A 52,270-nucleotide genomic window follows, 5' to 3' on the forward strand; every position below is an offset into this window, starting at 1 on the left:
GATAGATGTCCATGGTCAGCGCGGCCCGCTGCGCAGGCGCTGCAGCCGGGCATGGCGTTCCCGATCACCCAGGTAACCAGGGACGATGGCCTCGATGGCGGTGGGGCAGCCGCCGCCGCCGCGGCAGACGCTGTCCCGACTCATGGAATGGTAGTTATCCAGGCTGAAGGGCTTGCCGGGGACGTATTCCATGATCCGGGCCTGCCACAGGGACAGACCCTCCGACAGGCCCAGGATCAGGCGGCGGCGGGCCATGACCTGGGCGGTATAGCTCACCAGCTCCTTCAGGGTGTAGACGGAGGGGCCGCACAGCTCGATGCGCTGGCCCCAGGTGCCACGGTCTTCCAGGGCATCGACAAAGTGCTGTGCCACGTCACCCACGTAGACCGGCGCGAAGCGGGCGTCGGGGCAGGCCAGGGGCAGGACGGGACTCAGCCGCAACAGGCCGGCGAAACGGTTGAAGAAGCTGTCCGTGGGGCCGAAGATCACCGAGGGCCGGAAGCTGGTGACCCGCACGTTGCCCGCCATGGTATGGACGATATTTTCCGCTTCGCCCTTGGTGCGCAGATAGTGGCTGGGGCCGCTGGCCGCGTCCGCATTCAGGGCGCTCATGTGCAGCAGGCGCTTCACCCCGGCCTCCCGGGCGCATTCAATCACCTTGCGGGCCAGATCCACATGGGCATGACGGAAGCCGCTGCCGTCCCGTCCCCGTTCGTTCAGGATGCCCACCAGGTTGATGACCCCGTCGCAGTCGCTGAAATGCTGCCGCAGGACCCGCGGGTCGTGGCAGTCCGCCTCCACCAGTCGTACCCCGGGGACCACCAGGAGATGCCGGTGACGGCTGACATGGCGGGTGATGACCTTGACCTGGCGGCCGCCGCCGGCCAGTCGTGCCACGACGTGGGTACCCACGAAGCCGGTGCCCCCCAGGACACATATCGTCCGGATGTTCATTGTTCGAATTGTCCTATATGACGAATGCATGCAAGCGCCGTCGAGTGCTGTGATCTGGATTGTGCCCGTGCCGGACATGGGGTCGACCCGCCGGGGACACTATTCCCCTTGCCGATGTCCAACCCGTGAATGCCCGGAACAGGCCCCGTTGATCCTGCAAACAAGCTCCTGTTCCAGGGCTGAATATACTATTGTATGCGCCCTCTGCATCCAAAGGAGTTCCCCCAGTGCCCCTGAGTTCCGTCAATCCCGCCAACGGTTCCGTGCTGCACGTGTTCGAGACCTGGGACCGGCCGCGCATTGACAAGGCCTTGAGTCAGGCCGCCCGCATCGTCCCCGAGTGGCGCGAGATCCCCCTGGATCAGCGTGCCGGACTGGTGCGTCAGGCCGCCCATGTGCTGCGTCATCGCCGGGATCATTTTGCCGTCATGATGACCCAGGAAATGGGCAAGCTGGTGACCGAGTCCCGGGCCGAGGTCGACCGCTGCGCCCTGGTCTGCGACTACTATGCCGATCATTCCGCCGAATTTCTGGCTGATGAACCCATGGCCGCCGGTGAACTCGACGCCCGGGTGGTATTCCAGCCCCTGGGCACCATTCTGGGCGTGATGCCCTGGAACTTCCCCTTCTGGCAGGTGTTCCGGTTTGCCGCGCCGGCGCTGATGGCGGGCAACACGGTGTTGCTCAAGCATGCCTCCAACGTACCCCGCTGCGCCCTGGCCATTGAAGAGGTCTTTCGCGACGCCGGATTCCCCGCGGGCGCCTTCCAGACCCTGATGATCACCTCGGATGAGGTGGGCCGCGTGATCGAGGACCGTCGCGTCCACGGCGTCACCCTGACCGGCAGCGAGGCCGCCGGGCGGGCCGTGGCCGCCGTCGCCGGCGGCGTGCTCAAGCCCTGTGTCCTGGAACTGGGCGGGTCCGATCCCTTCGTGGTGCTGGAAGACGCCGACCTGGACCGGGCGGTGGAGCAGGCGGTGGTGTCCCGTTATCGCAACGCGGGCCAGAGTTGCATTGCCGCCAAGCGTTTCATCCTGGTGCCTCAGGTGGTGGACGGTTTCCTGTCTCGGCTCAAGGATGCGGTGGCGGCGATTCGTCCGGGAGATCCGATGAAGGAGGACTCCGGCATCGCCCCCATGGCCAGAACGGATCTGCGTGATGAGTTGCACCAGCAGGTGCGGGATTCCATTGCCGAAGGCGCGATCCCCGTCATGGGCTGTGAGCCGCTGCCGGGCAAGGGGGCCTGGTATGCCCCCTCCATCCTGGATCGGGTGGTGCCCGGTACCCGGGCCTATGACGAGGAGATCTTCGGGCCGGTGGCCTGCATCCTGCGGGCGGAGGACGAAGACGACGCCCTGCGTCTGGCCAACGACACCCGTTTCGGTCTGGGGGGCAGCGTATGGACCCGTGACGTTGCCCGGGGGGAGGCGTTTGCCCGTGGCCTGGCCTGCGGCAGTGCCTTCGTCAATGCCATGGTGAAGAGCGATCCGCGCCTGCCTTTCGGCGGCATCAAGGATTCCGGCTTTGGCCGGGAACTGGCCCGTCCCGGCATTCGCACCTTCATGAACGCCAAGACCCTGGTCATTCGCTGATCCGTGTCTGAGCCCGCGCCATGGATGTGACCGATCTGGTGGGTGATGCCATCCAGACCTATGGCTACTGGGCCCTGGGTCTGTTCCTGATTGTGCTGGCCCCGGAAGCCCTCATGCCCTTCGCCGGCTTCCTGGCCCATGAGGGCATGCTGGGACTCTGGTGGGCGGTGCTGGCGGGAAGTCTGGGCGGCACCCTGGGCTCCACGCTGATTTACCTGGTGGCGCGCCGGGTGGGTGAGGCCCGGGTCCGCGTCATGCTGCGGCGTCGCGGCCGCTGGCTGCTGGTGCGGGAGTCGGATCTGGACGGGGTGCTGGCGACCTATGGTCGGCACGGTACCTGGATCGTGGCGGGCGGCCGTCTGATTCCCACCGTGCGCAGCCTGGTGTCCATCCCCGCCGGCCTGCTGCCCATGCCCCTGGCCCGTTTCGTCGGTCTGACCTTCCTGGGCACCTTCGCCTGGAATACGGTACTGGCACTGACCGGCTACGCCCTGGGCGCCAAGTGGAGTCTGCTGGAGCCCTACCTGGGCTTCTATGGCTCCCTGGTCTTCGTGTTAGTGTTGGTGATTGTGGTCATCTTTGTGGCCAGGCGTCTGGGAGAGAGCTGGCGTGACGGTGACGGGTGACCGGTGGGGCGGGAGTGAATGATCAGGACGTGGCGGCGCATGGTGGCCGGGCTTTGTATCCTGCTGGTCGTGTTTTTGGGCGCGGCCGGCGAGGCCGGCGCGGCCGGGTTACCCGATGATGCTTCGGTGCTTTCCGCCGCACATCAGGGGATGGTGATTTCCGACATCCGTTTTGAAGGCCGGCGCATCACAAGGGAGTCCGTACTGCTGCAGGAAATCGTGCTCGGGGCCGGGGATATCCTGGATGTCCGTCAACTGGAGCGTGACCGTCAGGCCATCATGAACCTGGGGCTGTTCAAGTCCGTGACGACCCGGACCGAGGAGGAGGGCGGCGAGGTCCGGGTGACCTATCTGCTGGAGGAAAAGTACTATCTTTTCCCCCTGCCGCGACTGAGTCGGACCTCCGACGGGGACCTGCGTTTTGGGGGCGAACTGCGTTTTGACAACCTGTTGGGACTCAACCAGGAATTGCGCATCCTGGCCGAGTGGGAGGATGCCGGTAATGACACCACCGAAGAGGAGTCCCGCACCCTGAGCGTGGACTACGACATTCCCCGGCTACCCTGGACCGCCTGGGGGCTGGGTATTTCCTTCAAGGACCAGTACACCCTGGAATCCGAGTCCGACGACGGCGAATACGGGGCGCATCGGGAAGATGCCCGCCAAGTGGGGCTCTCCATCAGTCGCTGGCTGGATCGCCGCGGCCCCAGTGCCGGCTGGCGGGCGGGTTTGGGCATTAGCTGGGACAGCCGGCGCTATCGCGCCCGGGAGGAAGGCGTGCCCATCCCCCGGGACGGCGAGGACGTGAGCTGGTCGGGCAGTCTGACCTTTTCCGAGGTCAACGACCTGGGGGTGAGACGGGAGGGGGTCGCCTATGGGGCGCGGTTTTCCTGGGGTAGCGACGTCCTCGGGGCCGGGCGCTCCCATCAGCGTCTGGATCTGTTCTATCGCGCCTATCGCCCCCTGCGTGATGATCCCCTGACCGCCAACTTGAATTATCAGGCCCGTTTCGGCATTGCCAGCGGCACGCCTTTCGGTGACGAGGCCTATGCCCTGGGAGGCGGCGGCAATCTGCGAGGCTATCCCCGGGACTACCGGGAAGGCGACGTATTCATGCTGTTGAACGTGGAGTATCTGCGACCGGTCATGGGCAATACCGCACTGCGCGGCGTGGGCTTCATGGACCTGGGCGGTGTCTGGGCGCGGGACGATATCGATCTCTCGGACATCCATGGCAGTGCGGGCCTTGGCATGCGCGTCAACCTGCGCTGGTTCGTGCGGACCCATCTACGCCTGGATTACGGCTATGCCTTCACCACCGGCGAGACCCGGGTCTATGCCGGTACCAGCCATACCTTCTGAGCGACGGGGTGATTGCCGTGACGGGATTCAAGCGCCCTGAATCGGTGCTGGTGGTGGTCCATGCCCGGGACGGGCAGGTACTCATGCTGCGCCGCCGTCGGCCCGATGACTTCTGGCAGTCCGTCACCGGTAGCCTGGAGTGGGGGGAGACGCCCCTCCAGGCCGCTTGCCGCGAGCTGCAGGAAGAAACCGGTCTGCCCGCGGACGGGCTGAAGGATCACCATCATCAGGTCCGCTTCCCCATCGTCCCTCCCTGGCGGTCGCGCTACGCCCCCGACGCGGAGGACAACCTGGAGCACCGGTTCAGCCTGCCCCTGGCGGCCCCGGTCCCGATCCGCCTGAACCCGACCGAGCATCTGGAATTCTGCTGGTTGCCCCGGGCCGAGGCGGCCCGTCTGGCCACCTCATGGAGCAATGCCCGGGCGATCCTGGAGGTCGTCCCCGCACTGCCCGGCGCGTGAAGGTCCCCGCGGAGACGGCCAAGGCTTTGCGGTGCATCGGTGCCGCTATTCCAGTATCCTTTTCGCCCCGTCTTTTTCGAACGAACCAGACAACGAGACTTCACATGGCCGGACATAGTAAGTGGGCGAATATCCAGCATCGCAAGAATGCCCAGGACGCCAAGCGCGGCAAGCTCTTCACCAAGCTCATCAAGGAGATCACCGTGGCCGCCCGCATGGGCGGGTCCGATCCGGCCACCAACCCCCGGTTGCGCCTGGCGGTGGACAAGGCCCTGGACGCCAACATGACCAAGGACACCATCGAGCGGGCCACCAAGCGGGGTGCCGGTGAGCTGGAGGGCGTCAACTACGAGGAGCTGCGCTACGAGGGCTACGGCCCGGGCGGTGTGGCCATCATGGTGGATTGCATGACCGACAACCGCAATCGCACCGTCTCCGAAGTGCGCCACGCCTTCAGCAAGTGCGGCGGCAACCTGGGTACCGACGGTTCGGTGGCCTACCTGTTCGAGAAGACCGGCATCCTCAGCTATCCCGCCGGCAGCGACGAGGAGCGGGTCATGGAAGCCGCCCTGGAGGCCGGTGCCAATGACGTGCTGGTGAGCGATGACGGTGCCATCGACGTGCTGACCAGCCCCGAGGACTACGACGCCGTGCGCGACGCCATGACCGAAGTCGGCCTCAAGCCCGAGCGCAGCGAAGTCACCATGCGCGCCGCCACCGGCAGCAGCGTGGATGACACGGACACGGCCAAGGCCCTGCTCAAGCTGCTGGACATGCTGGATGATCTGGACGACGTGCAGAACGTCTACACCAACGCCGACTTCCCCGACGAGGTCATGCAGGCCCTGTGACGGCACCTATTCGCATCCTGGGGATCGACCCGGGCTCGGTGGTTACCGGCTACGGCATCGTCGATACCGATGGCCGTCGCAGCACCCACGTGGACAGCGGCTGTATCCGGGTCAGGGGCGAGGATCTGCCCACCCGATTGGGCCATATCCTGACCGCGGTCACCGAACTGGTGGGCCGCCACCAGCCCCAGGTGATGGCCATTGAACAGGTCTTCGTCTCCCGCAACGCCGCCTCCGCCCTCAAGCTGGGGCAGGCACGGGGAGCGGCCATCTGCGCGGCGGTGCAGGGCGGGTTGTCCGTGGCCGAGTATGCCCCCCGCTCCATCAAGCAGGCGGTGGTCGGGACCGGCGCCGCCGACAAGACCCAGATGCAGCACATGGTCACCATGATCCTGGGGCTGGCCGCCAAGCCCGCCGCCGATGCCGCCGATGCCCTGGCGGTGGCCCTGTGCCACGCCCACACCCAGGCCACCCTGTCCCGCTTGCCGGCGGGGTATGTGAGGAGATCCCGATGATCGGACGACTGCGCGGCGTGCTGATCCACAAACAGCCGCCCCATCTGATGCTGGACGTGCAGGGCGTGGGCTACGAGCTGGAGGCCCCCCTGTCCACCTTCTATGACCTGCCGGCGGAAGGGGTCGAGGTGACCTTGCATACCCATCTGCATGTGCGCGAGGATGCCCATGTCCTCTACGGTTTTGCCGGTGCCCAGGAGCGGGCCCTGTTTCGCAGCCTGATCCGGGTCAACGGGGTCGGCGCCAAGATGGCCCTGGCCATCCTCTCGGGCATGACCACCGAGGCCTTCAGCCGCTGCGTGATGGACAATGACATCACCCAGCTCACCCGCCTGCCGGGTATTGGCCGCAAGACGGCGGAACGGCTGGTGATCGAGATGCGTGACCGGGTGGCGGCGCTGGGGGAAGGGGCATTCCTGCCCGGTGTGACCGGCGGCGGCGCGCCGGCGCGTCCGGCGGACCCGGTCTCCGACGCGGTGGCGGCCCTTATCTCCCTGGGCTACAAGCCCCAGGAGGCCAGCCGCCTGGTCAGTCTGGTGGAAGAGGAGGCCCGTACCAGCGAAGAGCTGATCCGGCTGGCCCTCAAGTCCACCCTCAACAAGTAGTGATGTGACATGTCCGAGCGCATCATCAGTGCCGACACCACCCCCGACGATGAAGCCCTGGAACGCTCCATCCGTCCCCAGCGTCTGGCGGACTACGTGGGGCAGCCGGTGGCCCGGGAGCAGATGGAGATCTTCATCTCCGCCGCCCGTGCCCGCGGCGAGGCCCTGGACCATGTGCTGATCTTCGGTCCGCCGGGGCTGGGCAAGACCACGCTGTCCCATATCATCGCCCAGGAACTGGGGGTGAACATGCGCCAGACCTCCGGCCCGGTGCTGGAGCGTCCGGGGGACCTGGCGGCCCTGCTCACCAATCTGGAACCCCATGACGTGCTGTTCGTGGACGAGATCCACCGGCTCTCCCCCGTGGTGGAGGAGGTGCTGTACCCGGCCCTGGAAGATTTCCAGCTGGACATCGTCATCGGTGAAGGCCCGGCGGCGCGCTCCATCAAGCTGGACCTGCCCCCGTTCACCTTGGTGGGCGCCACCACCCGCGCCGGCCTGCTCACTTCGCCCCTGCGGGACCGGTTCGGTATCGTCCAGCGCCTGGAGTTCTATTCCACCGAAGACCTGGCCCACATCGTGCGTCGTTCCGCCCGCATCCTGAGGGCTGAGCTGGATGGAGAGGGGGCCGTGGAGATCGCCCGGCGTGCCCGTGGTACCCCCCGAATTGCCAATCGTCTGCTGCGGCGCGTCAGGGACTATGCGCAGATCAAGGCTAATGGCATTATCAGCGCCCAAGTGGCGGATCGTGCCCTGAACCTGCTGGACGTGGACGCCCATGGCTTTGATGCCCAGGACCGGCGGCTGTTGCTGTCGGTGATCGAGAAATTCGACGGCGGCCCGGTGGGGCTGGACAGCCTGGCGGCAGCCCTGGGAGAGGAGCGGGGGACGATCGAGGACGTGATCGAGCCCTATCTGATCCAGCAGGGCTTCCTCATGCGCACCACCCGCGGCCGCATGGCCACCAGTCACGCCTATCGGCACTTTGGTTTGCGAGTGCCCACGGCCCTGGAGGCCCGGGTCGCCCAGCCGGATCTGTTTGCGCCCGCCTCCACCGGGGCGGACCCAAACCCTGAAACCCCCAAACTGTGACCGATCTCCGTGTCTGACACCACCCCATCCCCCACCATGAGCCCCGTTTTTATCTGGCCCGTCCGTGTCTATTACGAAGACACCGATGCCGGTGGCGTGGTGTTCTATGCCAACTACCTCAAGTACATGGAGCGTGCCCGTACCGAATGGCTGCGTCATCTGGGGATCGGCCAGGAACGGCTGCGCCGGGAGCAGGGGGTGATCTTCGCCGTGCGTGCCGCCTCCCTGGAGTATCTGCGCCCGGCGGTACTCGACGACTTGCTGCATGTCACCGCCCGGGTGACGGATCGGCGTCGGGCCAGCCTGGTAATCGAGCACGAAATCCGGCGCCATGACGGGGCCGGCACACCGGAACTGTTGAACCGCGGCGAGGTCAAGATAGCCTGTCTTGATGCCGGGAAATTTACGCCTCGCCCCATCCCCGCCCTGATCGTGGACGCCATGACCGCCGGAGACTCTGAGCAGTGAGTGTCGACCTTTCCCTGTACCGCCTGATTCTGGACGCCAGCCTCATCGTCCAGTTGGTGATGCTGATCCTGGTGCTGGCCTCGGTGTTCTCGTGGATGATCATCGTCCTCAAGTGGCGGGTGCTGCGGGAGGCCCGCCGGGTGGCGGACGAGTTCGAGGAGCGTTTCTGGTCCGGCGTGGATTTGACCCACCTGTATGACGGCATCCGGCGCAAGACGGAGGTCTCCGGGTTGGAGCACGTGTTTGCCGCCGGATTCAAGGAATTCCTGCGGGGGCGCAAGCAGCTGCGCGATCCCGCCGCCGGCGTGCTGGTGACCGGCGGCACCGAGCGATCCATGCGGGTGGCCATCTCCCGGGAAGGCGATGAGCTGGAGTCCTACCTGAACGCCCTGGCCACGGTGGGTTCCACCAGCCCCTATATCGGCCTGTTCGGCACGGTATGGGGCATCATGCACGCCTTCATGGGGCTTTCCGGTGCCCAGCAGGCAACCCTGGCCATGGTCGCCCCCGGCATTGCCGAGGCCCTGATCGCCACCGCCCTGGGCCTGTTTGCCGCCATCCCGGCGGTGATTGCCTACAACAGTTTCTCCTCGGACATCGATCGTCTGGTGGCCCGTTACGACAACTTCGCCGAGGAATTGGCCACCCTGCTGCAGCGTCAGGTGGGTGGTCGCGACCGGGACGAGGTGGAAGCATGAGCGTGCCATCCCCGAGTTCGGTGTACGTGATCAGCTGGGGGCCGCCATGGCGGTAACTTCCCGTCGCGCGGGACGGCGTCGCTCCATGTCCCAGATCAACGTGGTGCCCTTCATCGACGTGATGTTGGTGCTGCTGATCATCTTCATGGTCACCGCGCCCCTGCTGCAGCAGGGCGTGGAGGTGGACCTGCCGGAGGCTGACGCCCAGCCGCTGCAGGACGAGAAGAGTCAGCGGGAGGCTATCGTGGTCACCGTCACCCGCGACGGACAGCTGAGCCTCAACCAAGGCCCCCAGGTGGGGGTCTCCCTGGACCGGGATGTGTTGCGGGAGATCGTGGCCGATCTGTTGTCCCAGCATCCGGGCACCCAGGTTTATGTGCGGGGAGACCGTTTCGTGGACTACGGCCGGGTGGTGGACGCCATGGTCAGTGTCCAGTCCGCCGGTGCCCAGCGGGTGGGACTGATCACCGATCCGCCCGATCTCTCGGCCAGGGACCGCTGATGTCATGTGGTGGTTGCTGCGCCGTCATTATGGTTTGTTCGGGGGCATCCTCGGCATCCATCTTCTGCTGTTCGTGTTGCTGGGGCTGAACATTCATTTCAAGTCCCGTGACGAGGCCGGGGCCACGCAGGTCCATCCGGAGGCCGTCGTGGAGGTCATCGAGGCCGTGGCGGTGGATGGTCGCACCTTCGACCGCATCGAACAGCGGCAACGGGAAACCGAGCAGCGTGCCCGGGCAGAGGCGGAACGCCAGCGCCAGGAGGCCCTGCGGCGGGAACAGGAAGAACGGCAACGCCAGGCGGAAGCCGAGCGTCGGCGCCAAGAGCAGGCCCGGCAGGCGGAAGAGCAGCGCCGCGCCGAGGAGCAGCGGCGGGCTGAAGAGGCGCGTCGCCAGGAAGAAGCCCGACGGCAGGAAGCGGAACGTCAGCGTCGTGCCGAGGAACAGCGCAAGGCGGAAGAGCAGCGCCGTGCCGAGGAGCAACGCAAGGCGGAAGAACAGCGCCGTGCCGAGGAACAACGCAAGGCGGAAGAGCAGCGCCGTGCCGAGGAACAACGCAAGGCGGAAGAACAGCGTCGCGCCGAGGAACAGCGCAGGGCCGAAGAGGCACGTCAGCAACGGCTGGCGGAAGAGCGCGCCGCCGAGGAGCGTCGTCGTCAGGAGGCCGCGGCCGCCGAACAGCGCCGTCTGCAGGCGGAAGAGACCGCCCGGCGCCAGGCCGCCATCCGGCAGGACCAGCAGAATGCCTATGTGGCCGCCATCCGCAGTGCCGTGGAAAGCCGCTGGCATCGCTCGGCCGGTCATCAGTCCGGTTACCGGGCCGTGGTCTACATTCGCCAGGCGCCGGGTGGGTACCTGCACGAGGTCCGGGTGGAACAATGCACGGGTGACCGGGCCTTCTGCGACTCCGTGGAGCGAGCGGTGCGCCTGGCCGAGCCTCTGCCCAGTCCGCCCAGTCCCGATGTCTTTGCCCGCGAGATCCGATTCACCTTCGAGCCCGCCTGAACGGGGCCATGAGATACCGGTCATGATTCAGATCCGACACGTCATCCTTCTGCTGTTGCTCGGCCTGCCTCTGGTGGGGCAGGCGGCCCTCGAGATCCGCATCACCCAGGGCGTGGAGGGGGCCATGCCCATCGCCGTGGTGCCCTTCGGCTGGCAGGGCGAGGCCCAGGCCCCCGAGGACCTGGCCGCCATCATCGGCGCCAATCTCCACCGTAGCGGCCGCTTTGCCCCGGTGGAGCGGCAGACCATGCCCCAACGGCCCACCCGTGCCGATGAACTGGACTTCCCGGCCTGGCGCGGCCAGGGCAGTAATTACGTGGTCATCGGTCGCCTGCAGCCCACCGGTGCAGACCGTTTTGCCGTTCAGTTCCAGCTCTTCGACGTGGCCGGCGGGCGTCAGCTGACCGGCTACAGCATCCCGGTGGAACGGGCCGACCTGCGTCGGGCCGCCCACATGATCAGCGACATCATCTTCGAGCGCCTGACCGGTGAGCGTGGCGCGTTCGATACCCGGGTGGCCTATGTGAGCGTCACGGGACAGGGCAGTGAGCGTCGCTTTGCCCTCCAGGTGGCCGACGCGGACGGCCATCATCCTCGTACCATCTTCCGGTCCGCCCAGCCCATCCTGTCGCCGGCCTGGTCGCCGGACGGTCGCCGGATTGCCTATGTGTCCTTTGAGAACGGCCGTTCCGAGGTCTTCGTGCAGAACGTGGACGGCGGTGACCGCACCCGCCTGGCCGCCTTCGAGGGCATCAACAGTGCCCCGTCCTGGTCGCCGGACGGCCGACGTCTGGCGCTGACCCTGTCCAGGGACGGAGCGCCGGACGTCTATGTGATGAACCTCGCCGACCGCTCGGTCAGCCGGGTCACCCAGAGTCGATCCATCGACACCGAACCGGCCTGGATGCCCGATGGCCGCTCCCTGGTCTTCACCTCGGACCGGGCCGGCCAGCCCCAGCTCTATGAAGTGCCGGTCACCGGCGGTCAGCCCCGGCGCCTGAGCTTTGAAGGCCGCTACAACGGCGGCGCCAGCATTTCCCCGGACGGACGCCGGGTGGCCATGGTGCATGGCGTCGGTGGCGGTTTTCGCATCGCCATCCTGGACCGCCAGACCCGTCAGTTTCGGGTGCTGACCGATGGCCGTGCCGACGAAGCCCCGAGTTTTGCCCCCAACGGCAGCATGATCATCTACGCCACTTCCGAGCGTGGCCGGGGTGTCCTTGCCGCGGTCAGTGCGGATGGCCGGGTCCATCAGCGCCTGGTGTTGCAGGAAGGTGAGGTGCGTGAACCCGCCTGGTCGCCGTTCCGGGAGTGAGTCGAGTCAGACCTGATGTTGCAGTACTCCTTGATCCCCAGGGATCAAGGCCCATAACCCAAACGATACCCCGAGGATCACCTCAATGCGCAGTTCCCATGTCATTAGCCGTTCCCTGCTGTTCGTCCTGATGGCCATCGTTCTCCTGACCCTGGGCGCCTGTGCCTCGGTGGACAAGACCGCGACCACCGACCCGGTGTTGGTGGGTGACGTTTACGACGATGGTCGCATCCAGGGCGACCGTCACTCGGGGGTCGAAACCAGCCCCCTGGGTCGTGATGGTCGCCTGACGGCCGATGCCCTGTCCGACCCCTCCAGCCCCCTGTCCCAGCGGGTGATCTATTTTGAATTCGACCGTGACGACGTCCGCGCCGATTTTGTGGACGTGGTGGCGGCTCACGGCGCCTACCTGGCCCGTCACCCCCAGGCCCGCATCCGTCTGGAAGGTCATACCGACGAGCGTGGTACCCGTGAATACAACCTGGGTCTGGGTGAGCGTCGCGCCCAGTCCGTGCGCCGCATGATGCTGTTGCAGGGGGCTTCCAGTGACCAGATCCAGGTGATCAGCTATGGTGAAGAGATGCCCGCCGCCATGGGCAGCAACGAACAGGCCTGGCAGCAGAACCGCCGGGTGGAATTGATCTATGAGGGCCACCGTAGATGAAGATAACGATGACCGCTGTTCTGGTCGCAACGGCGCTGCTTGCAGCGCCGTTTTCCTCCGTTCACGCCCAGAGCCGTGCCCAGGCCGCGGCTCTGGAGGAGCGCATGCAGCAGCTTGACGCCCGTCTGGAGCGTCTGGAACGGCTGCTGGAAAGCGAGGCCCTGGTGGAGCTGATGCGCAGGGTGGACGGGATGGACCGAGATGTCAGGGAGCTTCGGGGCGAATCCGAAACCCTGCGTCATGAGTTGGAAGGGCTGCGGACCCGTCAACGGGATCTGTATCTGGACGTGGATGGACGCCTGGAAAACCTGGAGCGGGGTGGGGCTTCCGCACCGACACCCACCTCCGGGGCGACGCCCGCCACATTACCGGATGGGTCTGCCGCTGCCGTGACTCCGGAGGCTGGCGATAGCGCGGCCTTCGGCGAAGTGATCGTCGGCGTCGACAGCGATCCCGCGTCGGAGCAGGCGGTTTATCAAGCCGCCTTCGAACTGCTCAGACAAGGTCGGTATGAGCCGTCGATCACCGCCTTTCGCGGTTTTCTGGAGCGTTTCCCCAATGGCAGCCTGGCATCCAATGCCCAGTACTGGATCGCCGAGGCCTATTATGTGACCCGTGACTTTCCCCGCGCCCTGACGGAGTTCAAACGGGTGAACGAGCGTTATCCGGGCAGCAACAAGCAGGCAGACGCCCTGCTAAAGCAGGGTTTCACCCACTATGAGCTGGAGCAATGGGCTGAGGCCCGGCGGGCACTTACCCAGGTCCGGGATCAGAACCCCAACAGTTCGGTGGCCCGGCTGGCGGAACAGCGGTTGCGGCGCATGAACGAGGAAGGGCGTCCGTGACCGCGTCGGGTCGATTGCGCATCACCGAAATCTTTCTCTCCCTGCAGGGGGAGTCCCGCAGCGTGGGTTGGCCCACGGTCTTCGTGCGCCTGACCGGCTGCCCCCTGCGCTGCGGCTATTGCGATACCGCCTATGCCTTCACCGGCGGCGCCTGGATGACCCTGACGCAGATCCTGGAGCAGGTGGCGGGTTACGGCGTGCGCCATGTCTGCGTGACCGGAGGCGAACCCCTGGCCCAGCCGGACTGCCTGCCCCTGCTCACTGCCCTGTGTGATGCCGGGTACGAGGTCTCCCTGGAGACCAGCGGTGCGCTGGATCTTGCCCTGGTGGACCCCCGGGTCATCAAGGTCATGGACCTCAAGACCCCGGCCTCCGGAGAGTCCGGGCGCAACCGCTGGGAGAATTTGCAGTGCCTTGGCCCGGCGGACCAGGTCAAGTTTGTCCTCTGCGACCGTGCCGACTATGAGTGGGCACGGGACAGTCTCCAGGCCCACGACCTGGCAGCCCGGGCGGAGATCCTGTTCTCCCCCGTCCACGGTCGCCTGTCGCCCCGTGAACTGGCCGAATGGATCCTGGCGGACCGCCTGCCGGTCCGTTTCCAGATCCAGTTCCATAAATGGTTGTGGGATGATGCCAGGGGGCGCTGAAGCTCCCCGGAATCCGACATCCCCGATAATGAACACCGTCATTCCCGGTAAGTCGCTTCGTCATTCCCGATAAGTAGCCTCGTTATTTCCGATAAGTAACTTCGTCATTCCCGCGAAAGCGGGAATCCAGAATTTCGGAGAAAACCACCCATGAAAAACGCAGTCGTCCTGCTCTCCGGCGGCATGGACTCCGCCACCGTCCTGGCCCTGGCCAGGGCCGAGGGCTTTGCCTGCCACTGCCTCAGCTTCCGCTACGGCCAGCGCCACGGCGCCGAACTGGCGGCGGCAGTGGAACTGGCCCACTCCCTGGGCGCAACGGATCACCGGGTGGTGGATCTGAACCTGGGCCTGTTCGGTGGCTCCGCCCTCACGGATGAAACCATCCAGGTCCCGGACCAGCTCTCCGACGGCATCCCCGTCACCTATGTCCCGGCCCGCAACACCGTGTTTCTCGCCGTGGCCCTGGCCTGGGCGGAGGTACTCAAGGCCCGGGATCTGTTCATCGGCGTCAACGCGGTGGATTATTCCGGCTACCCGGACTGTCGCCCCGAGTTCATCCAGGCCTTCGAGACCATGGCCAACCTGGCCACCAAGGCCGGCGTGGAAGGGGATCGCATCCGCATCCGCACGCCTCTCATCGACCTGAGCAAGGCCGAGATCATCCGCCGGGGCGTGGTCGCCGGCGTGGACTTCTCCCGTACGGTTTCCTGCTACAGCGCCGACGCCGAGGGACGCGCCTGCGGCACCTGCGATGCCTGCCGCCTGCGGGCCAAGGGCTTCGCCGACGCCGGCATCCCCGATGTCACCCGCTACCGCGCCTGAAATCCGACGGCCTCCATACCAGGAAAACTGATCCGGACATACAAAACTCTGAATGTCCCGGTCAGCGGCCTGTTGCACAATGACGCCGACATGACCCAAAGAATCAAGTCGGCCGTCCGATTCGGAACAAGACCGACCCGTCGCCAAAGGCAAGCCTGGCCACCGGGCTGACAGCCGGACCGGGGCAGCACACCCGGCCCCAGGAGGAGATCCATGCTGTTCGAGAGCTTTCCCGCCGCCGCCGCCGCCGTACTGGCCTCCATCTTCGTCCTCGCCTTCATCCTCGGCGCGGTGGCCAACAAGACGAATTTCTGCACCATGGGCGCCGTCTCCGACTGGGTGAACATGGGAGACACCGGGCGCATGAAATCCTGGTTTCTGGCCATGACCGTCGCCATGCTGGGGGTCATCCTGTTCGAGGCCTTCGGACTCATCAGCGCGGATGGAGCCTTCCCTCCCTACCGCTCATCCCAGCTGGCCTGGGTGGAGCACCTGCTGGGCGGTCTGATGTTCGGCATCGGCATGACCCTGGCCAGCGGTTGCGGCAACAAGACCTTGGTGCGTATCGGTGGCGGCAACATCAAGTCCATCATGGTGTTGATGATCATCGCCCTGATCGCCTACTTCATGATCAACCCCTTCCCGGGCACCGCCCACACCCTATATTCACTGCTGTTCTATCCCTGGACCAATCCCATGAGCATCGGTCTGTGGTCCCAGCAGGACCTGGGCTCCTTGGTGGCCGGCAATGAGCATGGCGCCGTGGCACGGCTCGTCATCGGGCTGGTGATCGGCGCCGCCGCCCTGTTCCTGATCTTCCGCAAGGCGGATTTCCGGGGCAGTTTCGATCACATCCTGGGCGGTCTCGTGGTGGGCCTGGTGGTGGTGGGGGCCTGGTATGTCACCAGCACGGTCCAGATCGACGACGGCATGGACGGTCGGCACGGTCTCCAGGCCTATGTCCAGGACTGGGACTTCCTGGCCGATGACCCGGACGGCCGTCCCGGCGAGGCGGCCCCCTGGGCCACCCAGTCCTTCACCTTCATCAACCCCATGGGGCAGACCCTGCGCTATGTGGGGAGCGGTTTCGACACCAGTCTTTTATACATCGGTGTCATCGCCCTCGTGGGTGTGATCGTGGGTTCCTTCTTCTGGGCCATGGTCTCCGGCGCCTTCCGGGTGGAATGGTTCGCCTCGGCGAGGGATTTCTTCAACCACCTCATCGGCGCCGTCCTGATGGCCTTTGGCGGCGTCCTGGCCATGGGTTGCACCATCGGTCAGGGTGTCACCGGCATCTCCACCCTGGCCCTGGGTGGTTTTCTCACCTTTGGCGCCATCGTCCTGGGCGCGGCCATGACCATGAAGATCCAGTACTACAAGATGCTCTACGAGGACGAAGCCACCTTCTTCAAGGCTTTCGTCACCGGCCTGGTGGATCTGCGCCTGCTGCCCGCCCGGCTCAGAAAGCTGGAGGCCATGTAGCTGTTGTCCGAATGCACCCTTCTCCCCCGAGGGAGAAGGGCCGGGGATGCGGGGGGCGCTTCACCGTGGAAAAAATACTTGCACTCCCTGAAAAATCCAGTAAGATACCTGCCCTTTCCAGGGGTAACCAACATATCCCCGGATATCGCTTCCCTTTGTGGGTCGTTAGCTCAGCTGGTAGAGCAGTGGACTTTTAATCCATTGGTCGTAGGTTCGAATCCTACACGACCCACCATTCAAATCAGTCGCTTACGCGACTCGCCCGCTCCCGATCATCCCCGCCTCATGGCGCTGGGCTCCCCTGGGGAACCCAAGCGGGACAATCCCGCCAAGTGGAATCTCCGCCTCTGTTTCCAGCCAATCGGGCAAGCGTGGATTGTCCTGCCCCTTTGATTTGTATCTGGCGCGTTATAGTGTAGAAATCGTCCTTGAACCATCCGCTCGAACTGGATGCGCCATAACGGAGGATTTCCATGCTCAAGCCACGTCTGCTTGCCCTGTCCGGCAGTGCCCGCCGGGACTCCCTGAACCGTAAGGTGCTGGCCGTGATGGCGCGCGGCGCCGAGGCGGCGGGGGCCGAGGTCCGGGTGGTGAGTCTGGGCGATTATCCCTTGCCCCTCTATGACGGCGACCTGGAAGACTCCCAAGGGTTGCCCGACAATGCCGCCCGGCTGCAGCAGCTGTTCGCCAGTCATGATGGCCTGCTGTTGGCCTCTCCCGAGTACAACGGCTTCTTCACCCCTCTGCTCAAGAATGCCCTGGACTGGGTGTCCCGCCCCTTGCCGGATGGCTCCGGTCGGCCGGGGACGGTCCATGTGCGGGGTAAGCCCGCCGGCATCACTGCGGCATCTCCGGGCGGTCTGGGTGGTATCCGTTCCCTGCAGCATACCCGTCAGTATCTGGCCAACCTCGGGTTTCTCGTGGTCCCCGAGCAGATGGGGGTGAGTCAGGCGGACAAGGCATTCACCGACGCCGGTGAGCTCGGGGACGAGGGCGTTCGCAAGGCGGTGGAAGGGGTGGGGGCCGCGGTGGCCCGTCTGGCCATGGCCGTCAGGGGGGACTGACCAGGCTCAGCCAGGCTTGCCATTCCCGCATCAGATCGGGGCTTGCCGCGCACACCGCGGAGCGGGGGCGCAGGTCCAATGTGTCGGATGCCGGTCCCGTCAGGGTGGCAAGGCAGCCGCCGGCCTCGCTGAGGATGAGCTGTCCGGCGGCGTAGTCCCACAGGTTCTGTCGGCCGTGGACGTAGACCGCAAAGCGTCCCGCGGCCACCCAGCACCAATCCAGGGCGATGGAGCCGATGGAGCGCTGGGAGGCGTAGGGCGGGGTATTGGCCAGCCGGGTGGCCAGTGCCTTGGGCAGGCGCTTGAAATCCACGCCGGCCAGGGCTTCTCGCAAGGGCGGCGTGTCGTCGGGGGCCAGTTTCAGGGGGGTGCCGTTGAGTTGTGCGCCGGCGCCTCGTTGGGCGGAAAAGGTTTCATTGCGGCAGGGGTCATGGACCACGCCGAAGACCGGTTGGCCGTGCTTCAGCAGGGCCAGGCTGGTGGCATAGGCCGGCAGGCCCATTCTGAAGTTGCTGGTGCCATCCAGCGGATCCAGTACCCAGACCGGGCGATCCTCGGCCAGGGCCGCCTGCTGGTGCTCCGGGGACATCTCCTCCCCCAGGAATCCGGTCTCGGGGTAGTGCCGTTCCAGCCAGGACTGCAGGCCGTGCTGAATGTCCAGGTCCACCTGGGTCACCCAGGAGCCGTCACGCTTGCGGGTGGCGGCGCGGGTTCGTTCCGCCAGGGTCAGGCCGACCTGGTCGCGTACGGCCTGGATGATGGATTCAGGGTCAATGGTCAGTGGCATGTCGGTCGGGTATCTCCCGGAGCGGTCGGCCTGGGCCTGCCGGCTCCCGTGATGAACGCAGGCGTCAGTGTAGCCCAGACAGATGGATGGGCTGTTAAGATAATGCCAGTTCCAATCCCGGGAGTGGGTCCGGATGCCCGCCGCCATCCAGATTGCCGATCTCAGCAAGCGTTTCGGTGCCACCCAGGCCCTGGCCGGTGTGGATCTGTGCGTACCGGAAGGTACGGTCCTCGGGCTGCTTGGTCCCAATGGCGCCGGCAAGACCACCCTGGTGCGCATCCTTGCCACCCTTTTGCAGGCCGATGCCGGCGAAGCCAGGGTAGGGGGCTTTGACGTGCGCACCCAGGCCCATCAGGTTCGGGAACTCATCGGTCTCACCGGGCAGTATGCCTCGGTGGACGAGAAACTCACCGGCCGGGAAAACCTCATCCTTATTGCCCGTCTGCTGGGCTTCTCCCGCGCCGATGCCCGTGACCGCACCCGGAGTCTGCTGGAACAGTTCCATCTGCTGGACGCCGCCCATCGGGCCGCCAAGACCTATTCCGGCGGCATGCGCCGGCGCCTGGACCTGGCTGCCAGTCTGGTGGGACGTCCCCGTATCCTGTTCCTGGACGAGCCCACCACCGGCCTGGACCCCCGTGCCCGTCTGGATCTTTGGCAACTGGTGCGCGGGCTGGTGGGCGAGGGGACCACGGTACTGCTCACCACCCAGTATCTGGATGAAGCGGATGCCCTTGCCAATGAAATCGCCATTATCGATCAGGGCCGGGTGATCGCCTCGGGCACCGCTCAATCCCTCAAGGCCCGGGTGGGGCACAGAAACCTGGAAGTGGTGGTGCGGGAGCGGGACGACATTGCCAGGGTGGCGGCATGGGTGAGCCGGATCACCGGTCGTCCGGCGGATATCAAGGGCCAGCGGGTCAGCGCGCCCGCCGCCGATCCGGAGCACTTGCCCGCCCTGGTGCGTGCCCTGGACGAGGCCGGCGTCCCGGTGGATGAACTGGCCCTGCGGGGTGCCAGCCTGGATGATGTGTTCCTTTCCCTCACCGGTCGTCGTGCCGGACCGGGCCCGGACGACGCAGAGGAGTCCGCCTGATGCGTGCCTTGCAGCAATGTCTGACTCTGGCCTGGCGCAGTCTGGTTCAGGTACGCCACAACCCCTGGGAACTGGGTGACTATTCCATTCAGCCCATCCTGTTCCTGGTGCTGTTCCTGTTCGTGTTCGGCGGCGCGGTGGCTGGTTCCACCGAGGATTACCTGTCCTTCATCCTGCCCGGCGTCATCGTGATGAACCTGGTATTCGTCACCGTCTATGTGGGCCACGGCCTCAATTCCGACCTGACCAAGGGCGTCTTCGATCGTCTGCGGGCCCTGCCCATCCCCCGCTGGGCACCCTTGGCGGGACGCATCCTGGCAGACATGGTCAAGCAGGTGCTGTGCATCCTGCTGCTGCTGGGCGTGGGCTTCCTGCTGGGGTTTCGCATGGAGGCGCCCTGGTGGGGATTGCCGGTGATGATCGTATTGCTGCTGGCCTTCGCCCTGTCCTTTTCCTGGGTGATGGTGTTGGTGGGTGTCATGTCCCGGGATCCGGAACATGTCCAGCTGTTCGGATTCACGGCCTTGTTTCCGGTCACCTTCGTCAGCAACGCCTTCGTGCCCCTTGAGACGCTGCCGTCGTGGTTGCAGACCCTGGTGGCCCTCAACCCGGTGACCATGCTGGTGGACAGTTGCCGGGGCCTGCTCTCCGGCGGCCCGGTACTCGGCCCCGCCCTGGGCGCCCTGGTCTGGGCCGCGATCATTACCGCCATCTTTGCCCCTTTGTCGGTGCGTGCCCTCAACCGGCGTCTGATGGGGCAGGGTGGGGCGGCCTGAGCCCGAGGGGAACGGTCCATGACACCGGGTGTCCAGCAGGTGAAAAAGGCGGGAGTCGTCCATACGGTCCATGCCTATGACCACGATCCGTCCAGCGACGCCTATGGCAAGGAGGCGGCTCAAAAGCTGGGCCTGCCGGAGGATCGGGTCTTCAAGACCCTGGTGGTGAGCCTGGACGGTAACGCACTGGCCGTGGCTGTGGTACCCGTCGCCTCCATGCTCAGCATGAAAGGCATCGCCCGCGCCGCCGGGGCCAGGAAGGCCGCCATGGCGGACAAGACCCTGGTGGAGCGTACCACCGGCTATGTCCTGGGAGGTGTCAGTCCCTTGGGGCAAAGAAAACGCCTGACAACCTATATCGACGACTCGGCCCAGGGCTTTCCCACAATGTTCGTGAGCGCCGGTCGTAGGGGGCTGCAGATCGAGTTGTCTCCCCTGGACCTGGCCCGGCTGACCCAGGCCCGGTTTGTCCCTTTGTGTCAGTAGCTGTTGCCGGTCAGAATCCCGCGGTCCCGGAAAACGAACCCCTGGCCTGTCGAGGTCCCCGCCGTCGCGGAATGGCTGTTCATGCGGTTGCCTTGAGGGTCCGCTGTCTCTTTTCTTGACTTTTGCGCCGGGATTTCTGGGGAATGCCCATCGCCTTGATTCGTGAGGCCAGGGTGGTGGCCGGAATGCCCAGCAGCTGTGCCGCGCCACCTCGGCCAAACACCTTTCCGTGACAGGCCTCCAGGGCCGCGATGATGTTTTGCCGGTCCCGTTCCCGGCGCTCTGCTTCCGTGAGTACGGGATGGGTCTTCTCCGCTTCCCCTGTGGCCCCGATGAGTTTCCCGTCAGATTCGGGCGTTTCACCCAGGGCCACCAGCAGCAGTTTCCGCTTTTGCACCGTCACGGCGCGAATGGAGCAATTCACTTCAAGCAGCACGCCATCGACCCGTCCGATCTCCAATGCTTGCGTCCCTGCCTGGTCTTCAGCCAGGGCTTCCCCCGCCATTCGGTCCAACTGTCCAGACTGGCCGGGGGCCCAGTGTGTCGGCTTCATGCCCACGATGCCCTGAATCGGCCGGCCCAGCAGGGCGCAGGCCCCATGGCTGGCATCCAGCACCCGCATGTCATCGGGTTCCAGCAACAGCATGGCCGCCGGGCTTGCGGTAAACAGCGCACGGTAGGCCGCATCGTCCGGATATCCCTGATCCGCCGGATTTTCCGGATTGGACATGATCATCCCTGGTGCGGCATTGCCAATCGTGTGCGTCAGCCTGTCTTCTGATACGGGTTGTTGCTGGTAAATGCTGCTTTTTGTGTGGTTATTCATTGTGTTACGGACTCATTGTCTGATCGGGTCGCCACGGCTCCGGAGTTCCGAACACGGGAAAAGAGGCCGGAAAAGGCTGGAGCGGCTATCGGGATTGCACTGATTCCGTGCGTATCAAGGGCACTTGGGCCTGCAAATACTGGAGATACGATTCTTTCAGCACGATGTGTGCCAAGGGCGTCATTTGCCGGGGCGGGATGGGCCCAGGCGAAAAAGGGCCTGAATGGGGGGAATGCCGATTTTGCGGCGTGATCAGACGGCCGAGGGAGGCGCCTGAACAGGTCACCCCCGCTTGGGCGGGGGGATGGTAGGGGGAGTGGATCCGGTGCGCGGCAGGCCGTTACTTGAGCTGGCGGTTGATGATGTCGCTGTATTTTCTTTCGATCACGTGGCGCTTTTTCTTGAAGGTGCTGGTGATTTCCTCTCCCGGAGTGAACTCCTTGTCCAGGAAGTAGATGCTGTGCAGCTTCTCGTGGGGCCTGAAGCCCTTGCGGGGGTGGAGCAGCTTGTTCATCTCGCCACGGAGGCGATCCAGCAGATGCTTGTCCTTGAGGGCCTCGTCGGCTTCTCCCACGATCTGGTTGTACTTCTCCTGGACAAACTCTCGCAGCTTCTCCATGTCGGGCACGATGAGGGCGCCCAGCCCCTTCTTGTCCTGTCCCACCAGCACGGCGTCCTTGACGAAGGGGAACATGGACAGGGTGGCCTCGATGTTGGTCGGGTCCACGTTCTCGCCGCTGGCGAGGACGATGATGTCCTTGGCCCGTCCGGTGATGACCAGTTCTCCGGTCAGGGTCATGCGCCCCAGATCACCGGTGCGCAGGAAGCCGTCGGGGGTGAAGGCCTGCGCATTGGCGATGTCGTTGTCGTAATAGCCCTTGAATACCTGGGCGCCCCGCACCTGGATTTCCCCTTCGGTGCCGGGGGGGAGCGGTTGATCGGTGGCGTCCACGATGCGCAGTTCCGTTTCGCCCACGGCCGGACCCAGGGTGCCGAATACATCACATTCCAGGCCGCGACCGGCAATGCCCGGTGAACACTCGGTCATGCCGTAGGCATTGATGATGCGGATGCCGATGGCGTCGATCCATTCGTCCAGATAGGGCGGCAGGCTGCCGCCGCCGCTGATGGCGGCTTTGAGGCGGCCGCCGAACTTCTCCTGGACCAGGCGGAATTTCTTGCGTGCCACAAGGTTGGGCAGGAACAGCAGGGCGTTGGTCAGGGCCGCCCGGCTCTTGTCCCCGGCCTGCCGCAGGACCGGGGGTTTGGTGAACACCGGCAACTGATTGTTCAGAATGCGCTGATTGCGCCGGTAGGTGGCGGAGACCCGGACCAGCAGATTGAAGATCCGGGCCTTTTTCGGGTCCTTTTTCTTCAGTTCGGTGGTGATGCGGGTGTACAGGGCTTCCCACACCCTGGGTACGGTGGCCACCAGGGTGGGCCGGTAGGTCTCCAGGTCCTGGGCAAAGGTCCGGATCGAGGAATAGACCAGGCAACTGCCGCGGGCGATGCCGATGTATTCGGCGGTCCGTTCGAAGATGTGCCAGGAGGGCAGGATCGACACCCAGACATCCGTCTCGTTGAGCGCGATGAGTGGGGGCAGGGTGCGGATGTTGTGCATGATGTTGCTGTGGGTGAGCATGACCCCTTTGGGCGTGCCGGTGGTGCCCGAGGTATAGATGATGGTCAGCAGATCTTCCGGCTGGATGTGCTCCGCCAGTCCCTTGAACCATTCGATCTCCCGGGGCTCAATAGTGCGATTCGCCAGGATCTCGGTATAGGACACCACCTTGTGGAACCAGGTGTTCTTTTCCGCCCCCACCATCACGAACACGCCCCGGGGCTTGAGGCTGTGCAGCAGGTCCTGGTGGGCTTCGTAGACCGCGTCCGTTTCCACGATCACGAATTCGGCGCCGGAGTGGTTGATGATGTACTCGATCTCGCCGGCCGGTGTATCGCAGCCGCGGGGCACGCTCACCGCGCCCAGGGCCTGCAGTGCCATGTCGGTGACGATCCAGGCGTAGCGGTTGTCGGACAGCAGGAAGACCTTGTCGCCCCGGCGGATCTTGCCGGCCTTGAAGGCCCGTGCCAGCAGCAGCACATCCTCGAAGAATTTTTCGTAGGTGACCCGGAATTCTTCCTCGCCCACCCGGTAGATGAAGGCCAGGCGATCGTTGAAGTGTTCACAGCTGTCGAGGAAGGTGTGAAACAGGGTGGGTGCGTGCGGCATGGATGGGTTCACTTTTGGCATGGATTCCCAAGCGGCGCGGACGCGGAGGATGCGGCGTCGCGGCCGGTCGGACACGTTGGGCAAAGGGGCAATCTATGCCACGGACCTCAATAAAAACAATGATGCAGGCCATTCAATGACCGGATACGTCCGTATTCCCTGGGTGCCGGTGGACATGTCGCATCCCCATACCGCCGCGGCCCTTGTCAAGGTATGCTGGGCACTCCGCGGCAGACGCTGATGCGATGCCCGAAACCTGGGCTGCTGACATGTTGCTCAAAGGCTGGGTGGTTCAACCAAGACTCGCACTCATGACGCTGGCCGTTGGTGTCATGCTTTCAGTATTCGCCGCCGATCAGGTACGTCGAGCCACCGAGCGGGATACCATCGCCGCTTTTGCCTTCACCAGTGATCAGCTGACCATCAAGGTTCAGGAGCGCCTCAATGCCTATGCCCTGGTCCTGCGCGGCGGGGCTGGGCTGTTCGAGTCCTCCGAGGAAGTCACCCGCGAGGAGTGGCAGTCCTTCATTCGGAAACTGCATGTATCCGACACCATTTCGGAAGAACAGCATTTCGGGTTTGCGCCCTTGATCCTCCCGGAAGGGCTGGAAGCGCATGAGGCCGAACTGCGGGAAAGATTTCCGAATTACACCGTTCACCCCCGGTGGGCCGGAGAGGCCCATGCCCCCGTGTTGTATCTGGAACCCTTACGTGCCCATGATCTGCGGATCCTTGGCATGGACATGCTGGTGGATCAGGGCATGCGGGACGCCCTGTTGCGGGCTCGTGACAGCGGTCTTTCCACCCTGAGCGGCAAGGTCGGCGCGTTGCGGGAGAACATCGACACCGCCCAGGCAACGATCCTCATGGCGATGCCGGTCTACCTGCAGGGCGTGCCGGTCGACTCGGTGACGCAGCGTCGCGACGCCCTGGTGGGCTGGACGTTCAGTCCATTTCCCATGAATGACTGGATGGGGCGTGTGCTTCAGAACTGGGAGCGGCTTAGCGGACGAAATGTCAGCCTGCGCCTCTATGACGGCCTGGAGCCGGGCTCCCGGGATTTATTGTTCAGCAGTCATGAGCCGGCTGTCGATCCATCGTCCCGGTGGCAACAACGGCGTTCCATCCACTTCAATGACCGTGACTGGCTGCTGATGTTTGATGAGCCTGATCCGGGGGTCGGCCTCTACTACGGGGCCGCGTGGACAACCCTGGCCGGCGGTCTTGGTCTTACCGGCCTGCTGTCGGCGCTGATCCTGTCCATCGCCTCCACCCGCACTCGCGCCATTCGCTTGGCGGCCCGGCTCACCGAGGAGATCAAGGCGAGGGAAGCGCAACTTGAGGAAAGTGAGTTCCGCTGGCGTTTTGCCATCGAAGGTTCCGGGGCCGGGCTGTGGGACTGGACCCTGGATGATGATTCGGTGTTCTACTCGGAGCGCTGGAAGCACATCCTTGATTTCAGCGGGGAAGAGATCGGCACATCCGTGGATGAGTGGCAAAGCCGCCTGCACCCGGATGACAGATCCCGGGTCATGGCGGCCCTGCAAGCTTGCCTGAACGGCGAAACCGGCGTTTACAGTGATGAGCACCGGATGCAGTGCAGGGATGGGGGCTGGAAATGGGTGATGTCGCGAGGCGTCGTGGTCAGCCGTGCCCCGGACGGTCGCCCCTTGCGCATGATCGGAACCAGCACGGACATTTCCCGGCGCAAGGCCCTGGAAGCGGCCCGTGAGACACTGCTGGATCAGTTCCAGACCATCGCCGCCCGTGTTCCTGGCCTGGTGTTCGAATTCAGGCTGTATCCGGATGGGCATGTCTCTTTTCCCTATGTGAGCGAGGGTATTCGCCAGCTATATGGGCTGGCTCCCGAGGTGGTGAGGGAACATGCCGTGTCGGCGCTCAGGGCTGTCCATTCCCAGGACCGCCGGAGGTTCATTGCCTCGATCGTTCGGTCGGCCAGGAACCTGTCTCCCTGGCAGCATGAGTATCGGTCACAGCTCCGGGATGGCTCCATTCGCTGGCTGTTTGGTGATGCGCTTCCCCATCGCGCCGAAGGCGGGGCTGTAACCTGGTATGGCGTCATCACCGATATCACGGAACGCAAGGAGTCCGAACTGGAGCTGCGCCGCGCCTATGCGGAGAATCGTCGTTTCCGCGAGGCCCTGGATCATGTTTCGTCATATATCTACATGAAGGACACGCATTGCCGCTACACCTATGCCAACCGGGCCACCCTGAGACTGTTCAACTGCTCCACCGAGGCACTGACGGGGGCCGAAGACAGTGATTTTCTTCCTCCCGCCTCGGTGCATCGCCTGCGGCAGATCGATCGGCGGGTATTGCGAGGCGAGCAGACCCGCGAGGAAGTGGAGCTGGTGGACAGCCAAGGTCGCAACAGGACTTATCTGGAGATCAAGACTCCGATTCATGATGAAACGGAAGCGAGGGAGATTATCGGTCTGTTGGGCATCTCCACCGACATCACCGCGCTCAAGGAACATGAAATGCAGTTGGAACGCATCGCTCACTATGATGCGTTGACCCATCTGCCCAACCGGGTGCTGCTGGCCGATCGACTGTACCAGGCCATGAGTCAGGCCCAGCGGCGTGGTCTGCACATTGCGGTGGTGTACCTGGACCTGGATGGTTTCAAGGCCATCAATGACCGGTACGGTCATTCGATGGGAGATCGGTTTCTGATGGCGCTGGCCGGTCGCATGAAGGAATCCTTGCGTGACGGCGACACCCTCTCGCGCCTGGGGGGAGACGAGTTCGTGGCGGTGCTGCTCGACCTGCCGGCCCCGGAGGCCGGTACCCCCCTGCTGCTGCGTCTGCTGGATGCCGCGTCCCGCAGCGTCCGCATTGATGGCCATGTGCTTCAGGTGTCGGCCAGCCTGGGCGTGGCCTTCTACCCTCAGGCAGAGCCCATTGAGGCCGATCAGCTGTTGCGTCAGGCGGACCAGGCCATGTACCAGGCCAAACTGGCCGGCAAGAATCGTTTTCACCGGTTTGATGCGGATCTGGATCGTAGCCTGCGTACACGGCACGAAAGCATCGAGCGTATTCGCGCAGCCTTGGAAGCCGAAGAGTTTGTCCTGCACTATCAGCCCAAGGTCAACCTGCGCACCGGTGAGATCATTGGTGCCGAGGCACTGATTCGCTGGCGGCATCCGGAACGGGGCCTGTTGCCTCCCGCCCATTTTCTGCCCGAGATCGAGGATCACTCGCTGGGTATTGCAGTGGGTGAGTGGGTGATCAAAACCGCCCTGGGACAGGCTGCCTTGTGGCGGGCCGAGGGTTTCAGGATACCGGTGAGTGTCAACATCGGTGCCAGGCAGCTGCGTCAGAATGACTTTCCTTCCCGTCTCAAGGGTTTGCTGGCCAGGCAGCCCGAGGTGTCGCCGGATTTTCTGGAGCTGGAGGTGCTGGAAACCAGTGCCCTGGGTGATCTGGTCCAGGTCTCGCGTCTGCTGGAAGAATGTCGGGCCATCGGGGTCAATGTCGCCCTGGATGATTTCGGCACCGGCTACTCGTCGCTGACGTACCTCAAGCGGTTGCCGGCGGGGGTGGTCAAGGTGGACCAGAGCTTTGTGCGGGATATCCTGGAGGACCCGGATGATCTGGCCATCCTGGACGGGGTGCTGGGGTTGGCAAGTGCGTTCGGGCGTCAGGTGATCGCGGAAGGGGTGGAGACCCCCAGCCATGGCGACATGCTGCTGCGGATCGGCTGTGAGCTGGGCCAGGGTTACGGTATTGCCAGGCCGATGCCCGCGGAATCCCTGCGGGACTGGATACGGCACTGGCAGCCCAGCCCCCGCTGGGCGCAACTACGGCGACTGAACCGTGAATATCTGCCGCTGCTGTATACCCAGGTGGAACATCGTGCCTGGATTCAGGAGTTGGCGGACGCCCTCAGGGCGGGTAGTCGTGATCTGCCCAAGCTGATTCATGATCCTGCTGTTTTCAGTCGCTGGATGGATGAGTCCGGCTTTCAGCCATGCCCGGGCTTTGAGACCGTGGACCGCCTGCATCGTCAGGTGCATCAGTCGGCAGGGGTGCTGTATGAATTGCATGCACGGGGAGACATCCAGGCGGCCTGTCATCGCCTGGATGAGCTCATCGAGCTGAGGGATGCCCTGTCCAAGGCCCTGGATGACTATCTGGGTTGAGTCGTTTGCTTTGTTCCGGATGTTTTGGTTTTAACCGGACAGCAGATCCCTGACCACCTGGTACACCGTCATGACGTCTTCCCGGGTGCAGTCGAACTGCCCGACCTGTACCCGGATGACGAAGCGGTCCCGGTGTCGGGTCTGGGTGAGGTAGACTTGGCCATGGTCATTGATGCGGGTGAGCAGGGCCTCGGTGGCGGCGTCACCGTCCTTGAGGGCGAAGCTGAACAGGGACAGGGCCGTAGGGGTGATGATCTCCACGTCCGGCAGCGAGGCCATGGCGGTGGCCAGTGCTTCCGACCAGGCAATGTGGTTGCGGATGCGTCGGCGCAGGCCTTCCAGACCATAGGCGCGCAGGGTGAACCAGATCTTCAGGGCCCGGAAGCGCCGCCCCAGGGGGACCGTCCACTCGTTATAGTTGGTGATCTCCGACTGCCCCAGGGTTTCCAGGTAATCGGGTCGCAGGCCCAGGGTGCGGACCTGGGGGACGGGATCGGCCAGGAACTGGATGGAGCAGTCCATCTGCATGCCGAGCCATTTATGAGGATTGAAGACGATGCTGTCGGCGCCGTCGATGCCTGCCCAGAGGTGACGAAACTCCGGGCAGATCATGGCTGATCCCGCCCAGGCGGCATCCACATGGGTAGTCAGACCGTGGGTCTTGGCCACCGTGATGGCATCCTGTAGCCGGTCGCTGGCACCGATGCCGGTAGCCCCCACGCAGAGGATGACGCCGGCCGGTCGATGGCCGGCGGCCAGATCGGCCCGAATGGCGCTATCCAGGGCCGCGGTGTCCATGGCGTGGTGCGCGTCGGTGGGGATCTTGACCAGATTGTCCTGACCGATGCCGGCGATGCGGACCGCCTTGTCGATGGACGAGTGGACCTGGGTGGAGGCATAGAGGCGCAGGCGGGGCTGCGCCGCGAGTCCCGCCGAGTTGCCCTTCCAGGCCAGGGCCTTTTCCCGCATGGTGAGTATGGCCGAGAGGGTGGCGATGGTGGCGGTATCATGGATGGTGCCGGTGAAGTGAGGGGCCAGCCCCAGGGCATCGCGCAGCCAGCCGATCATCACGGTTTCCATTTCCGTGGCGGCGGGGGAGGTCTGCCAGAGCATGGCCTGGGCGGCCATGCCGTTGGCCAACTGTTCGGCCAGCATGGAGGCCGGCGCGGCGTTGCCGGGGAAGTAGGCGAAGAAGCGGGGATGCTGCCAGTGGGTCATGCCCTCGGGTACGATCCGGGTGAAATCCTCGAAGATCGTCTCCAGGGGGTCGGGCTGTTCCGGCGCGGTCTCGGGCAGACGGGCGGCAATGTCGCCGGGCCGTGTCTGTGCCCGCACCGGTCGGTCGCGCAGGCTGTTATGGTATTCATGGGTCCAGTCGGCGGCGCGCTTGGACCATTGGCGCAGGTCGTCGTGATTCATCGGGGCTCCGGGGCCTTGTGCGGGGGATTCTAACAAGGATATTCCAGAGTAAAGGATATTTATGGCTAAGCATAAAATCCGTGATTTCATCCTGGATCTGGCCCGGGGGTTTTCCGTCGTCGGGCTGCTGGTGGGTACCCTGTTCTTTGCCTTTTCCCTGACCCCCAGTCTGGTGCCCCGACCCTTCGGCATCCAGGGACTGATCTCCGGGCTGTCCTTTACCGCTGGTTATGCCGTGGGCTTCTTCTTTCGCTGGCTGTGGATCTATGTGGAACTGCCGGTACCCCGGCGCCGTAACGAGTTGATCCTGAAGTCACTGGCGGCTTTGGCCTGCGCGGTGGTCGTGGTCACTTTCCTGTGGCAGGCCACCGAGTGGCAGAACACCTTGCGCGGGATCATGGGCATGGAACCCATCGGCGGCATGCCCACCGTGGCCATCGGTCTGATGACCCTGCTGATATTCACCGCGCTGCTGGTGGTGGCGCGCTTGTTCAAGTACACCTTTTTCTTCCTCTCCAGCCGGTTGCAGCGCTTCGTCCCCGCCCATGTCTCCCATGTGGTGGGGGTGCTGGTCGCGGCCATGCTGTTCTGGTCCCTGATCGATGGGGTGATCTTCTCCCTGGCCCTGCGGGCGGCGGACAACTCCTATCAGCAGGTGGATGCCCTGATCCAGGACGATCTGGCCCGTCCCGAGGACCCCCTCAAGACCGGCAGCAGTGCTTCCCTGATCCCCTGGGCGGAACTGGGTCGCCAGGGGCGCAACTTCATCTCCTCGGGGCCTTCCGCCGCCGAGATCGCGGACTTTACCGGTGCCCCGGCCCTGGAGCCGATTCGGGTCTACGTGGGGCTGAATGCGGCGGACACGGCCCATGAGCGGGCCAGGCTGGCCCTGGAGGAGCTCAAGCGGGTGGGCGGGTTTGAGCGTTCCGTCTTGCTGCTGGTAACACCCACGGGTACGGGGTGGGTGGACCCGGCGGCCCAGGATACGGTGGAATATCTGCATCGGGGAGATATCGCCACGGTGACGGCCCAGTATTCCTACCTGCCCAGCGCCCTGTCCCTGATCGTGGAGGGGGAGTACGGGGCCGAGATGGCGCGGGCCCTGTTCGAAAAGGTGTATGGCTACTGGACAGGGTTGCCCCGAGATGCCCGGCCCGCCCTGTATCTCCACGGCCTGAGCCTGGGGGCGCTCAATTCCGACCGCTCCTTCGATGTCTACGACATCATTCAGGACCCCTTCCATGGCGCCCTCTGGAGCGGTCCCCCGTTTCGTAGCGAGACCTGGCGCAAGGCCACTCAGGAGAGGGACCCGGATTCCCCGGCCTGGTTGCCCCGGTTCCGGGATGGCGCGGTGGTGCGTTTCATGAACCAGACCGGGGGACTGAACGACGGGGCGGGTCCCTGGGGAACGTTCCGCATTGCCTATCTCCAGTATGCCAGCGACCCGGTCACCTTCTTCGACACCCATGCCTTCTTCCGGGAACCGGAGTGGATGCTGCCGCCCCGGGGACCGGATGTATCGCCGGATCTGCGCTGGTATCCCATTGTCACCATGCTGCAACTGGCGGCGGACATGGCGGTGGGTTCCACGCCCCCCGGGTACGGCCACACCTTCGCGGCCGAGCACTATATCGATGCCTGGCACGCGCTGACGGAACCCGAGGGCTGGTCGGCCGAGGATCTGGAACGCCTGAAGGCCCTGTTCTCCCGCTGAGGCAGAGGTCTTACCGGCCGTTGAGCCAGCGATCCAGCTGGTTGGCGAAGGCCTGGCGGTCACGCTGATTCAGGGCATCGGGGCCGCCCGTCTCAATGCCGCTGGCCCTCAGGGTCTCCATGAAATCGCGCATCTGCAGGCGTTCCCTGATGCTCTCGGGGGTGTAGCGTTCCCCGCGCGGGTTGAGGACATGGACGCCCTTGTCGATCACCTCCGCCGCCAGGGGGATGTCCGCGGTGACCACCAGATCTCCGGCCCGGGCCTGGCGGACGATTTCCTGGTCCGCCACGTCGTAGCCATGGCCGACCTGGATGGCACGGATGAACGGTGATCGCGGCACCCTGATGTACTGGTTGGCCACCAGGGTGACCGGGATGCGGGTGCGCTGGGCGGCGCGGAACAGGATGTCCTTGATCACGGCGGGACAGGCATCCGCGTCGACCCAGATGCGTTGACTTTGGGGCTGGGGGGTATCGGCAGGCATGCAGAGAGTATACGCCGTCTGGTTCAGGCGTCGTCCTCATCGGACTAGCGGCCAGTGGTTATGCACATTTCGCCGTGGCGCTTATCGATCCGGTGCCTGTTTGTCAAGCGGTAGGGCGTTCCTGGCGGTATTTTTTTAACTCTCTGAAATAAAATGATTTTTTTGGTATGGTCATTTTTTGTTCAAATTGTTCGGGCCTGTGATGGGGCCTGCGACCGGAAGGGTTTCAGACATGCTTTCCACAAAGTTATCCACAGAATCTGTGGATAGGGCGGGATCGGGACGGCTGATGGCCCGCAGGCGCAGTCCCAGCAGCAGGGCGGCGACGGTGAGGCCCATGATGAGCCCGATCCAGTAGCCATGGACACCCAGCGCGGGGATGCCGCCGCCCAGGCCCCGGGTGGCCAGCCAGTGTCCGGCGGCCAGGCCCACGGCCCAGTAGGACAGCAGCGTGATCATCATCAGGACACGGGTGTCCTTGTATCCCCGCAGGGCGCCGGCCATGTTCAGTTGCAGGGCATCGGAGAGCTGGAACAGCACCGCCAGAAAAATCAGTGACAGGGCCAGTGACTGTACCTGGGCATCATGGGTGTACAGGCCGATGACGGCCTCTCCCAGCAGTAGTAGAAAGACACCGTTGATCAGGGCCGTCACCAGGGATACCACCACGCCGTTCCACGCCACGAATCGCGCCTGTCGGGGGCGGCCCGCCCCCAGTGCCCGGCTCACCCGGACGGTCAGGGCCATTCCCAGGGCCAGGGGCAGGACGAAAATGAAGGAGGTGATGTTCAGCGCCACCTGGTGTGCGGCCACGGTGATTTCCCCCAGACTGGCCACCAACAGGGCGATGAGGGTGAACAGGGTGACTTCCACGAAGATGGCGATGCCGATGGGCAGGCCCACGAACAGCAGTTCACCGATCAGGGCCGGGCGCGGCGGTGTCAGTCGTGACCACAGGGCCACCGGCCTGTAGACCGGGCTGCGTCGGGTATGGAGCAGCATCGCCAGTCCCATGGTCCAGAAGGACAGGGCTGTGGCGATGCCGCAGCCCAGGGCGCCCAGGGCGGGCAAGGCTTCCAGGTCCGCGGGCGCCAGGGGGCCGAGCAGCGCCGCCACACCGCCGCCGCCATGGATCAGCAGGAAGTTGGCGGGGATGTTGACCCCCAGGCCGATGAGACCGATCCATAGGGCCGGCCGGGTATGGCTCATGCCGTCGGAAAAGGCCCTCAGGGCCAGGAACAGGGCGATACCCGGCATGCCCAGGGCAACGCCCGCGAGATAATCGCCGGAACGGGCGGCCACTTCCGGCGGCACGTCCATCCACTGGAAGATGATCGGCGCCAGTTGCCGGAGCATCAGGCCCACCAGGATGCCCATGGCCAGGCTCACCCACAGGGCCTGATGGACCCGGGCCCGGATTCGCCGGGGATCGCCCGCCCCCAGGCGTTCGCTGACGATGGGCGTGAGTCCCATCAGGGTACCCAGCATGAACAGCATCATGGGCATCCACAGGCTGGCACCGACGGAGACGGCCGCCAGATCGGTCGCACTCAGGCGACCGGTCATCATGACATCAGCCACCCCCATGCCGGCCTGGGTGAGTTGGGCCCCGCAGATGGGCAGGGCGAGCAGGACCAGCCGACGGGTTTCCCGGCCGCTGTGTCGAAGCCATGGGTGCAACGGAGTCTTTGCCGAACGGATCAGGGACATGTCGCGGGGAAACGGCGCTCGGTCGCGAACGGAGTGCCTTCAAAGGGCATGGCCGGGGCATGGAATGCCGCCCCGGTATCGGGATCAGTCATCCAGGGGAATGACGTGCTCCGCTTGCAGGCGGCGGCCCTGATCCGGCGCATGGCTGAAACGGCCCGTGACCCGGACTGCGCGGCCCAGGTAGGGGGCAATCAGGGCATCGGGCTGGATGGCCACCCGGCGCAGCTGGGCATCCTCGATCCAGTAGTGGAGGGGCTCCTCCACCCGGCGGACGGTGCCCTCGGTGGTGATCAGGCGACCGTCATGGTTGGCCGGCTGATTCACCAGCATCATCAGCGGCACGGTCTGGGGCGGTGTCGGGGCCTCGTTGCAGGCCGACAGCAGCCACAGCAGGGGGAGGACGGTGAGGGCCTTCAGGAGAGGCATGGGCATGGGATCACTTGCGAGAACGGAAAGGGAAAAGCCTGTGGTCCGTACAGGGTACCAAAAACCGGCGCTGACGGCTTTCACCCGGTTGTCGTCCGGGATGCGTTCAGACTGGCGCGATAGCAGCGGATGCCGGTGAACAGGTTCCAGCTCAACAGGCCGTTGGAGGCGGCAAAGAGCAGCATCGCCGGGATCAGCAGGCCAGGCCAGGCCAGGGCCGTCAGGCCGGCGACGAGGGCCGCCAGGTGCAGGCGAAGCTGGAGTCGGGTCAGTCCCAGGGGGATGACCTCGTGCATGTTGGGGACCCGCATCGCGAAGTTGCTCGAGCGCATGCGGGTCTGATTCAGATGCAGCCAGACCAGGAAGGGCACGATCTTGTACAGCATGCCGTTGATCACCGACACGGCAAATCCGGCCACGAACAGCCAGGCCAGCACCAGTGCCCAGATACCCCATAGGCCCCGGCCCGGGAGTAACTGGATCACCACCCAGACCAGTACCGCGGCCAGCAGCGAGACCATGCCGATGTGCCAGAAGCGGACCGTGACATCCGCATTGCGGCGGCGACGCCTGGACTGCAGCCACAGGGTGATGCCGGCAAAACCCGCCATCAGGGCCGCCAGCATGCCACTGCCGGTCATGTTGATGACCTTGGCTGCGGCTGCCGGTACCGGCAGCAGGACCGTCAGGGTCAGCACGGCCAGAATGGCAAATACCAGCGGGGCATGCAGGCGGGCCGGCAGGGCGGGGTATTCCGGCGTCATCTGGAACATGGGCACCACCTGATAGGCGGCGCCGGCCACCAGCAGCGCCACCCATCCCAGCAGGCCCCAGGCCAGGTGCAGGTCGGTCATGTGTCGGGGCAGGGGCCAGCCCAGTCCCAGATGGCCCCCGGCCAGCCACCCGCCCAGGGCCGCCGTGACCAGCAGGGCGATGACCGCCAGGGTCATGGCCTGGGTGGTGGGTCCCCGTGCCTGGCTGCGGGCCAGGGCGATCAGGGCGGTGAGGGTGAACAGCCCCAGACTGCCCAACACCAGAACACCACCGACGGCAATCCAGAAGGGCCGATGCAGGACCAGACCGATACCGAGCAGGGGTGTGCCCAGCGTCAGCAGCATGAAGCTCAAGCGGCTGGTGATGGCGCCGCGGGGGACGGGAGAGCCGGCCACCACCGGCAGCATCTGCTGCATGGCACCGAACATGACTATGGCCACATAGCCCAGGACCAGCAGATGGGCGGCGCCGATCATGCCGGGCATCCAGCGCGATACCAGCACCTGCGGGCCGAGCAGGATCATCACCCCGGCAAACAGGACGCCGAACAGGGGGGCGACCGCCATGAACTGCAGGGGTACCCACAGAGGGGGCGTGCGGTCCAGGGACAGACGGGACAGGTTGATCATGCCGGATCCTCCGGGGCGGGCTCGTCGGCATGCCAGATCAGGATCTCGAAGGGGACATGGGCCGGTGTCCGTACCCGCCACTGGAATCCCATGTCCCGCAGGATGGGATAGAGGGGAAAGGGTTCACGCCGGTGCCGCATGCAGAGAATCTCGCCCGGCGCCAGACCGGGGAGCCGTTCCAGTACCTGCTCCATGGGTTCCGGTGGTGGCAGGTCACGCACATCCAGGACACGGACGGGTCGCGAAGTGTTCACGGCTCCAGGGCCTTCACCCGCGCCATCAGTCCACCGCGCTGGGTCTGCAGGAAACGGTCGGCCATGGGGTAAAGGATCTGCTCTTCCTTGACGTTATGGAGCTGGATCATGGTCATGAGGGTTTCGATGACCCCGAGGGTGGTGTTCTCGTCCCGCTGATCCTTGGCGATGCGGATCTCGTCCATGAGGGCGCGCATCTGATCGTGTTCCCGCCGCATGACCTCGGTGGGACCCATGGCGCTGCCGCTGACGGTCTCGATGGCCGGGAAAAGCAGGGTTTCTTCCCGTTGCAGATGTCGCTCCATGTCGTGATGGAATTCCCGGAAGCCGGTGTCGGCCGCCTCCCAGTCGCCGTCGGCGATGGCGGATTCCAGGTCCGCCAGACGATAGTCGCATTCCCGGTGGTCGGCGGTGAAGAAGTCCTGAATGGTGTCCATGCTGGGGTGCCTTGAAAGTGGAAGGTTGAGTGCAAACTATCAGGCGGGATCGGGGGTTGCACTTGACCATGGTCAAGGCAGGCAACCGCCCGGAAATCCGCTATGATGATCAGCTTGAAATGCGCTGATACGTCGTGTCCCCATACATCCGCTGCACAGGAGTCCATCGTGGCAGAAACCCCCGGCACCGTGGCCCTGGCCTTCACCGGAGCCTCCGGGGCCCAGTACGGCCTGCGTCTGCTTGAATGCCTGATCCGGGCCGGCGTGCGTGTCTATCTCATGGTGTCCCGTCCCGCCCAGGTGGTCATCAGCATGGAAACGGATCTGTCCATGCCCGGTCGATCCCGGGAGATCGAGCAGTTCTTTTCCGAACGGTTCAATGCGGCCCCGGGCCAGTTGCGGGTGTTCGACCGGGAGCAGTGGACCGCGCCGGTGGCCAGCGGCTCTTCCCCGCCCGACGCCATGGTCATCTGCCCCTGCACCACGGCCACCCTGGCCGCCGTCTCCGGCGGTGCCAGCCGTTCCCTGATCGAGCGGGCCGCGGACGTTGCCCTCAAGGAACGTCGTCGTCTGATCCTGGTGGTGCGGGAGACGCCCTTTTCCGAGATCCACCTGGAGCACATGTTGCGTCTGACCCGCATGGGCGCGGTGATCCTGCCGGCCAATCCGGCCTTCTATCATCGGCCGGAAGGGGTGGATCAGCTGGTGGATTTCGTGGTGTCACGGATTCTGGATCATCTGCATGTCCCCAACGATCTGATCCGTCGCTGGGGTGTGGAGCCTGCCGGGGAGGAATGAATGGAACTGCCGCTGTTTCCCCTCAACACCGTATTGTTTCCCGGCGGCGTCCTGCCGCTGCGGATTTTCGAGACCCGTTACATCGACATGGTGCGTCATTGTCTGCGCACCGACGCGCCCTTCGGTGTGATCCTGATCCGTGAGGGTGCCGAGGTGGCCGGGCCGGCCCGAATCCACGCCGTGGGAACCTGGGGACGGATCATCGACTGGGACCAGCGTCCCGACGGCCTGCTGGGGATCACGGTTCAGGGAGAGGTCCGTTTCCGGGTGGAGCGTACCTGGGTGCGCAAGGATGGATTGATGATGGGGGAGGTCGCCGAACTACCCACGTCACCGGACGTGTTGCTGCCCGCCGAATTCCTGTCCCTGTCCGAACTGCTGCAGCGCCTGTTGCAGGAACTGCCGCCGCCCTATCGCGGCATGACGGGTGAGTTCGACCGATGCGGCTGGGTGGGTGCCCGCCTGACGGAACTCATGCCGTTCGATCCGGCCCAAAAACAGGCGTTGCTGGAGATGGATGACCACCTGGCCCGCCTGTTCCACCTGCGTGATGCCCTCGTCGGCCTGCATCCGGGCTGATCCACACACCCTGAAGACCAAAGGAGCGGCCATGGCCGTGATCGAAATCACCCAGGACAACCTGGATGCCGCGATACAGAACAATGACACCCTGATCCTGGATTTCTGGGCCCCCTGGTGTGGTCCCTGCCGGGCCTTTGCCCCCATCTTCGAGGCGGCTTCGGAGCGTCACGACGGGGTGGCGTTCGGCAAGATCAACACCGAGCAGGAGCAGCAGCTGGCGGCCATGTTCCAGATCCGGTCCATCCCGACACTGATGATCTTCCGCGAGCAGATCATCGTGTTTGCCCAGCCGGGCATGCTGACGGCCTCCCAGCTGGATGAGGTGCTGGGCAAGGTGGCGGAGCTGGATATGAATGAGGTCCGCAGCCAGGTGGAAGCCCAGTCCCGTACAGGCAAGGCGTAGTCCTTCCGGCAGATTGTTTTCGCCGGCAGGCCGGTTCAGCCCAGCAGCATGCGCAGACCCAGCAGTATCAGCAGCACCGCAAAGAAACGCCGCACCAGCGTCACCGGCAGACGATGGGTCAGCCATGCCCCCCAGCGGGCGGTGAAATAGCTGGCCAGGGCAATGCCTGCAAAGGCCGGCCAGTACACGTAGCCGCTACTGACATCCGGCAGGGCCGGGTTGCCCCAGCCGTGAATGATGAAACCCGCCGTGCCCGCCAGGGCAATGGGCAGACCCGCCGCCGCCGCCGTGGCAATGGCCTGGCGCAGATGGACGTTGAACCACACCAGGAACGGCACCGTCAGGGTGCCGCCGCCGATGCCCAGCAGGGCCGAAACCCCACCGATCAACCCGCCGCCGGTGCTCAGCACCGCCGTGCCCGGCAAGGGTCGACCCACCTTGGGCGGCAGGTTCAACAACAGATACAGGGCCACCAGGATCTCGAATACGCCGAAGACCCGGCGCAACAGCATCGCGCTCATGAACTCGGCCAGGGTAGCGCCTGCCAGCGCCCCCAGGATGATGCCCGGTATCAGTCGCCTGAGCACGTCCCAGCGCACGGCCCCATGACGGTGATGGGCGCGGGTCGAGGCGATTGCGGTGGGAATGATGGTGGCCAGGGACGTGCCGATGGCCAGGTGGGTGATCACGCCGGGATCCATCTGCTGGCGGGTGAACAGCCAGACCAGGACCGGAACGATGATCAGGCCCCCGCCCACGCCCAGCAGGCCGGCAATGACCCCGGTAAAGGCCCCCAGCGCCAGATAGGTGGCGATCTCTCCCATGGGGCAGGCTCTCCCTTGGTGATGTGGTCAACAAAAAGGGCCGCCCGTTGGGCGGCCCGTTCAGATCCGGTGCCATGGGGACGGCATGGGGCCTTCAAGCCGCTGCCAGTCCGTGTGGGGCCGGGTTTCTTCGGATCAGGCCAGGGCCTTGAAGGCGTCGGCGGCGGCCTTGATGGTGGCCTCCAGATCCTGCGCGCTGTGGCTGCTGGACAGGAATCCGGCTTCGAAGGCGGAGGGTGCCAGGTAGACGCCGCGATCCAGCATCAGATGGAAGAACTTGCCGAACCGGGCCACGTCGCACTGACCGACCTGGTGGAAGTTGGTCACTGCCGGCTGGTCGGTGAAGAACAGACCGAACATGCCGCCCACCTGGTTGGCGGCCATGGGAATGCCGGCCTTCTTCGCTTCGCCCAGGATGCCGGAGACCAGGGTTTCGGTCTTGGCGGTCAGGTCTTCATGGAAGCCCGGAGCGGAGAGAATTTCCAGGGTTTTCAGGCCCGCGGTCATGGCGATGGGGTTGCCGGACAGGGTGCCTGCCTGATAGACCGGGCCCAGCGGGGAGAGGAATTCCATCACCTGACGGCGGCCGCCGAAGGCACCCACCGGCATGCCGCCACCGATGACCTTGCCCAGGGTGGTGAGGTCGGGCTTGATGCCGTAATAGGCCTGGGCGCAGCCCAGGGCGACGCGGAAGCCGGTCATCACCTCGTCGAAGATCAGCAGGGCGCCGTATTCGTCGCAGACACTGCGCAGGCCTTCCAGGAAGCCGGGGGCCGGGGGCACGCAGTTCATGTTGCCGGCCACGGGCTCGACGATGATACAGGCGATCTCGTTGCCCACCTGAGAGAACACGTCCTTGACCTGTTCCAGATCGTTGTAGCTGACGGTGAGGGTGTGCTCCGCCAGGGAGACGGGAACACCGGGGGAGTTGGGCTCGCCCAGGGTGAGGGCGCCGGAGCCGGCCTTCACCAGCAGGGAATCGCCATGGCCGTGATAGCAGCCTTCAAACTTGAGGATCTTGTCGCGGCCGGTGAAGCCGCGGGCCAGGCGGATGGCGCTCATGGTGGCCTCGGTGCCGGAGCTGGTCATGCGCACCATTTCCATGGAGGGCACCAGTTCGCAGACCCGATCGGCCAGCTGGATTTCCAGCTCGGTGGGGGCGCCGAAAGACAGGCCGTTGAGGGCGGCCTCGCGCACGGCGGCAATCACCTCCGGGTGGGCGTGACCGGCGATCATCGGCCCCCAGGAGCCCACGTAGTCGATGTAGCGCTTGCCGTCCGCGTCGTACATGTAGGCGCCCTGGGCGCGTTCGATGAAGATCGGGTCGCCGCCCACGCCCTTGAAGGCGCGGACCGGAGAGTTCACGCCACCGGGGATGTGCTTCTGGGCTGCCTGGAAGAGATCATGGGATTTTGTCATGGGGTGTGATCTTTCGCTGTGTTGGCTGGTGAATGGGGGCTGTCGCAAATAAAGCCCTACAAGATACTCGATACCGCCCGCCTTGGAAAATCAAAGCGCTGCAAACCTTGCGTGGGTCAAAAACGGGCGCTCAGGTCGGCGGCGGCGGCACGGATGTCGGGAGCGGAGAACACGCCCTGTATCACCGCCAGCATGTGGGCGCCGGCCTGGATCACCCTGTCGGCATTGTCCTGGGTGATGCCGCCGATGGCGGTGATGGGGACGGCGAGCGATTGGCGGGCTTCACGGATCAGGCTCAAGGGGGCATGGACGGCGGCGGGTTTGGTGCCGGAGGGGAACAGGGCGCCGAAGGCCACGTAGTCCGCTCCCGCCGCTTCGGCCCGGCGGGCCAGTTCCAGGCGGTTATAACAGGAGACGCCGATGATCCGTTCGGGGCCGATCAGTGCCCGGGCCGTGGCAATGTCACCGTCATCGCTGCCGATATGAACGCCATCCGCCTCCACTCGGGCCGCCAGCGCCACATCGTCGTTGACGATGAACAGGGCCTGATGGTGCCGGCACAGCCGGCACAGTGCTCGGGATTCAGCCAGGCGTCGGTCATGGTCCCGGCTCTTGTCCCGGTACTGGAGGATGCGGGCGCCGCCGGTCAGCGCCGCCGCGGCCTGTTCAAGCAGGGTGTCGCCGGCATCCTGGGGGGTGATCACATAGAGCCCGTGCAGCCGGGCATGCCTAGAAGTGAGCGGTGTCGTCATCGGCTGGATCTTCGTCCTCGGATTCATCGCCGGCCCAGAACAGGCGATTGGGAATGAGCTGGCCCATGCCCAGCCGGTGGGCCCGGTCCAGGCTGTGCCAGGTATAGGTGAGGGCCTCGTGGACGGCGGAAGCCGGTTCGATGCCCTGGGCGAGCAGGGCGGCGATCGCCGCCGAGAGGGTGCAGCCGGAACCGTGATACTCACCGGGCAGGCGGTCCACCGGGTAGGCTTCCAGACGGCGATGGTTGCCGTAGAGCACGTTCTGCACCCGCGCGGTGTTTTCGTGGGTGCCGGTGATGAGGACATATTCGCAGCCCTGTTCCAGCAGGAACATGGCGCAGGCGTCCAGGGTATCGCAACCTTGGGCCAGTACCCGGGCCTCCGGGCTGTTGGGGGTGAGCAGGGTGGTGAAGGGCAGCAGCAGGCTGTTGATGGCGTCCACCATCTCCTCCGTGGCCAGGGCGGTGCCGGCACCCGAGGCCAGCACCGGGTCCAGTACCACCGGCAGGTCCGGGTAGTCGGTGAGCAGGGTATGGATGGCCTGTACGCCCTCGACGGAGCCGATCATGCCGATCTTGACCGCGGCCACGGGCATGTCTTCCAACACGGCCCGCGCCTGCTGGACAATGAGTTCCGCATCCAGGGGCGCGATGCCGATGACGTCGGAGGTGTCCTGCACCGTGATCGTGGTGATCACGGACACGGGATGGCAACCCATGCTCAGGATGGATTCGATGTCGGCCTGGATGCCGGCGCCCCCGGTGGGGTCGTGCCCTGCCAGGGTCATGACGACGGGAACCGATGGAGTGGTGGTCATGGTAAGCTCCCAGTGGGTAATCCATCAGAGTGTATCACTCGCCCGGGCCATGCCCGGGATATCACACCAGCGGAGGTCGGTTTGCCGTGAAGACTTATCAATGCGTGATTTGCGGATTTGTCTATGACGAGGCCAAGGGGCTGCCGGATGACGGTATTGCGCCGGGGACCCCCTGGGAGGAAGTCCCCGAAGACTGGGTGTGTCCCGAATGCGGGGCGGACAAGTCGGATTTCGAGGAGATGGCGGGCTGAAGCGGGAGTCCGGACCGCGGGTCGGCCGCTGTCAGGCCGGCGCTGCCGTCGCTATTGGAGCCGTCGTCACGGGCTGGGGCTGTCGTCACGAACTGGGGCTGTCGTCACTCCCGCGAAAGCGGGAGCCCAGGGTTTTGATTTCGTGATTGGATTCCCGCTTTCGCGGGAATGGCCGGTCCAGGGCCGTCATCAGGGCCTCACCGCAGGGAAATCTGCTGCCAGCCCCGTTCCCTGGCGGTGGCGGTGAGCTTATCGTCACCGTCCACCACCACCGGATTGTCCACCCGCTCCAGCAGCGGCAGGTCATTGTGGGAGTCGCTGTAGAACCAGCTCCCCTCCAGATCCAGCGCCGGTTGCCGTGCCAGCCACTGCTCCAGGCGCTTCACCTTGCCGCCCTGGAAGCAGGGTATCCCTTCCAGTTCCCCGGTATAGGCGCCGTCGCGGAATTCCGGTTCCGTGGCCAGCAGATGGTCCACCTCCAGGGCTTCGGCAATGGGCTGGGTGACGAAACGGTTGGTGGCGGTGATGATCAGCAGGGTGTCACCGGCTTCCCGGTGGCGGTCCAGGATCTCCCGGGCACGGGGCGCGATCAGATCGCGGATGCGGGTTTCCATGAACTCCTCGCGCCAGGCCAGCAGATCTTCCAGGGTATTGGCCGCCAGCGGCGAGAAGGAAAAACGGCAGAATTCCAGGATGTCCAGGGTGCCGGCCTTGTAGGCCTCGAAGAACTCCAGGTTGCGGGCCTTGTAGGCATCGGCGTCCACGACGCCTCGATCCACGAGGAAACGCCCCCACTCGTAATCGCTGTCTCCCGCCAGGAGGGTGTTGTCCAGGTCGAACAGGGCAAGGCTCACCGCGTGTCTCCTCATCATCGTCATCTTGATCTGAATCCTGCATTCTACATCAGCCCGGCACGGGCAAGGCCATCGTGCCGAAGCTTGCCCTGGAGCATTTGCCGATCGGCTTCGCTTGTGAAAAAATGCAATTCACAGACCAGCTTCCAAGTGACCTCCTTAAGTGATTGATTGTGATGGCTATAGGCCCAACGTCGGTATCATCCTGTGCAATCGGGATCGCCGCCTGTTCTGGGCCAAGCGCATCGGGCAGCAGGCCTGGCAATTTCCCCAGGGGGGGATTCGTCGGGATGAGACGCCAACGGAGGCCATGTACCGTGAACTGGCGGAGGAAACCGGCCTTGAGCCCGTCGATGTGGAAGTCATCGGCAGCACCCGGGACTGGTTGCGCTACCGCCTACCCAAGCACCTGATCCGGCGCCGGTCGGGGCCGGTGTGCATCGGCCAGAAACAGGTCTGGTTCCTGGTGCGGCTGGTGGGGGACGACGGCCGCGTTCGGCTGGATGCCGCGCCCCATCCCGAGTTCGATGCCTGGCGCTGGGTGGATTACTGGCATCCCATGCGCGAGGTGGTGTTCTTCAAGCGCCATGTCTATCGCCAGGCCCTGCGGGAGCTGGCACCGTTACTGTTTCAGGAGGACGTGCCCTCCTGTCCTGCCGAGCGGCGCTACCGCCCCCGCCGGCTCTGAGCCACCCTGGGCCGCGGCGGCGGCCCCCTTGTCCCGGCACCCTTTACCCATGCTCCATGTTCTCAGACGCATCGTTCTGGAGGTAAGCGCCGCCGATAACCTGACATCGGCCCTGGGCATCATCGTTCGGCGCGTCAAGCAGGAGCTGGATATCGATGTCTGCTCCGTCTATCTGAGCGAGCCCGGCGGCCAACGGCTGTTGCTGATGGCTTCCGAAGGCCTCAATCCCGATTCCGTCGGTCATGTGGAAATGTCCGCCGGCGAGGGGCTGGTGGGCCTGGTGGCGGAACGGGCGGAGCCGGTCAATCTGGAAAACGCCCCCGATCACCCGCGTTTCAAATATTTTCCCGAGACCGGTGAGGAACGTTATCACGCCTTTCTGGGCGTACCCATCGTGCATAACCGACGCATGCTGGGGGTGCTGGTGGTGCAGCAGCGGGAGCGTCGGCGTTTTGATGACGAGCATGTGGCCTTTCTCATCACCCTGGCGGCGCAGCTGGCCGGGGCCATCAGCCACGCGGAACTCATCGGCGAGGTGGGCCGTCGACGGGAACGCCCGCCTCAGGAAAACCTGCAGATCACCGGTATTCCCGGGGCCTCCGGGGTGGCCGTGGGCCAGGGTGTGGTGGCCTATGCCCTGGCCGACCTGGATTCCGTGCCCGATCGGGATGCGGAGAATGTTCAGGAGGAGGAGCAGGTTTTTCGCGAGGCGGTGCGGGCGGTTCAGGATGAACTCAATGAGATCAAGCAGCGGATGCAGGATGTTTTGCCGACGGAAGAACTGCTGCTGTTCGATGCCTACGTCATGATGCTGGGCAGCGACAGCCTGGTGAACGGCACGGTGGATCGCATCCGGGCCGGCAGCTGGGCGCCCTCGGCCCTGAGGGATACCGTGCGGGAAAGCACCCGGGCCTTCGAGGAGATGGATGACCCCTATCTGAGCGAGCGGGCTACCGATGTCAGGGACATCGCCCGTCGCATTCTCATGCGCCTGCAGTCCCATGTGCGCGGCCCGGAGGATTTTCCCGAGCGCACCATCCTGCTGGGAGAGGACGTCACCGCCACCCAGTTGGCCGAGGTGCCGACGGATCGTCTGGCCGGGGTGGTGTCATCCAAGGGCACCGGCTCATCCCATGTGGCCATCCTGGCCCGGGCCATGGGCATTCCGGCGGTGATGGGGGTCTCCGACCTGCCGGTGGGGCGGCTGGAAGGCCGCGAGATCGTGGTGGACGGTTACCGGGGCAGTCTCTACATTCAGCCCAGTCCGGAGTTGCTGGAGCAGTTCAAGCATCTGCAGGAAGAGGAGCAGGAGCTGGCGGAAGGCCTGCGGGCCCTGGCCCAGGAGCCGGCGATCACTCAGGATGGTTGCGAGGTGCCGGTGTATGCCAACAGTGGCCTGCTGGCGGATATTGCCCCCTCCATCCAGTCCGGCGCCGACGGCATCGGTCTCTACCGAACCGAAGTCCCCTTCATGATCCGGGACCGCTTTCCCGGAGAGGAGGAACAGTCGGAGATCTATCGAGAGGCCCTCATGTCCTTCAATCCCCGGCCAGTGACGCTGCGGACCCTGGATGTGGGCGGTGACAAGGCCTTGCCGTATTTCCCGGTGGAGGAAGACAACCCCTTTCTGGGTTGGCGGGGCATCCGCATCACCCTGGATCACCCGGAGATCTTCCTGACCCAGTTGCGCGCCATGCTGCGCGCCAGCCAGGGGCTGAGCAATCTCCACATCCTGTTTCCCATGATCAGTTCCCTGGGAGAACTCAAAGGTGCCCTGCAGCTGCTGCAGCGGGCCCGGGATGAGCTACTGGATGAGCATTATGTGATTCCCGTGCCCCGGGTGGGCGTGATGGTCGAGGTGCCTTCCGCGGTCTATCTGGCGGAAGCCTTGGCGCGCCGGGTGGATTTTCTGTCCGTGGGAACAAACGATCTGGTGCAGTACCTGCTGGCGGTGGATCGCAACAATGCCAGGGTGGCGGATCTTTACAATGCCCTGCACCCGGCGGTGCTGCATGCCCTGGTTCATGCGGCCCGTGGCGCCCATCAGGCCGGCAAGCCCATCAGTGTCTGCGGCGAGATGGCCGCCGATCCTGCCTCGGTGATCCTGCTGCTGGGGATGGAGATCGATGCACTCAGTGTGAACGTGGCCTCCCTGTCACGGGTGAAGTGGGTGATCCGGAGCTTTTCCCGGGAGCGGGCCCGGGAGCTGCTCAATCAGTGCATGACCATGGAAGAGCCGGCGGCGATCCGGGCGCTGCTCAACAACGCCCTGGTGCAGGCCGGGCTTGGAGGGCTGGTGCGGGCCGGCAAGACCTGACCGTTGGCCTCCGTCGCCGGTGGCGCCTACAGCCACCGGGAGAGATGGCGTTCCACTTGTTGCCAGTCCATCTCCCCCACCTTCTGGTAGACGATGCGCCCGTTGGGTGCGATCAGGAATGAGGTGGGGGTCAGGCGCACGTCGCCGAAGGCCGTGGCCACCTCGCCGGTGGCGTCCAGTCCCACGGTGTAGTTGATGTCCCGTCTTCGGGCCATCTCCGCCACCTGTTCCGGCGGGTCGTAGGCCATGGCCACGCCGATCACCTTCAGGCCCCGCTCATGGTAACGGTCATGGAGTTCCCGCAGGTGAGGGATTTCCTGCACGCAGCTGATGCAGGTGGTGGCCCAGAACGTGATCAGTACCGGCCTGCCTTCCAGCGAGGCCAAGTCCACCTGGGATTGATCCAGGGTCGGCACCACCACTCTGGGCATGGGACGCAGGCCTTCCGGTGCCAGCCACAGGGCCAGCAACCCTCCGACCAGCACCACCAAAAAGGCGCCTACCAGCAGATCTCTCGTTTTCATCTTCATCATCGGCCGTTTCCGTGTTGCAAAGGGCAGGGCTGTATCTTACACGGCCATGTTCGATCTTAAACCGGTGGTCATGGGCATGTATGATGGGTCCCTTGGGCAGGGGTATCATGCCCCGGGTAGAACGTTTCACAGCTGACCGGAGATGAATGGGTGATAAGGGCAGGCATTGTCGGGGCCACCGGGTATACGGGGGTTGAACTGTTGCGGCTGTTGCTGGCCCACCCGCGGGTGGAGCCGGCGGTGATCACTTCGCGGGGCAATGCCGGTGAGCCGCTGGAATCCCTGTTTCCGAACTTGCGCGGACAGGGGGCGCTGGTGTTTCAGGCACCTGATGCTGACGCCCTGGGTGACTGTGACGTGGTCTTCTTTGCCACGCCCCATGGAGTGGCGCACGCCATGGCCGGTGACCTGCTGGCGCGAGGTACCCGGGTCATCGATCTGTCCGCCGATTTCCGCATTAAGGATCCGCACCTGTGGAGCCGGTGGTACGGCCAGCCCCATGGCGCCCCCGAACTGCTGGACGAGGCGGTCTACGGGTTGCCGGAGATCCACCGCGCCCGGATTACGCAGGCCCGCCTGATTGCCGTACCCGGCTGCTACCCTACCGCCGTCACCCTCGGGTTCCTGCCCTTGCTGGAGCAGGGCGTGGTGGATCCTGCCCGCCTGGTGGCCGACGCCAAGTCCGGTGTCAGCGGCGCCGGGCGCAAGGCCCAGGTGGGATCGCTGCTGTGCGAGGCTTCCGAAAACTTCAAGGCCTATGCGGTGCCGGGGCACCGGCATCTGCCGGAGATCCTGCAGACCCTGTCCGCGGTTGCCGGACAATCGCCGGGTTTGACCTTCGTGCCTCATCTGGTGCCCATGATCCGCGGCATTCTGGCCAGTCTCTACGCCACGCTGACCCACGCCGATACGGATCTGCAGGCGCTTTACGAAGCGCGCTATGCCGGGGAACCCTTTGTGGACGTGCTGCCCGCGGGCGGCCATCCGGAAACCCGCAGCGTCCGCGGTACCAATCTGTGCCGCCTGGCGGTGCATCGACCCGGTGGTGGGGATACGGTGGTGGTGCTTTCCGCCATCGACAATCTGGTCAAGGGGGCCTCCGGTCAGGCGGTGCAGAACATGAATCTCATGTTCGGACTGCCGGAGACACTTGGGCTGGAATCCATCGCCGTGCTGCCCTGACATCATGGTCAGGCGACGGGTCCCTGGCGGGTACTACCATGGCGGACGCTCTCGCCCCTGGTGGGTGTGGTTGTCCGCCGTATTGGTGGCGGGGATTCTGCTGATTGCCGGATGGCAGGTCTATCAGCTGGGTTATGAGCGCGGTCTGCTGTACGGGCAGGATTCGGATCTGCAGATCGCGGAACTGCGGCCCCGATACAAGGATCTTGAAGTGGCCCACCGTCAGCTCAGGCAACGCCATGCGGTGCTGGAACGGGACCTGATGATCGAACGTGAGGCGTCGGCGCGGGTCCGTGAGTCGATTCACGACATGGAGCAACGCATCTACCACCTGACGGAGGAACTGGATTTCTTCCGTAACATCATCTCGCCGGAAGACCTGGAGCGCGGGCTTCACATCCAGCGGGTCAGGCTGGAACCGGACCCGGACAATCCCGGGCATTATTTCTACCAGGTGGTGCTGACCCAGGTGCAGGGCAGTCAGGTGGTGGAGGGGACCTTGCGACTGGGGCTGGAGGGGCGTGATGGCGGTGAACGGGTGCGTTACGACCACGCAACCATCTGCCCGGATCAGGCTCGGGGCAGGGGCTTTTCGTTCCGCTATTTTCAGGTGCTCGAAGGGCGTCTGGTGTTGCCCGAACAGCTGCTGCCGGAACGTCTGATGATCGAGGCCGAGCCTGCCGGGAGCGGGCTGCGTGTCGCGGAACAGTCCCTGCCGTGGCAATCCCTTTTCAATCTCAGTGGAGGCAACCCCTGATGTGGTCCCGTCGCAAGAAAATCAAGCCCGCCCGAGTGGATACCATCGTGGGTCGAAACACGGTCATTACCGGTGACGTGAAATTTTCCGGCGGTCTGCACCTGGAGGGCACGGTGCGCGGCAATCTGCTGGCCGATGATGCGTCTCAGGAGTCCGTTCTGATCCTCAACCAAGGCGCCCTGGTGGAAGGGGATGTCAGGGTTCCCCGGGTGATCATCAATGGGTCCGTGGAAGGCGATGTGCATGCATTCGTGCATGTGGAACTGGCGCCCCACGCGCGCATTCGCGGCAATCTGCACTACACCATGATGGAAATGGCCGCCGGAGCCGAGGTCAACGGCAGTCTGGTCAGGCAGTCCGACGAGCCCATGCGGCTTGAGCATCTGGATGTCCCGGCGGAGAATGCCCGTCGCGAGGTCGGCAAGAAGCCTGCGGGGGCGACTGAAGCCGCGCCCGCCATGCCGGACGCGGTAACCAAGGATTCTTGACCGTTTCCGTAAGCCAATGATAGCGTAGCGGGATCGCCCACCCCGGGCCCAAGACAGCGACCACGGAGAAGCACAGAAGATGAGCGCAACCGAAACCAGTACCGATGCCATGCCCAGCCCGCTGGTGTTCACCGATTCCGCGGCGGCCAAGGTGAAGGCCCTGATCGACGAGGAAAACAATCCCGAGCTCAAGCTGCGCGTCTTCGTCAGCGGCGGTGGCTGCTCCGGGTTCCAGTACGGTTTCACCTTCGATGAGGAAGTCAATGAAGGGGATACCACCGTAGAGAAGGCAGGGGTGACCCTGCTCATCGATCCCATGAGTTTCCAGTACCTGATGGGGGCCGAGATCGACTACACGGAGAGCCTGGAAGGGGCTCAGTTCGTGATTCGCAACCCCAATGCCACCACCACCTGTGGTTGCGGGTCTTCATTCTCCGTCTGACGGGAGTGTCGGCATGAATCTCCCCCGGTTGCTCGCCCTGGTCCGTTTCGGCTGGTATCGCATGATGGCCCAGTTGGGTCATGACACCGGCCGTTTCAATGTCGGTTACATGTATGCCAGAGGTCAGGGCGTCCGGCAGGATGATGCCGAGGCGGTCCGCTGGTACCGGATGGCGGCCGAGAACGGGGACCTCAATGCCCAGACCAACCTGGCGCTGATGTACGTCCAGGGGCGGGGCGTGGACAAGGATGAGGTCCAGGCCCTACGCTGGTACCGGCAGGCAGCGGAGCAGGGCAGCACCCGTGCCCAGTGCAATCTGGCCTATCTGTACCTGCACGGTATCGGTACGGATGCGGACGAAGCGCGAGCCGCCCATTGGTATCGGATGGCGGCGGATCTGGAAAATCCCGCGGCCCAGTCCGACCTGGGGGTGTTGTATGCCAATGGCCGTGGTGTTCCCCGGGATCTGGTTCAGGCCTACATGTGGACGCAGCTGGCTGCCTTTCAGGGATATGCACAGGCGGAGGAGAACCTCGGGCAATACGCCGCCGACATGACGCCGGAACAGATCGAGACGGCTCGCGGGCTGGCTCGGGACTGGGATGCCGAGGCCTCCTCGGCCCAGGCGCGGTCGATGGCCGCGGAACCGATGACGGCGCCGGTCCGGGAGACCTGACGCCCCGGCGAGCCATGCCCCGTCACGGGGCATGAATCCCCCCCAGCATCACGGCCCTGGATGCCCCGGTCACCGCGGGCAGGTTTCCCGTTCTGCCTTGCATGCGTTCCCTGGCCAGCCAGGCAAAGGCCATGGCCTCCACCCAATCCGGATCCAGCCCGTGGCGGCTGGAGGATTCCACGATGCAGGGTGCCAAGTGTGCCCGTAGACGCGCCATCAGGGCTCCATTGTGCACACCGCCGCCGCAGACGATCACCCTCGCGGCGTTGGAGGCGTGGGACTGGATGGCCCGGGCAATGCTCGTGGCCGTGAATTCCAGCAGGCTACGCTGAACATCTGCTGCCGACACCCCCGGGCAGGTCGCCAGGTGGGCCTGGAGCCAGGTCGGGCTGAAGTATTCCGTTCCCGTGCTCTTGGGCGGTGCCAGATCCAGGTAGGGGTCCGCCATCCAGCGTGCCAGCAAGGCTTCCGACACCTGTCCGGTCATGGCCCAATCACCGTTTTCATCGTGCCGCGCCTGTCGATGGTGACGGATCCAGTGATCCATCAAGGTGTTGGCCGGCCCGGTATCAAAGCCGAGTACCGGGGCCTGGGCCGAGGTCGGCAGGTGGGTGATGTTGGCGATCCCGCCCAGATTGAGTACCACGCGATCCTCCCTCGGATGTTGCAGCACGGCCCGATGAAAGGCCGGTACCAGCGGTGCGCCCTGGCCGCCGACGGCCACGTCGGCGGTACGAAAATCCGCCACCACGGTCAGACCGGTGGCCTGGGCGATCCGGGCCGGACTGCCGATCTGCAGAGTGAAGGGCGGATGCGCGTCCGGTCGATGCCGTACCGTCTGTCCGTGGCTGCCGATGGCCGTGATGGTGCTGGCGGGTACCTGTGCCCGCGCCAGCAGGGACAGGGCGGCGTCGGCCATCAGATCGCCGGTCAGGGCGTCCAGGCGTCCGAAATCATCCAGATTGCCGCGCCAGTCCGGCGCCGCCAGTGTCCTCAAGTCCTGTCGCAATGACTCGGGAAATGGGTGCGCGATGGCCATCAGGCATTGCGGTCCGTCGGCGTTGAATTCCACCAGGGCGGCATCCACGGCATCCATGCTGGTGCCCGAGATCAGTCCGATATAGCGTTCGGTCATGCAGGTTCTCTTCCAGATTCAGAGGGCGGGGCCGTGTGTCGGATCGTTTCTTTGGTTATCATCGCCCTCCATCCCGATGTCAAATCAACGTCCTGATACACGTATCCACAGAGAAAGGAAATGACCGAAGTTTCAGATCAGATCGAGCGCATTCGTCGTGGCTGTCATGAACTCCTGCTGGAAGAGGAGTTGCGGGAGAAGCTCAAGGCCGGGCGCCCCCTGAAGATCAAGGCCGGTTTTGATCCCACGGCACCCGATCTGCACCTGGGACATACGGTGCTGCTCAACAAGCTGCGTCAGTTCCAGGACCTGGGGCATGAGGCCATCTTTCTGATCGGTGACTTCACCGGCATGATTGGTGACCCCAGCGGCAAGAACAGCACCCGTCCTCCGCTGACTCCGGAGCAGGTGGCCGAGAATGCCCGCACCTATCAGGAGCAGATCTTCAAGATCCTGGACCCGGAGCGGACTCGGGTCACGTTCAATTCCGCCTGGATGGGTAAGCTCAGTGCTGCCGACATGATCCAGCTGGCGGCTCGTCACACCGTGGCGCGAATGCTGGAACGGGATGATTTCCACAAACGCTACACCGCGGGTCAGCCCATTGCCATTCATGAATTCCTCTACCCGCTGATCCAGGGCTATGACTCGGTGCAGTTGCAGTCCGACGTGGAACTGGGCGGGACCGATCAGAAGTTCAATCTTCTCATGGGGCGAGAATTACAGAAGCAGTATGGCCAGTCGCCGCAGGTGGTGCTGACCATGCCCATTCTGGAAGGGCTGGATGGCGTGCAGAAGATGTCCAAGTCTCTGGGTAACTACATTGGGATCACCGAGGCGCCCGAGGAGATGTTCGGCAAGATCATGTCCGTGTCCGACGAACTCATGTGGCGGTACTTCGAGCTGCTGTCCTTCCGGCCGATGGCGGAGATCGAAGGTTTCCGCCGCGCGGTGGCCGAGGGCGCCAATCCCCGCGATATCAAGTTCCTGCTGGGCGAGGAACTGGTGGGCCGGTTCCATGATGCCGCGTCCGCGGCCCGGGCAAAACAGGCTTTCATCGAGCGGTTCCAGAAGGGCGCGATGCCCGACGACATCGAGACCGTCACGGTGTCTGCACCGGAGGGCGCCTTGCCGTTGGCGAACCTGCTCAAGGAAGCGGGTTTGGTGTCCAGCACCTCCGAGGCGATGCGCATGATCCGCCAGGGGGCGGTACGGATCGACGGTGAGCGTGTGGACGATGCCGGCATTCAGGTGCAGGCCGGCAGTGAGGCGGTCTACCAAGTGGGCAAGCGACGTTTTGCACGGGTGTCATTGCGCTGACCTCGTCCGGGTGGGGCAATAAGCTCCTCTCCCCTTGCGGGAGAGGGGTTGGAGAGAGTGGGGAAGGGAGTGTCCGGGCGTGCGTGCTGTCGGGTTGTTTTTTTAAGTGCTTGAAAAGATGTTTTTTTTGAAGAAATTTCAAAAAAGTTTCAAAAAGGGAGTTGACGGGAAAATTGAGGGGCCTATAATGCGCGCTCTCCAACGGCGAGACGGTCTGAACCGAAACGCGGTTGGCAAGATTGAGAGG

General features: G+C 64.6%; 55 protein-coding genes and 1 tRNA gene (1 of these 56 cut by a window edge). 37 read left to right on the forward strand and 19 right to left on the reverse strand.

All coding sequences use genetic code 11. The features are described 5' to 3' along the window. A protein-coding gene (locus tag LQD11_RS10135) for a multifunctional CCA addition/repair protein (protein ID WP_238617434.1) crosses the window boundary here: on the reverse strand, positions 1 to 13 show its beginning. The gene continues 1,235 nt to the left of window position 1, outside the view; only the first 13 of its 1,248 coding nucleotides appear in the window; its start codon is at positions 11 to 13; its stop codon lies off the left edge, out of view. Between the two features lie 2 nt (positions 14 to 15). Further along, entirely contained in the window at positions 16 to 954 is a 939-nt protein-coding gene (locus LQD11_RS10140; protein WP_008931025.1) for a complex I NDUFA9 subunit family protein, read from the reverse strand. A 227-nt stretch (positions 955 to 1,181) separates the two neighbouring features. Here LQD11_RS10140 and LQD11_RS10145 point away from each other — a divergent pair, with 227 nt between their 5' ends. The 20 genes from LQD11_RS10145 to LQD11_RS10240 all read left to right on the forward strand — a co-directional run bounded on the left by LQD11_RS10145 (position 1,182) and on the right by LQD11_RS10240 (position 17,568). Beyond that, entirely contained in the window at positions 1,182 to 2,546 is a 1,365-nt protein-coding gene (locus LQD11_RS10145; RefSeq protein WP_238617435.1) for an NAD-dependent succinate-semialdehyde dehydrogenase, read from the forward strand. A 20-nt stretch (positions 2,547 to 2,566) separates the two neighbouring features. Then, on the forward strand, positions 2,567 to 3,172 hold the full coding sequence (locus LQD11_RS10150) for a DedA family protein (RefSeq protein WP_238617436.1): 606 nt from the start codon (positions 2,567 to 2,569) through the stop codon (positions 3,170 to 3,172). An 18-nt stretch (positions 3,173 to 3,190) separates the two neighbouring features. After that, on the forward strand, positions 3,191 to 4,534 hold the full coding sequence (locus tag LQD11_RS10155; RefSeq protein WP_238617437.1) for a BamA/TamA family outer membrane protein: 1,344 nt from the start codon (positions 3,191 to 3,193) through the stop codon (positions 4,532 to 4,534). Between the two features lie 17 nt (positions 4,535 to 4,551). Then, positions 4,552 to 4,995 (forward strand): dihydroneopterin triphosphate diphosphatase, encoded by a 444-nt coding sequence (gene nudB / locus LQD11_RS10160; protein ID WP_338081486.1) that lies wholly within the window; start codon positions 4,552 to 4,554, stop codon positions 4,993 to 4,995. Positions 4,996 to 5,099: 104 nt separating this feature from the next. Next, complete coding sequence (locus LQD11_RS10165) at positions 5,100 to 5,846, forward strand: YebC/PmpR family DNA-binding transcriptional regulator (RefSeq protein ID WP_238617439.1); 747 nt, start codon at positions 5,100 to 5,102, stop codon at positions 5,844 to 5,846. Continuing rightward, positions 5,843 to 6,361 (forward strand): crossover junction endodeoxyribonuclease RuvC, encoded by a 519-nt coding sequence (gene ruvC, locus LQD11_RS10170; protein WP_238617440.1) that lies wholly within the window; start codon positions 5,843 to 5,845, stop codon positions 6,359 to 6,361. The genes LQD11_RS10165 and ruvC overlap by 4 nt, the downstream gene beginning before the upstream one ends. Further along, complete coding sequence (gene ruvA / locus LQD11_RS10175) at positions 6,358 to 6,966, forward strand: Holliday junction branch migration protein RuvA (RefSeq protein WP_238617441.1); 609 nt, start codon at positions 6,358 to 6,360, stop codon at positions 6,964 to 6,966. The genes ruvC and ruvA overlap by 4 nt, the downstream gene beginning before the upstream one ends. Before the next feature lie 9 nt (positions 6,967 to 6,975). Then, the gene (ruvB, locus tag LQD11_RS10180; protein WP_238617442.1) at positions 6,976 to 8,058 is read left to right on the forward strand and encodes a Holliday junction branch migration DNA helicase RuvB; all 1,083 of its coding nucleotides are present in this window, start codon (positions 6,976 to 6,978) and stop codon (positions 8,056 to 8,058) included. A gap of 36 nt (positions 8,059 to 8,094) precedes the next feature. Beyond that, entirely contained in the window at positions 8,095 to 8,526 is a 432-nt protein-coding gene (ybgC, locus tag LQD11_RS10185; RefSeq protein ID WP_238617489.1) for a tol-pal system-associated acyl-CoA thioesterase, read from the forward strand. Further along, complete coding sequence (gene tolQ / locus LQD11_RS10190) at positions 8,523 to 9,224, forward strand: protein TolQ (protein WP_008931035.1); 702 nt, start codon at positions 8,523 to 8,525, stop codon at positions 9,222 to 9,224. The genes ybgC and tolQ overlap by 4 nt, the downstream gene beginning before the upstream one ends. 46 nt (positions 9,225 to 9,270) lie before the next feature. Next, on the forward strand, positions 9,271 to 9,726 hold the full coding sequence (gene tolR, locus LQD11_RS10195; RefSeq protein WP_238617443.1) for a protein TolR: 456 nt from the start codon (positions 9,271 to 9,273) through the stop codon (positions 9,724 to 9,726). A gap of 4 nt (positions 9,727 to 9,730) precedes the next feature. Continuing rightward, complete coding sequence (gene tolA, locus LQD11_RS10200; RefSeq protein WP_238617444.1) at positions 9,731 to 10,729, forward strand: cell envelope integrity protein TolA; 999 nt, start codon at positions 9,731 to 9,733, stop codon at positions 10,727 to 10,729. 22 nt (positions 10,730 to 10,751) lie between these two features. After that, the gene (gene tolB / locus LQD11_RS10205) at positions 10,752 to 12,044 is read left to right on the forward strand and encodes a Tol-Pal system beta propeller repeat protein TolB (RefSeq protein ID WP_238617445.1); all 1,293 of its coding nucleotides are present in this window, start codon (positions 10,752 to 10,754) and stop codon (positions 12,042 to 12,044) included. Between the two features lie 85 nt (positions 12,045 to 12,129). Then, complete coding sequence (pal, locus tag LQD11_RS10210; protein WP_008931039.1) at positions 12,130 to 12,708, forward strand: peptidoglycan-associated lipoprotein Pal; 579 nt, start codon at positions 12,130 to 12,132, stop codon at positions 12,706 to 12,708. 8 nt (positions 12,709 to 12,716) lie between these two features. Further along, on the forward strand, positions 12,717 to 13,553 hold the full coding sequence (gene ybgF / locus LQD11_RS10215; RefSeq protein WP_238617446.1) for a tol-pal system protein YbgF: 837 nt from the start codon (positions 12,717 to 12,719) through the stop codon (positions 13,551 to 13,553). Then, positions 13,550 to 14,200: a 7-carboxy-7-deazaguanine synthase QueE gene (gene queE, locus LQD11_RS10220; protein WP_238617447.1), complete on the forward strand. Its 651-nt coding sequence runs from the start codon at positions 13,550 to 13,552 to the stop codon at positions 14,198 to 14,200. The genes ybgF and queE overlap by 4 nt, the downstream gene beginning before the upstream one ends. Positions 14,201 to 14,350: 150 nt before the next feature. Beyond that, positions 14,351 to 15,022 (forward strand): 7-cyano-7-deazaguanine synthase QueC, encoded by a 672-nt coding sequence (gene queC, locus LQD11_RS10225; RefSeq protein ID WP_238617448.1) that lies wholly within the window; start codon positions 14,351 to 14,353, stop codon positions 15,020 to 15,022. Positions 15,023 to 15,235: 213 nt separating this feature from the next. Beyond that, the gene (locus tag LQD11_RS10230) at positions 15,236 to 16,504 is read left to right on the forward strand and encodes a YeeE/YedE family protein (protein ID WP_238617449.1); all 1,269 of its coding nucleotides are present in this window, start codon (positions 15,236 to 15,238) and stop codon (positions 16,502 to 16,504) included. 159 nt (positions 16,505 to 16,663) lie between these two features. Further along, a tRNA-Lys gene (locus LQD11_RS10235) sits at positions 16,664 to 16,739 on the forward strand. A 238-nt stretch (positions 16,740 to 16,977) separates the two neighbouring features. Further along, positions 16,978 to 17,568: an NADPH-dependent FMN reductase gene (locus LQD11_RS10240; RefSeq protein ID WP_238617450.1), complete on the forward strand. Its 591-nt coding sequence runs from the start codon at positions 16,978 to 16,980 to the stop codon at positions 17,566 to 17,568. Here the strand turns inward: LQD11_RS10240 and LQD11_RS10245 are convergent. After that, complete coding sequence (locus LQD11_RS10245; RefSeq protein WP_238617451.1) at positions 17,555 to 18,355, reverse strand: inositol monophosphatase family protein; 801 nt, start codon at positions 18,353 to 18,355, stop codon at positions 17,555 to 17,557. The genes LQD11_RS10240 and LQD11_RS10245 overlap by 14 nt on opposite strands. Before the next feature lie 133 nt (positions 18,356 to 18,488). Between LQD11_RS10245 and LQD11_RS10250 the strand changes: the two genes are divergently transcribed. The 3 genes from LQD11_RS10250 to ybaK are packed head-to-tail and all read left to right on the forward strand — an operon-like array spanning position 18,489 to position 20,713. Beyond that, positions 18,489 to 19,451 carry an ATP-binding cassette domain-containing protein gene (locus LQD11_RS10250; protein ID WP_238617452.1) on the forward strand — a complete coding sequence of 321 codons (963 nt, stop codon included), beginning with the start codon at positions 18,489 to 18,491 and terminating at the stop codon, positions 19,449 to 19,451. Then, positions 19,451 to 20,227 carry an ABC transporter permease gene (locus LQD11_RS10255; RefSeq protein WP_008931049.1) on the forward strand — a complete coding sequence of 259 codons (777 nt, stop codon included), beginning with the start codon at positions 19,451 to 19,453 and terminating at the stop codon, positions 20,225 to 20,227. The genes LQD11_RS10250 and LQD11_RS10255 overlap by 1 nt, the downstream gene beginning before the upstream one ends. 18 nt (positions 20,228 to 20,245) lie before the next feature. Continuing rightward, complete coding sequence (ybaK, locus tag LQD11_RS10260; RefSeq protein WP_200174841.1) at positions 20,246 to 20,713, forward strand: Cys-tRNA(Pro) deacylase; 468 nt, start codon at positions 20,246 to 20,248, stop codon at positions 20,711 to 20,713. 79 nt (positions 20,714 to 20,792) lie between these two features. Here the strand turns inward: ybaK and LQD11_RS10265 are convergent, their stop codons facing one another. Beyond that, positions 20,793 to 21,443 (reverse strand): PAS domain-containing protein, encoded by a 651-nt coding sequence (locus tag LQD11_RS10265; protein WP_238617453.1) that lies wholly within the window; start codon positions 21,441 to 21,443, stop codon positions 20,793 to 20,795. 436 nt (positions 21,444 to 21,879) lie between these two features. Then, a complete protein-coding gene (locus LQD11_RS10270; RefSeq protein ID WP_238617454.1) occupies positions 21,880 to 23,769 on the reverse strand; it encodes an AMP-dependent synthetase/ligase in 1,890 nt (629 codons plus the stop codon). A gap of 311 nt (positions 23,770 to 24,080) precedes the next feature. Here LQD11_RS10270 and LQD11_RS10275 point away from each other — a divergent pair, with 311 nt between their 5' ends. Next, entirely contained in the window at positions 24,081 to 27,938 is a 3,858-nt protein-coding gene (locus LQD11_RS10275; RefSeq protein WP_238617455.1) for an EAL domain-containing protein, read from the forward strand. A gap of 30 nt (positions 27,939 to 27,968) precedes the next feature. Here the strand turns inward: LQD11_RS10275 and LQD11_RS10280 are convergent, their stop codons facing one another. Then, on the reverse strand, positions 27,969 to 29,357 hold the full coding sequence (locus LQD11_RS10280) for a pyridoxal phosphate-dependent decarboxylase family protein (protein WP_238617456.1): 1,389 nt from the start codon (positions 29,355 to 29,357) through the stop codon (positions 27,969 to 27,971). A 61-nt stretch (positions 29,358 to 29,418) separates the two neighbouring features. Between LQD11_RS10280 and LQD11_RS10285 the strand changes: the two genes are divergently transcribed. Then, positions 29,419 to 31,071 carry an alpha/beta hydrolase gene (locus LQD11_RS10285; protein ID WP_008931053.1) on the forward strand — a complete coding sequence of 551 codons (1,653 nt, stop codon included), beginning with the start codon at positions 29,419 to 29,421 and terminating at the stop codon, positions 31,069 to 31,071. A gap of 10 nt (positions 31,072 to 31,081) precedes the next feature. Here the strand turns inward: LQD11_RS10285 and LQD11_RS10290 are convergent, their stop codons facing one another. The 6 genes from LQD11_RS10290 to LQD11_RS10315 all read right to left on the reverse strand — a co-directional run bounded on the left by LQD11_RS10290 (position 31,082) and on the right by LQD11_RS10315 (position 35,785). Next, complete coding sequence (locus LQD11_RS10290) at positions 31,082 to 31,555, reverse strand: YaiI/YqxD family protein (protein WP_238617457.1); 474 nt, start codon at positions 31,553 to 31,555, stop codon at positions 31,082 to 31,084. Positions 31,556 to 31,726: 171 nt separating this feature from the next. Further along, entirely contained in the window at positions 31,727 to 33,265 is a 1,539-nt protein-coding gene (locus LQD11_RS10295) for an MATE family efflux transporter (protein ID WP_238617458.1), read from the reverse strand. Between the two features lie 84 nt (positions 33,266 to 33,349). After that, entirely contained in the window at positions 33,350 to 33,697 is a 348-nt protein-coding gene (locus LQD11_RS10300; protein ID WP_238617459.1) for a hypothetical protein, read from the reverse strand. 74 nt (positions 33,698 to 33,771) lie between these two features. Then, positions 33,772 to 35,094 carry a hypothetical protein gene (locus LQD11_RS10305; RefSeq protein WP_238617460.1) on the reverse strand — a complete coding sequence of 441 codons (1,323 nt, stop codon included), beginning with the start codon at positions 35,092 to 35,094 and terminating at the stop codon, positions 33,772 to 33,774. Next, entirely contained in the window at positions 35,091 to 35,348 is a 258-nt protein-coding gene (locus tag LQD11_RS10310) for a DUF2249 domain-containing protein (protein ID WP_238617461.1), read from the reverse strand. Before LQD11_RS10310 ends, LQD11_RS10305 begins: the two co-directional genes overlap by 4 nt. Next, positions 35,345 to 35,785: a hemerythrin domain-containing protein gene (locus LQD11_RS10315; protein ID WP_238617462.1), complete on the reverse strand. Its 441-nt coding sequence runs from the start codon at positions 35,783 to 35,785 to the stop codon at positions 35,345 to 35,347. The genes LQD11_RS10310 and LQD11_RS10315 overlap by 4 nt, the downstream gene beginning before the upstream one ends. A gap of 168 nt (positions 35,786 to 35,953) precedes the next feature. Between LQD11_RS10315 and LQD11_RS10320 the strand changes: the two genes are divergently transcribed. The 3 genes from LQD11_RS10320 to trxA are packed head-to-tail and all read left to right on the forward strand — an operon-like array spanning position 35,954 to position 37,568. Beyond that, complete coding sequence (locus LQD11_RS10320; protein WP_008931061.1) at positions 35,954 to 36,583, forward strand: flavin prenyltransferase UbiX; 630 nt, start codon at positions 35,954 to 35,956, stop codon at positions 36,581 to 36,583. Further along, positions 36,584 to 37,162: an LON peptidase substrate-binding domain-containing protein gene (locus LQD11_RS10325; RefSeq protein WP_238617463.1), complete on the forward strand. Its 579-nt coding sequence runs from the start codon at positions 36,584 to 36,586 to the stop codon at positions 37,160 to 37,162. A 31-nt stretch (positions 37,163 to 37,193) separates the two neighbouring features. Beyond that, positions 37,194 to 37,568 carry a thioredoxin gene (trxA, locus tag LQD11_RS10330; RefSeq protein WP_238617464.1) on the forward strand — a complete coding sequence of 125 codons (375 nt, stop codon included), beginning with the start codon at positions 37,194 to 37,196 and terminating at the stop codon, positions 37,566 to 37,568. 35 nt (positions 37,569 to 37,603) lie between these two features. Here trxA and LQD11_RS10335 read toward each other — a convergent pair whose 3' ends face one another. The 4 genes from LQD11_RS10335 to thiD all read right to left on the reverse strand — a co-directional run bounded on the left by LQD11_RS10335 (position 37,604) and on the right by thiD (position 41,380). Continuing rightward, the gene (locus LQD11_RS10335; protein WP_238617465.1) at positions 37,604 to 38,392 is read right to left on the reverse strand and encodes a sulfite exporter TauE/SafE family protein; all 789 of its coding nucleotides are present in this window, start codon (positions 38,390 to 38,392) and stop codon (positions 37,604 to 37,606) included. Positions 38,393 to 38,527: 135 nt separating this feature from the next. Next, on the reverse strand, positions 38,528 to 39,811 hold the full coding sequence (gene hemL, locus LQD11_RS10340; RefSeq protein WP_008931065.1) for a glutamate-1-semialdehyde 2,1-aminomutase: 1,284 nt from the start codon (positions 39,809 to 39,811) through the stop codon (positions 38,528 to 38,530). 116 nt (positions 39,812 to 39,927) lie between these two features. Beyond that, positions 39,928 to 40,563 carry a thiamine phosphate synthase gene (gene thiE, locus LQD11_RS10345; RefSeq protein WP_238617466.1) on the reverse strand — a complete coding sequence of 212 codons (636 nt, stop codon included), beginning with the start codon at positions 40,561 to 40,563 and terminating at the stop codon, positions 39,928 to 39,930. Next, entirely contained in the window at positions 40,541 to 41,380 is an 840-nt protein-coding gene (gene thiD, locus LQD11_RS10350) for a bifunctional hydroxymethylpyrimidine kinase/phosphomethylpyrimidine kinase (RefSeq protein ID WP_238617467.1), read from the reverse strand. Before thiD ends, thiE begins: the two co-directional genes overlap by 23 nt. Before the next feature lie 86 nt (positions 41,381 to 41,466). Here thiD and LQD11_RS10355 point away from each other — a divergent pair, with 86 nt between their 5' ends. Then, positions 41,467 to 41,631 carry a rubredoxin gene (locus LQD11_RS10355; protein WP_238617468.1) on the forward strand — a complete coding sequence of 55 codons (165 nt, stop codon included), beginning with the start codon at positions 41,467 to 41,469 and terminating at the stop codon, positions 41,629 to 41,631. A 197-nt stretch (positions 41,632 to 41,828) separates the two neighbouring features. On the opposite strand, the gene LQD11_RS10360 is transcribed toward LQD11_RS10355, so the two are convergent. Further along, positions 41,829 to 42,485 carry a histidinol-phosphatase gene (locus LQD11_RS10360; RefSeq protein ID WP_238617469.1) on the reverse strand — a complete coding sequence of 219 codons (657 nt, stop codon included), beginning with the start codon at positions 42,483 to 42,485 and terminating at the stop codon, positions 41,829 to 41,831. Positions 42,486 to 42,648: 163 nt separating this feature from the next. On the opposite strand from LQD11_RS10360, the gene LQD11_RS10365 reads away from it, so the two are divergent. Continuing rightward, entirely contained in the window at positions 42,649 to 43,173 is a 525-nt protein-coding gene (locus LQD11_RS10365; protein WP_008931070.1) for an RNA pyrophosphohydrolase, read from the forward strand. Between the two features lie 49 nt (positions 43,174 to 43,222). Continuing rightward, a complete protein-coding gene (ptsP, locus tag LQD11_RS10370; protein WP_238617470.1) occupies positions 43,223 to 45,490 on the forward strand; it encodes a phosphoenolpyruvate--protein phosphotransferase in 2,268 nt (755 codons plus the stop codon). A 26-nt stretch (positions 45,491 to 45,516) separates the two neighbouring features. Here ptsP and LQD11_RS10375 read toward each other — a convergent pair whose 3' ends face one another. Further along, positions 45,517 to 46,023, reverse strand: a complete 507-nt coding sequence (locus LQD11_RS10375) for a peroxiredoxin family protein (protein WP_008931072.1) — start codon at positions 46,021 to 46,023, stop codon at positions 45,517 to 45,519. Between the two features lie 150 nt (positions 46,024 to 46,173). Between LQD11_RS10375 and argC the strand changes: the two genes are divergently transcribed. The 5 genes from argC to LQD11_RS10400 all read left to right on the forward strand — a co-directional run bounded on the left by argC (position 46,174) and on the right by LQD11_RS10400 (position 49,568). Continuing rightward, positions 46,174 to 47,205 (forward strand): N-acetyl-gamma-glutamyl-phosphate reductase, encoded by a 1,032-nt coding sequence (gene argC / locus LQD11_RS10380; RefSeq protein ID WP_238617471.1) that lies wholly within the window; start codon positions 46,174 to 46,176, stop codon positions 47,203 to 47,205. Positions 47,206 to 47,275: 70 nt separating this feature from the next. Further along, positions 47,276 to 47,962: a DUF6776 family protein gene (locus LQD11_RS10385; RefSeq protein WP_008931074.1), complete on the forward strand. Its 687-nt coding sequence runs from the start codon at positions 47,276 to 47,278 to the stop codon at positions 47,960 to 47,962. Further along, a complete protein-coding gene (locus tag LQD11_RS10390) occupies positions 47,962 to 48,450 on the forward strand; it encodes a bactofilin family protein (RefSeq protein ID WP_238617472.1) in 489 nt (162 codons plus the stop codon). Before LQD11_RS10385 ends, LQD11_RS10390 begins: the two co-directional genes overlap by 1 nt. A 79-nt stretch (positions 48,451 to 48,529) precedes the next feature. After that, the gene (erpA, locus tag LQD11_RS10395; protein ID WP_008931076.1) at positions 48,530 to 48,892 is read left to right on the forward strand and encodes an iron-sulfur cluster insertion protein ErpA; all 363 of its coding nucleotides are present in this window, start codon (positions 48,530 to 48,532) and stop codon (positions 48,890 to 48,892) included. Between the two features lie 13 nt (positions 48,893 to 48,905). Beyond that, on the forward strand, positions 48,906 to 49,568 hold the full coding sequence (locus LQD11_RS10400) for a tetratricopeptide repeat protein (RefSeq protein WP_238617473.1): 663 nt from the start codon (positions 48,906 to 48,908) through the stop codon (positions 49,566 to 49,568). 22 nt (positions 49,569 to 49,590) lie between these two features. Here the strand turns inward: LQD11_RS10400 and LQD11_RS10405 are convergent, their stop codons facing one another. Further along, positions 49,591 to 50,703 carry an anhydro-N-acetylmuramic acid kinase gene (locus LQD11_RS10405; RefSeq protein ID WP_238617474.1) on the reverse strand — a complete coding sequence of 371 codons (1,113 nt, stop codon included), beginning with the start codon at positions 50,701 to 50,703 and terminating at the stop codon, positions 49,591 to 49,593. Positions 50,704 to 50,823: 120 nt separating this feature from the next. Here LQD11_RS10405 and tyrS point away from each other — a divergent pair, with 120 nt between their 5' ends. Further along, positions 50,824 to 52,023 (forward strand): tyrosine--tRNA ligase, encoded by a 1,200-nt coding sequence (tyrS, locus tag LQD11_RS10410; RefSeq protein WP_238617475.1) that lies wholly within the window; start codon positions 50,824 to 50,826, stop codon positions 52,021 to 52,023. The last annotated feature ends 247 nt before the right edge of the window (positions 52,024 to 52,270 follow it).

The sequence above is a fragment of the Ectothiorhodospira shaposhnikovii genome (genome assembly GCF_022227765.1).
In the GTDB taxonomy this organism is placed as follows: Bacteria; Pseudomonadota; Gammaproteobacteria; order Ectothiorhodospirales; family Ectothiorhodospiraceae; genus Ectothiorhodospira.

Excerpts from the sequence above, each read along its gene's own strand:
- LQD11_RS10140 (WP_008931025.1), bottom strand. The coding sequence starts at position 954 with ATGAACATCCGGACGATATGTGTCCTGGGGGGCACCGGCTTCGTGGGT.
- LQD11_RS10150 (WP_238617436.1), top strand. The coding sequence starts at position 2,567 with ATGGATGTGACCGATCTGGTGGGTGATGCCATCCAGACCTATGGCTAC.
- LQD11_RS10155 (WP_238617437.1), top strand. The coding sequence starts at position 3,191 with ATGATCAGGACGTGGCGGCGCATGGTGGCCGGGCTTTGTATCCTGCTG.
- LQD11_RS10165 (WP_238617439.1), top strand. The coding sequence starts at position 5,100 with ATGGCCGGACATAGTAAGTGGGCGAATATCCAGCATCGCAAGAATGCC.
- ruvA (WP_238617441.1), top strand. The coding sequence starts at position 6,358 with ATGATCGGACGACTGCGCGGCGTGCTGATCCACAAACAGCCGCCCCAT.
- ruvB (WP_238617442.1), top strand. The coding sequence starts at position 6,976 with ATGTCCGAGCGCATCATCAGTGCCGACACCACCCCCGACGATGAAGCC.
- ybgC (WP_238617489.1), top strand. The coding sequence starts at position 8,095 with ATGAGCCCCGTTTTTATCTGGCCCGTCCGTGTCTATTACGAAGACACC.
- tolR (WP_238617443.1), top strand. The coding sequence starts at position 9,271 with ATGGCGGTAACTTCCCGTCGCGCGGGACGGCGTCGCTCCATGTCCCAG.
- tolA (WP_238617444.1), top strand. The coding sequence starts at position 9,731 with ATGTGGTGGTTGCTGCGCCGTCATTATGGTTTGTTCGGGGGCATCCTC.
- tolB (WP_238617445.1), top strand. The coding sequence starts at position 10,752 with ATGATTCAGATCCGACACGTCATCCTTCTGCTGTTGCTCGGCCTGCCT.
- pal (WP_008931039.1), top strand. The coding sequence starts at position 12,130 with ATGCGCAGTTCCCATGTCATTAGCCGTTCCCTGCTGTTCGTCCTGATG.
- ybgF (WP_238617446.1), top strand. The coding sequence starts at position 12,717 with ATGACCGCTGTTCTGGTCGCAACGGCGCTGCTTGCAGCGCCGTTTTCC.
- queC (WP_238617448.1), top strand. The coding sequence starts at position 14,351 with ATGAAAAACGCAGTCGTCCTGCTCTCCGGCGGCATGGACTCCGCCACC.
- LQD11_RS10230 (WP_238617449.1), top strand. The coding sequence starts at position 15,236 with ATGCTGTTCGAGAGCTTTCCCGCCGCCGCCGCCGCCGTACTGGCCTCC.
- LQD11_RS10240 (WP_238617450.1), top strand. The coding sequence starts at position 16,978 with ATGCTCAAGCCACGTCTGCTTGCCCTGTCCGGCAGTGCCCGCCGGGAC.
- LQD11_RS10245 (WP_238617451.1), bottom strand. The coding sequence starts at position 18,355 with ATGCCACTGACCATTGACCCTGAATCCATCATCCAGGCCGTACGCGAC.
- LQD11_RS10250 (WP_238617452.1), top strand. The coding sequence starts at position 18,489 with ATGCCCGCCGCCATCCAGATTGCCGATCTCAGCAAGCGTTTCGGTGCC.
- LQD11_RS10255 (WP_008931049.1), top strand. The coding sequence starts at position 19,451 with ATGCGTGCCTTGCAGCAATGTCTGACTCTGGCCTGGCGCAGTCTGGTT.
- ybaK (WP_200174841.1), top strand. The coding sequence starts at position 20,246 with ATGACACCGGGTGTCCAGCAGGTGAAAAAGGCGGGAGTCGTCCATACG.
- LQD11_RS10265 (WP_238617453.1), bottom strand. The coding sequence starts at position 21,443 with ATGTCCAATCCGGAAAATCCGGCGGATCAGGGATATCCGGACGATGCG.
- LQD11_RS10270 (WP_238617454.1), bottom strand. The coding sequence starts at position 23,769 with ATGCCGCACGCACCCACCCTGTTTCACACCTTCCTCGACAGCTGTGAA.
- LQD11_RS10275 (WP_238617455.1), top strand. The coding sequence starts at position 24,081 with ATGACGCTGGCCGTTGGTGTCATGCTTTCAGTATTCGCCGCCGATCAG.
- LQD11_RS10280 (WP_238617456.1), bottom strand. The coding sequence starts at position 29,357 with ATGAATCACGACGACCTGCGCCAATGGTCCAAGCGCGCCGCCGACTGG.
- LQD11_RS10285 (WP_008931053.1), top strand. The coding sequence starts at position 29,419 with ATGGCTAAGCATAAAATCCGTGATTTCATCCTGGATCTGGCCCGGGGG.
- LQD11_RS10290 (WP_238617457.1), bottom strand. The coding sequence starts at position 31,555 with ATGCCTGCCGATACCCCCCAGCCCCAAAGTCAACGCATCTGGGTCGAC.
- LQD11_RS10295 (WP_238617458.1), bottom strand. The coding sequence starts at position 33,265 with ATGTCCCTGATCCGTTCGGCAAAGACTCCGTTGCACCCATGGCTTCGA.
- LQD11_RS10300 (WP_238617459.1), bottom strand. The coding sequence starts at position 33,697 with ATGCCCATGCCTCTCCTGAAGGCCCTCACCGTCCTCCCCCTGCTGTGG.
- LQD11_RS10305 (WP_238617460.1), bottom strand. The coding sequence starts at position 35,094 with ATGATCAACCTGTCCCGTCTGTCCCTGGACCGCACGCCCCCTCTGTGG.
- LQD11_RS10315 (WP_238617462.1), bottom strand. The coding sequence starts at position 35,785 with ATGGACACCATTCAGGACTTCTTCACCGCCGACCACCGGGAATGCGAC.
- LQD11_RS10325 (WP_238617463.1), top strand. The coding sequence starts at position 36,584 with ATGGAACTGCCGCTGTTTCCCCTCAACACCGTATTGTTTCCCGGCGGC.
- trxA (WP_238617464.1), top strand. The coding sequence starts at position 37,194 with ATGGCCGTGATCGAAATCACCCAGGACAACCTGGATGCCGCGATACAG.
- LQD11_RS10335 (WP_238617465.1), bottom strand. The coding sequence starts at position 38,392 with ATGGGAGAGATCGCCACCTATCTGGCGCTGGGGGCCTTTACCGGGGTC.
- hemL (WP_008931065.1), bottom strand. The coding sequence starts at position 39,811 with ATGACAAAATCCCATGATCTCTTCCAGGCAGCCCAGAAGCACATCCCC.
- thiE (WP_238617466.1), bottom strand. The coding sequence starts at position 40,563 with ATGACGACACCGCTCACTTCTAGGCATGCCCGGCTGCACGGGCTCTAT.
- thiD (WP_238617467.1), bottom strand. The coding sequence starts at position 41,380 with ATGACCACCACTCCATCGGTTCCCGTCGTCATGACCCTGGCAGGGCAC.
- ptsP (WP_238617470.1), top strand. The coding sequence starts at position 43,223 with ATGCTCCATGTTCTCAGACGCATCGTTCTGGAGGTAAGCGCCGCCGAT.
- LQD11_RS10375 (WP_008931072.1), bottom strand. The coding sequence starts at position 46,023 with ATGATGAAGATGAAAACGAGAGATCTGCTGGTAGGCGCCTTTTTGGTG.
- LQD11_RS10390 (WP_238617472.1), top strand. The coding sequence starts at position 47,962 with ATGTGGTCCCGTCGCAAGAAAATCAAGCCCGCCCGAGTGGATACCATC.
- erpA (WP_008931076.1), top strand. The coding sequence starts at position 48,530 with ATGAGCGCAACCGAAACCAGTACCGATGCCATGCCCAGCCCGCTGGTG.
- LQD11_RS10400 (WP_238617473.1), top strand. The coding sequence starts at position 48,906 with ATGAATCTCCCCCGGTTGCTCGCCCTGGTCCGTTTCGGCTGGTATCGC.
- LQD11_RS10405 (WP_238617474.1), bottom strand. The coding sequence starts at position 50,703 with ATGACCGAACGCTATATCGGACTGATCTCGGGCACCAGCATGGATGCC.
- tyrS (WP_238617475.1), top strand. The coding sequence starts at position 50,824 with ATGACCGAAGTTTCAGATCAGATCGAGCGCATTCGTCGTGGCTGTCAT.